Source organism: Chryseobacterium sp. KBW03 (assembly GCF_003852415.1).
Taxonomy (GTDB): Bacteria; Bacteroidota; Bacteroidia; order Flavobacteriales; family Weeksellaceae; genus Chryseobacterium; species Chryseobacterium viscerum.
Window position 1 is genome coordinate 1 of record NZ_QAJO01000005.1, and the last position, 57,671, is coordinate 57,671.

51 protein-coding genes (1 of these 51 running past the window's edge) are annotated in these 57,671 nt (G+C 36.6%); 20 read left to right on the forward strand and 31 right to left on the reverse strand.

The genetic code is table 11. From position 1 onward, the window contains the following. The 3 genes from DBR39_RS11510 to DBR39_RS11520 form a co-directional block, all read right to left on the reverse strand. Nucleotides 1-1,553, reverse strand: a 1,553-nt coding sequence (locus DBR39_RS11510; RefSeq protein ID WP_148089915.1) for a phage tail sheath family protein, incomplete at its 3' end; no start/stop codon positions are given. Nucleotides 1,554-1,629: 76 nt separating this feature from the next. Then, nucleotides 1,630-3,300, reverse strand: coding sequence for a phage tail sheath family protein (locus tag DBR39_RS11515; RefSeq protein WP_124533212.1), 1,671 nt, complete (start codon nt 3,298-3,300; stop codon nt 1,630-1,632). A gap of 42 nt (nt 3,301-3,342) precedes the next feature. After that, nucleotides 3,343-3,909, reverse strand: coding sequence for a DUF4255 domain-containing protein (locus DBR39_RS11520; protein WP_124533214.1), 567 nt, complete (start codon nt 3,907-3,909; stop codon nt 3,343-3,345). 738 nt (nt 3,910-4,647) lie between these two features. On the opposite strand from DBR39_RS11520, the gene DBR39_RS11525 reads away from it, so the two are divergent. The 5 genes from DBR39_RS11525 (at nt 4,648) to DBR39_RS11545 (ending at nt 10,998) form a co-directional block, all read left to right on the forward strand. Further along, nucleotides 4,648-4,884, forward strand: a complete 237-nt coding sequence (locus DBR39_RS11525; RefSeq protein ID WP_123921398.1) for a hypothetical protein — start codon at nt 4,648-4,650, stop codon at nt 4,882-4,884. Nucleotides 4,885-4,939: 55 nt separating this feature from the next. Then, nucleotides 4,940-6,391 carry a contractile injection system tape measure protein gene (locus DBR39_RS11530; RefSeq protein WP_124533216.1) on the forward strand — a complete coding sequence of 484 codons (1,452 nt, stop codon included), beginning with the start codon at nt 4,940-4,942 and terminating at the stop codon, nt 6,389-6,391. Nucleotides 6,392-6,478: 87 nt separating this feature from the next. Continuing rightward, complete coding sequence (locus tag DBR39_RS11535; protein WP_124533218.1) at nt 6,479-7,933, forward strand: ATP-binding protein; 1,455 nt, start codon at nt 6,479-6,481, stop codon at nt 7,931-7,933. A gap of 42 nt (nt 7,934-7,975) precedes the next feature. Continuing rightward, entirely contained in the window at nt 7,976-10,633 is a 2,658-nt protein-coding gene (locus DBR39_RS11540; RefSeq protein ID WP_124533220.1) for a peptidoglycan-binding domain-containing protein, read from the forward strand. A 2-nt stretch (nt 10,634-10,635) separates the two neighbouring features. After that, entirely contained in the window at nt 10,636-10,998 is a 363-nt protein-coding gene (locus DBR39_RS11545; protein ID WP_124533222.1) for a hypothetical protein, read from the forward strand. A gap of 588 nt (nt 10,999-11,586) precedes the next feature. Here the strand turns inward: DBR39_RS11545 and DBR39_RS11550 are convergent. Together DBR39_RS11550 and DBR39_RS11555 are read right to left on the reverse strand one after the other, a co-directional pair. Next, entirely contained in the window at nt 11,587-12,597 is a 1,011-nt protein-coding gene (locus DBR39_RS11550) for a S41 family peptidase (RefSeq protein WP_124533223.1), read from the reverse strand. A gap of 12 nt (nt 12,598-12,609) precedes the next feature. Beyond that, complete coding sequence (locus DBR39_RS11555; protein ID WP_185147177.1) at nt 12,610-14,079, reverse strand: serine hydrolase domain-containing protein; 1,470 nt, start codon at nt 14,077-14,079, stop codon at nt 12,610-12,612. A gap of 308 nt (nt 14,080-14,387) precedes the next feature. Between DBR39_RS11555 and DBR39_RS11560 the strand changes: the two genes are divergently transcribed. After that, nucleotides 14,388-14,873, forward strand: coding sequence for a hypothetical protein (locus DBR39_RS11560; RefSeq protein WP_124533226.1), 486 nt, complete (start codon nt 14,388-14,390; stop codon nt 14,871-14,873). A 56-nt stretch (nt 14,874-14,929) separates the two neighbouring features. Here the strand turns inward: DBR39_RS11560 and DBR39_RS11565 are convergent, their stop codons facing one another. The 5 genes from DBR39_RS11565 to DBR39_RS11585 all read right to left on the reverse strand — a co-directional run bounded on the left by DBR39_RS11565 (nt 14,930) and on the right by DBR39_RS11585 (nt 19,189). Further along, entirely contained in the window at nt 14,930-15,733 is an 804-nt protein-coding gene (locus tag DBR39_RS11565; protein ID WP_124533228.1) for an SDR family oxidoreductase, read from the reverse strand. 77 nt (nt 15,734-15,810) lie between these two features. Next, complete coding sequence (locus DBR39_RS11570; RefSeq protein WP_124533230.1) at nt 15,811-16,368, reverse strand: Crp/Fnr family transcriptional regulator; 558 nt, start codon at nt 16,366-16,368, stop codon at nt 15,811-15,813. 99 nt (nt 16,369-16,467) lie between these two features. Then, the gene (locus DBR39_RS11575; RefSeq protein ID WP_124533232.1) at nt 16,468-17,304 is read right to left on the reverse strand and encodes an SDR family oxidoreductase; all 837 of its coding nucleotides are present in this window, start codon (nt 17,302-17,304) and stop codon (nt 16,468-16,470) included. 75 nt (nt 17,305-17,379) lie between these two features. After that, nucleotides 17,380-18,285: a helix-turn-helix domain-containing protein gene (locus DBR39_RS11580; RefSeq protein WP_124533234.1), complete on the reverse strand. Its 906-nt coding sequence runs from the start codon at nt 18,283-18,285 to the stop codon at nt 17,380-17,382. 40 nt (nt 18,286-18,325) lie between these two features. Next, nucleotides 18,326-19,189 (reverse strand): LysR family transcriptional regulator, encoded by an 864-nt coding sequence (locus tag DBR39_RS11585; RefSeq protein WP_124533236.1) that lies wholly within the window; start codon nt 19,187-19,189, stop codon nt 18,326-18,328. Nucleotides 19,190-19,283: 94 nt separating this feature from the next. Between DBR39_RS11585 and DBR39_RS11590 the strand changes: the two genes are divergently transcribed. From DBR39_RS11590 to DBR39_RS11600, 3 genes are all read left to right on the forward strand, one after another. Continuing rightward, complete coding sequence (locus DBR39_RS11590; RefSeq protein WP_228447822.1) at nt 19,284-20,255, forward strand: alpha/beta fold hydrolase; 972 nt, start codon at nt 19,284-19,286, stop codon at nt 20,253-20,255. Between the two features lie 55 nt (nt 20,256-20,310). Next, a complete protein-coding gene (locus tag DBR39_RS11595) occupies nt 20,311-21,273 on the forward strand; it encodes a zinc-binding dehydrogenase (protein WP_124533238.1) in 963 nt (320 codons plus the stop codon). A 114-nt stretch (nt 21,274-21,387) separates the two neighbouring features. Beyond that, entirely contained in the window at nt 21,388-22,599 is a 1,212-nt protein-coding gene (locus DBR39_RS11600; RefSeq protein ID WP_124533240.1) for a winged helix-turn-helix domain-containing protein, read from the forward strand. A 79-nt stretch (nt 22,600-22,678) separates the two neighbouring features. On the opposite strand, the gene DBR39_RS11605 is transcribed toward DBR39_RS11600, so the two are convergent. The 7 genes from DBR39_RS11605 to DBR39_RS11635 form a co-directional block, all read right to left on the reverse strand. After that, nucleotides 22,679-24,187, reverse strand: a complete 1,509-nt coding sequence (locus DBR39_RS11605; protein ID WP_124533242.1) for an adenosine kinase — start codon at nt 24,185-24,187, stop codon at nt 22,679-22,681. A gap of 123 nt (nt 24,188-24,310) precedes the next feature. After that, complete coding sequence (locus tag DBR39_RS11610) at nt 24,311-24,991, reverse strand: DNA-3-methyladenine glycosylase family protein (RefSeq protein WP_124533243.1); 681 nt, start codon at nt 24,989-24,991, stop codon at nt 24,311-24,313. Nucleotides 24,992-25,005: 14 nt separating this feature from the next. Continuing rightward, nucleotides 25,006-25,518 (reverse strand): methylated-DNA--[protein]-cysteine S-methyltransferase, encoded by a 513-nt coding sequence (locus DBR39_RS11615; RefSeq protein ID WP_124533244.1) that lies wholly within the window; start codon nt 25,516-25,518, stop codon nt 25,006-25,008. After that, nucleotides 25,518-26,930: an MFS transporter gene (locus DBR39_RS11620; RefSeq protein ID WP_124533245.1), complete on the reverse strand. Its 1,413-nt coding sequence runs from the start codon at nt 26,928-26,930 to the stop codon at nt 25,518-25,520. Before DBR39_RS11620 ends, DBR39_RS11615 begins: the two co-directional genes overlap by 1 nt. Before the next feature lies 1 nt (nt 26,931). Continuing rightward, nucleotides 26,932-27,495, reverse strand: coding sequence for a TetR/AcrR family transcriptional regulator (locus DBR39_RS11625; RefSeq protein WP_124533246.1), 564 nt, complete (start codon nt 27,493-27,495; stop codon nt 26,932-26,934). Nucleotides 27,496-27,663: 168 nt separating this feature from the next. Next, nucleotides 27,664-28,584, reverse strand: coding sequence for an AraC family transcriptional regulator (locus tag DBR39_RS11630; protein WP_124533247.1), 921 nt, complete (start codon nt 28,582-28,584; stop codon nt 27,664-27,666). 171 nt (nt 28,585-28,755) lie between these two features. Next, nucleotides 28,756-29,667, reverse strand: a complete 912-nt coding sequence (locus DBR39_RS11635) for an SDR family oxidoreductase (RefSeq protein ID WP_124533248.1) — start codon at nt 29,665-29,667, stop codon at nt 28,756-28,758. Between the two features lie 765 nt (nt 29,668-30,432). Between DBR39_RS11635 and DBR39_RS11640 the strand changes: the two genes are divergently transcribed. Together DBR39_RS11640 and DBR39_RS11645 are read left to right on the forward strand one after the other, a co-directional pair. After that, complete coding sequence (locus tag DBR39_RS11640; protein WP_124533250.1) at nt 30,433-33,387, forward strand: SusC/RagA family TonB-linked outer membrane protein; 2,955 nt, start codon at nt 30,433-30,435, stop codon at nt 33,385-33,387. 9 nt (nt 33,388-33,396) lie between these two features. Then, the gene (locus tag DBR39_RS11645; RefSeq protein WP_124533252.1) at nt 33,397-34,860 is read left to right on the forward strand and encodes a RagB/SusD family nutrient uptake outer membrane protein; all 1,464 of its coding nucleotides are present in this window, start codon (nt 33,397-33,399) and stop codon (nt 34,858-34,860) included. 329 nt (nt 34,861-35,189) lie between these two features. On the opposite strand, the gene DBR39_RS11650 is transcribed toward DBR39_RS11645, so the two are convergent. Next, complete coding sequence (locus tag DBR39_RS11650) at nt 35,190-35,702, reverse strand: hypothetical protein (protein WP_124533254.1); 513 nt, start codon at nt 35,700-35,702, stop codon at nt 35,190-35,192. Between the two features lie 100 nt (nt 35,703-35,802). Here DBR39_RS11650 and DBR39_RS11655 point away from each other — a divergent pair, with 100 nt between their 5' ends. Beyond that, nucleotides 35,803-36,840: a serine hydrolase domain-containing protein gene (locus DBR39_RS11655; protein ID WP_124533256.1), complete on the forward strand. Its 1,038-nt coding sequence runs from the start codon at nt 35,803-35,805 to the stop codon at nt 36,838-36,840. A gap of 225 nt (nt 36,841-37,065) precedes the next feature. Here DBR39_RS11655 and DBR39_RS11660 read toward each other — a convergent pair whose 3' ends face one another. Further along, entirely contained in the window at nt 37,066-38,187 is a 1,122-nt protein-coding gene (locus DBR39_RS11660; RefSeq protein WP_124533258.1) for an acyltransferase family protein, read from the reverse strand. A gap of 185 nt (nt 38,188-38,372) precedes the next feature. Between DBR39_RS11660 and DBR39_RS11665 the strand changes: the two genes are divergently transcribed. From DBR39_RS11665 to DBR39_RS11685, 5 genes are all read left to right on the forward strand, one after another. Then, a complete protein-coding gene (locus tag DBR39_RS11665) occupies nt 38,373-39,434 on the forward strand; it encodes a sensor histidine kinase (RefSeq protein WP_228447823.1) in 1,062 nt (353 codons plus the stop codon). Beyond that, nucleotides 39,427-40,125 carry a LytR/AlgR family response regulator transcription factor gene (locus DBR39_RS11670; protein WP_124533261.1) on the forward strand — a complete coding sequence of 233 codons (699 nt, stop codon included), beginning with the start codon at nt 39,427-39,429 and terminating at the stop codon, nt 40,123-40,125. Before DBR39_RS11665 ends, DBR39_RS11670 begins: the two co-directional genes overlap by 8 nt. A 106-nt stretch (nt 40,126-40,231) precedes the next feature. Beyond that, nucleotides 40,232-40,714, forward strand: a complete 483-nt coding sequence (locus DBR39_RS11675) for a nuclear transport factor 2 family protein (protein ID WP_124533263.1) — start codon at nt 40,232-40,234, stop codon at nt 40,712-40,714. A 305-nt stretch (nt 40,715-41,019) separates the two neighbouring features. Then, nucleotides 41,020-41,580, forward strand: coding sequence for a hypothetical protein (locus DBR39_RS11680; protein WP_124533265.1), 561 nt, complete (start codon nt 41,020-41,022; stop codon nt 41,578-41,580). An 80-nt stretch (nt 41,581-41,660) separates the two neighbouring features. Further along, nucleotides 41,661-42,356: an ABC transporter ATP-binding protein gene (locus tag DBR39_RS11685; RefSeq protein WP_124533267.1), complete on the forward strand. Its 696-nt coding sequence runs from the start codon at nt 41,661-41,663 to the stop codon at nt 42,354-42,356. A gap of 39 nt (nt 42,357-42,395) precedes the next feature. Here DBR39_RS11685 and DBR39_RS11690 read toward each other — a convergent pair whose 3' ends face one another. Both DBR39_RS11690 and DBR39_RS11695 read right to left on the reverse strand, forming a co-directional pair. Continuing rightward, on the reverse strand, nt 42,396-42,686 hold the full coding sequence (locus DBR39_RS11690; RefSeq protein WP_124533269.1) for a hypothetical protein: 291 nt from the start codon (nt 42,684-42,686) through the stop codon (nt 42,396-42,398). A gap of 152 nt (nt 42,687-42,838) precedes the next feature. Beyond that, nucleotides 42,839-44,776 (reverse strand): SPFH domain-containing protein, encoded by a 1,938-nt coding sequence (locus DBR39_RS11695; protein WP_124533271.1) that lies wholly within the window; start codon nt 44,774-44,776, stop codon nt 42,839-42,841. A gap of 447 nt (nt 44,777-45,223) precedes the next feature. On the opposite strand from DBR39_RS11695, the gene DBR39_RS11700 reads away from it, so the two are divergent. Continuing rightward, on the forward strand, nt 45,224-45,661 hold the full coding sequence (locus tag DBR39_RS11700) for a hypothetical protein (protein WP_124533273.1): 438 nt from the start codon (nt 45,224-45,226) through the stop codon (nt 45,659-45,661). Nucleotides 45,662-45,780: 119 nt separating this feature from the next. On the opposite strand, the gene DBR39_RS11705 is transcribed toward DBR39_RS11700, so the two are convergent. The 3 genes from DBR39_RS11705 to DBR39_RS11715 form a co-directional block, all read right to left on the reverse strand. Continuing rightward, a complete protein-coding gene (locus DBR39_RS11705) occupies nt 45,781-46,581 on the reverse strand; it encodes a patatin-like phospholipase family protein (protein ID WP_124533275.1) in 801 nt (266 codons plus the stop codon). A gap of 291 nt (nt 46,582-46,872) precedes the next feature. Beyond that, on the reverse strand, nt 46,873-48,261 hold the full coding sequence (gene lpdA / locus DBR39_RS11710) for a dihydrolipoyl dehydrogenase (protein ID WP_124533277.1): 1,389 nt from the start codon (nt 48,259-48,261) through the stop codon (nt 46,873-46,875). 228 nt (nt 48,262-48,489) lie between these two features. Continuing rightward, a complete protein-coding gene (locus DBR39_RS11715) occupies nt 48,490-48,753 on the reverse strand; it encodes a hypothetical protein (RefSeq protein ID WP_228447824.1) in 264 nt (87 codons plus the stop codon). Nucleotides 48,754-48,898: 145 nt separating this feature from the next. Here DBR39_RS11715 and DBR39_RS11720 point away from each other — a divergent pair, with 145 nt between their 5' ends. Then, the gene (locus DBR39_RS11720; protein ID WP_124533279.1) at nt 48,899-49,273 is read left to right on the forward strand and encodes a hypothetical protein; all 375 of its coding nucleotides are present in this window, start codon (nt 48,899-48,901) and stop codon (nt 49,271-49,273) included. A 124-nt stretch (nt 49,274-49,397) separates the two neighbouring features. Continuing rightward, nucleotides 49,398-50,279: a hypothetical protein gene (locus DBR39_RS11725; protein WP_124533281.1), complete on the forward strand. Its 882-nt coding sequence runs from the start codon at nt 49,398-49,400 to the stop codon at nt 50,277-50,279. Between the two features lie 56 nt (nt 50,280-50,335). On the opposite strand, the gene DBR39_RS11730 is transcribed toward DBR39_RS11725, so the two are convergent. The 7 genes from DBR39_RS11730 to DBR39_RS11760 form a co-directional block, all read right to left on the reverse strand. Next, a complete protein-coding gene (locus DBR39_RS11730; RefSeq protein ID WP_124533283.1) occupies nt 50,336-52,999 on the reverse strand; it encodes a glycoside hydrolase family 3 N-terminal domain-containing protein in 2,664 nt (887 codons plus the stop codon). A 102-nt stretch (nt 53,000-53,101) separates the two neighbouring features. Then, entirely contained in the window at nt 53,102-54,544 is a 1,443-nt protein-coding gene (locus DBR39_RS11735) for an alpha-L-fucosidase (protein WP_124533284.1), read from the reverse strand. A 50-nt stretch (nt 54,545-54,594) separates the two neighbouring features. Beyond that, nucleotides 54,595-55,494, reverse strand: coding sequence for a TIGR01777 family oxidoreductase (locus DBR39_RS11740; RefSeq protein WP_124533286.1), 900 nt, complete (start codon nt 55,492-55,494; stop codon nt 54,595-54,597). A gap of 75 nt (nt 55,495-55,569) precedes the next feature. After that, nucleotides 55,570-56,274: a YqjF family protein gene (locus tag DBR39_RS11745; protein WP_124533288.1), complete on the reverse strand. Its 705-nt coding sequence runs from the start codon at nt 56,272-56,274 to the stop codon at nt 55,570-55,572. A 17-nt stretch (nt 56,275-56,291) separates the two neighbouring features. Then, nucleotides 56,292-56,768 (reverse strand): SRPBCC family protein, encoded by a 477-nt coding sequence (locus tag DBR39_RS11750; protein ID WP_124533290.1) that lies wholly within the window; start codon nt 56,766-56,768, stop codon nt 56,292-56,294. A gap of 2 nt (nt 56,769-56,770) precedes the next feature. Beyond that, entirely contained in the window at nt 56,771-57,553 is a 783-nt protein-coding gene (locus DBR39_RS11755; protein ID WP_124533292.1) for a fatty acid desaturase family protein, read from the reverse strand. An 11-nt stretch (nt 57,554-57,564) separates the two neighbouring features. After that, nucleotides 57,565-57,671, reverse strand: the final stretch of a protein-coding gene (locus tag DBR39_RS11760) for a hypothetical protein (RefSeq protein WP_124533294.1). Its footprint extends 706 nt past the window's final position; the window shows 107 of its 813 coding nt (coding positions 707-813); the start codon falls outside the window, past its right edge; the stop codon is at nt 57,565-57,567.

Sequence of the window (57,671 nt, forward strand, 5' to 3'; positions counted from 1 at the left end):
CCGTCTCTCCATTGCTGATCAAGGAAATTTTCGATCATTGTCTGTACACGGATCCATGTATTGGCAGTATTAGGTTCAAAGACGAAACGTTCTGTAGATTTCTTCACAGATTCTTCCACCATATTGAAGAAACGACGTACGGATACATATCTCCATTCATTGCTGTTTCCATCCAGTGTTCTTGCTCCCCAAACCAATGTTCCTTTTCCTGTAAAGTTTCTGATCGCATTGATTGATTTTCCTGATGTAGAATCTACGTTAAGTGCATCTTGCTCTTTATTAGAAATTTTTACCGTTGGTGCTTCTACGAAGTTCAGTCCAACATTAGCTGGTGATTTCCATACTCCAGAAGTACTGTCTACTTTAGCGTAAACTCCTGCCATTGCTGATGATGGAGCCAATACTACTTGTTTAGATTCAATTGCTTTTTTAGCCTGGTTATACAATTCTGAATTCGCAGATTTCAAACCGGCTAGATTGGTAATACCAGATGCACCAGTCACTAAAACATCAGCATCTTTAAAATCATAGCTTAACACTGTTTTCAGTTTTGGATAATAGGCTGCACCATATTTTAAACCTGCAGCACTTACTTTACTTCTAAAAGTAGTATCATCTCCAAGAACATCCATGATAACGAATCTGTCCTTCAATAATTCTGCCTGATCTAAAGCTTTGTTATACAAAGAGTAAGTTAAACCGATAGCAGTTGCATCGTTAGATCTGTTAACAACTAAAGTGCTGGAAGCAGCAGCAGCGGCAGCAATAGTATTAGCGGTAGTAAGGTCTGTATCGTAAGCAGTAGCAACAGCCTGGGCAGCAGCCTTAACAGTAACAATACTAGCATTACTAACAGCAGCAGCAACCTGAGTAGCCACTACAACAGCCTGAGCAGCCTGAGCCGCAGCAACTTGAGAAGCATTACTAGGATCAGTAATAACATAAGTAGCAGCCTTAGCAATAGCAGCAGTAACAGCAGCATCTGGAGTAGCAGCTGCTGCAACAACGTCTGAAACGGCTTTAGCAGAAACTTTAGCAGCATTAGCTGCAATTTTATTATTATCTGTAACCAGAGCAGCAGCCTGAGCAGCAGCGACATCAGCAGCTGCAGGAACCAGACCTTGAAGATCCGGGAAAACGATCAACGTAGGCTCGTCTTCTTTCTTTAACAATTCAAGACCATATAATAAGGTACCTGCTGTTGTAGGTGTTCCTACAGTCACCGCACCAGTGTAATCTCCTACAGAGACGATATAACAAGCACCACCGCCATTAGCAAAATACATTTGCATAGCATGATACATTTTAAAATCGCTGATCTTAGTTTGTGTTGCCGTTGCAGCACCGTTATTGAAAGCTACAGCGAAAATCTCCGGGTTTGATTTTCCAAAAAGATCTTCATACTCCAACATAGAAGAAATTCTCGTCGGCTGATTTTTTGATCCTTTCGCAGTGTACCCGATAAAAGCGGGAATAGCTGTTTCAACTTGCGCTACGGAAGGGGGAAATTTTGCCTGCTCCTCCACGTAAACGCCAGGGGTTTTGTAATTCATTTGTTAAAATTTTAAGTTATTATTAATTATTCCACGAAGTAAAACTTCGAATGTTCATTTGTGATTGATTGTATTTTTAGAATTGTTGTAATTTGTGCGAAAAGGTTAATAAGATAAACTCTGCAGGGCGTACTAATGCTATTTTGATTTCTACATCCATCGTATGAGAACCTTTGACTCCATCAACTTTTACTTCGTATGCTTCTTTCGGAGTACTACCCGCTAACGCACCATCCATCCATTGTTCGTGAAGAAAATTTTCTATCGTAGCTTTTGCTCTCAGCCATGTGGAGAGTATATTGGGTTCGCTAATAAATTTTTTATCCAGTGCTTCACTGATCGATTGTTTAACCATATTATAATAACGGCGTACCTGTATGTACTTCCACTCGTTATCTTTCCCATCTTCTTTTTTATCGTTTCCTTCAAGCGTTCTGGCTCCCCAGACTAATGTTCCTTTTCCTGTAAAAGTTCTAATAGCATTGATTGATTTCCCTGAAACATGTATGTTGAGATCCGACTGTTCCTGATCGGAAACTTTTTCCGTGGGACTCATCACATAATTAAGACTTACATTTGCCGGAGCTTTCCACACCCCTTTTGTACTGTCTATTCTGCCATATACCCCTGCCATTGTGGATGATGGCGGCAGAATAACTTTTAAAGATTGAATAGCCTCTTTTATTTGATTGTATAATAATGAATCAGAAGTCTGCAGGTTTTCCAATGTGATACCGTGTGCATTTCCAAAAATATCTTTTGCCGCTGAAACGCCTTCAATTAAATCATTAAATTCATTTAAAAAGTTGATATCTACGCTGTCAATTGTCCCGTTTTCTATTGCTTCGATGGTAGCAATAGGCTCAATGAGATCGACTTTCTGATCTGCCGTTTCATTGATCTCTTCTACAATAGCTACCGCCTGAGCGAGTAAATCAGCAAGTACAAAAACATTGGCTGATGCAAATAATATTTCATCACTGGCTAGTCTTCTTAGCTCCTGTAAAGCCTCTTTCTCATTCATATAGAAAGCAACACCATTACTTATTTGCCCGTCCTGCAGACCTTTATGATCAATAATAGTCTTATCGTCAAAAGTATAATTCAAAATCGTTTTTAAGTAAGGAAAATAAGCTGCAGAATGGCTCGTTGGGTTTACTTCTTTTCTAAAGTTCGTAATAGTATTGAAACCGTTTGACAGGGCTGTAGAATTTCCATAATACGTATCTAATAAGGCAAATCTATTTTTTGTCTCATCTTTTGCTTTACCAATTACTTTATTATAGATAATATAAAAATCGTCTTCACTAGGTAACGAGATGGCATCAGGGACAAGAATAAGGATTGGCTTTTTGATAGTTTCAATCATATTGAGCCCGTCATTCAATGAAGATAATAACACGCCTCCCGTCAAAGGATATGTCCCTACAGAAACAATATAACATGGCCCTCCACCATTAGCAAAATACATTTGAAGCGAATAGTACATTAAGAATTGTACCTGAGGGGCTACAACAGTTACTCCTTTGCCTTCTACATCTTTTAGTTGGAGATTTTCTTTTTTTGCTTTTCCAAAATGATGTTCGTACTCCAAAAGAGAATTGATTTTTAACGGCTTATTTTCGCCAGAAGGCATTAATTCGGTATACCCAATGAATGCCGGTATAGCCGTTTCTACTAATGCAACTGAATATGGAAGTTTTGTAATTTCTTCAACTGAAACACCCGGTGTTGTTGGATTTAACATGTTTAAAAGTTTAGATTAATGGTTATTAGTTTTTTTTTATGGTTAATTAACTTTAATACCTTTTATATTAACATCGTTAATTAATTCAATAGTGGAAGTACCTGTAGCAACGATTTTTACTACGCTGATTTTGTATAAGGCAGAAGGCATTATCTTTCCGCCTAATAATCCCCAGATATAGCTCAGCTGATCAAAAGGAATGGAGTGCAGTTCGATTCTGAAATCGACATCTTTTGTTGTCTCAGGGTCAATATAACTCAGCACATTGTTTGTTTGAAAAACTTCAATAACTTTTGAAATATTTATTAAAGCATTGGAATATCTGGTCCTGTTGGCAGAGATCATCACATACAGGTTCAAATAGGCCGGAGCATTCTCCTGCTGCATATCATATCGGGTGGGATTATCGCTTATTTTCTTCTTGGTGTAGCGCGATCTGTTTTTCAGTGTTGACTCTTCCTCAACGTTTAGCAGAGTAATGACTACTTTATTTTCAAGACCTGAGGTATCATCATCATGCTTTGCTATGTCATCAACAACAACAATATCATGTAAATCTCCTGAACTGTTCAGCTGATCTTTTAAAACGGTTAATACATTATCAATCATAATTTCTGTTTCTTAATTATTATGATGCAAACATACAATCCCCCCCTCCCAAATGACAAATATTTTGAGGTACCAATACAGTCTTTGCAGTAAATAGGATTTTTGTTTTTATGAAAAAAAATAAAAAACAACCCCAATAAACAGCTCATAATCAAATTAGTAAATATTAAATTAAAAAATAAAAATTTAGTCTATGGACTTTCCTAATCCAATGATGACCAAGTTTGAGTTTATTATTGAAGTCTATTTTTTAGATGAATCACTGATGCTGTTTAAACTTTTTTACAACCGCAAGTTTTAATATTTAAATTTTCGAAGCATCTTCGATTTCTCCTGATACAATAACTTAAGAGTTGAAAATTTTCTTCTTCCGGAGACCTATAAATTGAAGACTTGGCCTGGTGATAAAAACGTCAAATCCAAAACCTCCAGCTTCAAAAATCCAAACCACCCACTCTTCCCGAACTCAGGTCTGTTTTGTTGTTTTCCTTATCAGAAATATTTCTTTTTTGCACCAAACAATTTCTAAAAATTATAAGCTTTCATCTTGAGGAAGTGATTTTGTCTTTTACTGCAAAGACAGAATGCAGGGGTCTTATAATTCGTAAAATGATTTCCCTTCTTCTAATTTTGACCCAATAATTTTTAAATATTAATCACATGAATATCAAAAATCTTTTTGGCAAGCGCAATGAAATCATTGGCGGCCATTTCAATGAACTGCGCTCAAAAATGGGCATGGCAGATCAAAACGAAGAATCTATTTTCTCTTTAAGAGAAGAAATCTGTAACGCATGTCCTTTAAAAAACGGCAACAACTGTAATGCTATGAAATGGCTTAATCCTGAGACATTGGAAGTGCTAGATGGTCCGCAAGAAGGATTTATCAGAGGTTGCGGATGCAGACTGAGTGCAAAACAAAGATCCAAATTAAGCGTTTGCCCTGCAGGTTTCTGGGGAGGAGAATTCGACTAAAAATAAGATGGTTTTACGACCATCAATATTGTATAATTAAAAGCTATTTAATGTAATGCAAGATCATATCATTCAGAAAGTTGTTGTTGAAATTACGCTCAACAATAAAGAAAAAGCAATGAGCATAAAAGAGGATATCAATAGCTTTTTGTCTATTGACGTCTTTCCAAAAATAGAACAATACATCAACGCTTTAGAATATAATTTAGCTGATCATACGCTACAAATCCCCCGTTTAGAACTGGATCTGGAGGTAAAAAGCAGCTCATTAAATACGGAATTAAAAGATAAAATTGCTCAACTCTTTAAGGAAGAACTCTCAGAAATTATTAAACCCATTGTAGGTTCAGATCAAGAAACAGAAACCGAATCTAAGGCATATCTGATTGGCAATCAGGAAAAAACACTCCAGGCTTTTATCCATTTCTTAGAAAAAGGACATATGCCATGGTGGAATTCGGATAGAAAAAGCATTGCTTTTTTGGAACCCGCGGTATTTGACATCCTGATTCTGGCTGACAACTTTCAAAAAAGGATCATTCCTGTTCTGTCAAAACCAAATGTTCAGGACCGAATGATCAATCAGCTTTCAGACAAGCAAATTGCGCAGCTATGCCTGACGATTATACAAAATAAGGAGTTAAAAATCAACTTAGAGACTGATATACTTCGTCGTATATCAAACCTGGGCGACCCTGACAGACTCATCGTGTGGGGTTTGGTCTTCAGGCTATTATCAGAGTATTTGAACTCATCCAATACTAATCTTCAGGAATATCTTTTACAACAAATATTAAAAATAGAAACAGCTGGTTTATCACAGGCAAAAAAAACGAACCAGAATTGGAAAACAGTAGTTGAGATATTCCCTTTTATTAAAGAAAATGAAATTCTTGAAAGCATCAAGAACAATACAATTGACAGCCCGGAAAACCAAACAACTTCAGCAGAAACTCCGATGGGAACCATTCATCAAAACAATGCAAAAATCCAGGAGGATCTAATCCGGAACGATGGACAATATATTCAAAATGCAGGGCTTATTTTGATCCACCCATTCATCAAAACCCTTTTTGAACATTGTGATCTTCTGCATCCAAAAACGCAGCAACTTACTGATCCTGAATTGTGCGCTCATTTATTGCATTATATCGCTACCGGAAAAACAAACGCTCCTGAATACGACATGATTTTTGAGAAATTTTTATGTAATATTCCAATCGGTCAGACCATTAACAAGCATGTTAAACTTTCGCGCAAGCATAAAACACAGGCTAAAAATGTAATAGAAAGTGTTCAACATAACTGGAGTCCGATGAAAAAATCATCTGTAGCATTACTGCAAAACGAGTTTTTCCAACGGCCAGGTAAATTGGTTGCCACGGGTTATGAACACACCCTTACCGTGGAACGAAAAACACAAGATATTTTACTTGATAAACTTGGTTGGGGAATCGGGCTTGTTAAGCTGCCATGGCAGGAAAAATTCATATTTATCAATTGGTAACGACCTTCTTATTGATGGGGTTATGCAATCCCAAATCTACTACAGCCCTATCATTCTATTTCAACAATATCAACTCAAAATAAAATTATGGAATCTCTTATTAACCATGAACAGAAATCATTAATAAAAACAAAAATTAATGAAAAAACAGAACGAACCAATCACTTATTTCATGCCAATGAGGTAAATCACAGCTCATTAAATGAAGAAATGAAATGGTTACAATCGCTTATTGAAATGCGGTGCAAAGAACTGTTTTTGGAAGATGAGATTGAATTGAATGTAGGGTATGAAATACCTGAACCACCAGAATCAGATGATGAATCGCCTTACTCGGTTACGATAAACACTCATCAACTTACCGTTGTAGATAGAATAATTTTAGCATTGGGTATTGCTTCGGCTCATTATCCATCTATCCTAAAAACATTTGTGCAAATAGAAGAAAGCAGTCATGCATTTGCTATTGAAGCAGGGGGTGAATATGATAAAATCAACCGCAGCTTTAAGCCAACTTTTCAAACCTCACTTTTTTTGCTTGCGGGGAAAGATTTATCCCTGTGGTCACAGTATGGTGCACAGCTCATAAATGGCAGTGTACTCTTGAAAAACGACATTATTTACAATCGTTCTTCAACCGAGTTTATTCATGGAAAAATTGAATTGGATACCGCTTATCTCAACTATTTTTTATCCGGTCAGAAGCCACAATTAGACCACGGTTCTTACTTTCCCGGGAAGCTTTACACGTCTGATCTCACCATGGATGATATTATTTTAGAAGAGAATGTCAGAGAACAAATAAAACCCATCGGACATTATATAAAAGCACTGGAAAATGGCTTTTTCACAACCAATGAGCACAGCTTTAAACCTGGCTTTATTGCTTTATTCTACGGCGCGCCAGGAACAGGAAAAACGATGCTGGCAGGAATACTGGCTAATACATTTGGTATTGACATGTATCATGTAGATCTCTCACAAGTGGTCAGCAAATACATTGGTGAAACGGAGAAAAATCTTGAAGTGCTATTCAACAGGCTGCAAGGTAAAAACAGCATGTTGTTTTTTGATGAAGCTGATGCTTTGTTCGGGAAACGTTCTGATGTAAAAGATGCTCATGACCGCTATGCCAACCAGGAAGTTTCGTATTTACTGCAGCGGATTGAAAAATTTGACGGATTAACAATCCTTGCCTCTAATTTCGAGAACAATATGGATGATGCTTTTAAGCGCCGTATAGATGTATCTGTAAATGTAATACGCCCGACAGAGATTACCAGAAAGACACTTTGGGAGCATTATTTACCTAAAAACATAACGTTTGAAAGTGACGAGCTTTTAAAACATTTAACGAAGGAATATTCTTATACAGGTGCTAATATCCGCAACATTATGAAAAATGTAGCTATGGCACTCTATGACCGTAATGAAACCATTATTACATATTCATTAATAAGTACCTATCTAATGATAGAAAACGAAAAGGCTTTCGGAAAAAACCAGTCTCGTCTCAGCCCATTTGTAAAAAAAACAGAATAAAACCTTAGCACATTATAATGAACTTATCTAATAACCAATAACATGAGCAGATTTAAGAAAACATTCGCGCCGAGGGCTGGCAGGTCCGAAACACAAATCGATGATAATAAAGAGGATGAAAAAAAATATGAGCAGATCACTGATCAGGACAGTAAAGTATCTCTCGCAAAAACAGAAGTTACCCAAATAGCATACGCCCCTTTTAAAAACAGAGCATTTAATAAAATCGAAAAAGGCTCATCCAGAATACAGTTTTTAAATAGCGGACTGCATGTATTAGCTCTCAATAAAGCACTCAATGCATTAGGCCACAAAGTATCTGAAAACGAAGCTTCTTTTGGGGATACAACGAAGATTGCACTCATCAACTTCCAAAAACAGAATGGTATTACAGGCTCTGGAATTTTTGATAAGGAAACTTTATTGAAAATGGATGAGGTATTAGAAAAATCACAAATTGATAAAGAGGCAAACTTAGATAAAAATGAAAAAATATCTTTCAAAGAAAAAGAAGAAAAAATACCTACCCAAAATACTCTATCAGATAGAACTGTAAGGCTAAGTGTAGGGATTGTTCCTATGAATATTAAAAGTAACCAAGAGTTTTTCGACTTTTTAGATATCAAAATTTTCGGAGTAATTACAGATATCAATTGGGACATTGATGAAAAGTCATATAAAGATTATATAGGAAAAGAAACCCATTGTAATGTTTACATTTCCCTCCTGAAAAAATACTTAGGGATTACAGATGAGCAATGGGAAGATATGCAAAGCAAAACAACAGCAAGTACATCAAGTGCTGTAGAATTAAGAGAATCTGTTGGAAAATATTTAGAAAAATCAAAAGCTAGAGAAACAGCAATTGAAAATCGCAGTATTTTGGAAACCAAATTATATGGTTTGAAAGAATTTTACAATGAATATATAATGTATACAGATTATCTTAATTCTGCAATTTCTTACCAAAATTCAAATACTCCAAATTTATCTCCTCTATTCACTATCCCTAATTGGCAAGAAGAATTAAATAAAAAAGCAAAGAAATATGGCTTTAAAGATCTTACCGATTTTGAAAATACTATTAATGAATATCTAGATTCTTTCCGCGGTGAGACTATTAATTTAGTGCAAGATTATATACATAAATATGAGCATTTACTTTATGAAGAAGAAATACGTCTAAAAAAGGGAGATACAATCAAACAGCTTTATACTACATTTTATAATACCGGAGCAGCTAAAAATATAAATGAAGGTAAAATAAAGGAAAGTAACGCTCTTACGATGATGAATGGATTAGCTTTTGATAAACTGTATAAGGAAGGTGAAAAAGAAAAAAAAGCAGGTGTAGATAAAGTAAAAACCTTAGACTCTTCTTTATTTAAAGATAAAACCTTCAATTTTGACAAATTAGCAGCCGCAAACTCTCAAAAAGAATTTGAAGAAGTTTTATTTGATTTCATAAGATCTAAGCAGAAAAACGCCCATAAAGTTCGTCAGGATTTAAAAGACAATCCTGATGCTGTATATAAACAACAGGAACTGTTACAATACTCTTATCAAAAACAGGGTGTTGTAAAGGATAGCATTCTCGATTTAATCATCCAGCAAAGAATTAAAAGCATAGAATGGACTGAAACTCTTAAAAACGTTGGTTTAGCTATAGCAGCCATTATAGCTATAACAGTTACTTGGGGAGCCGCTACTCCTTATGTCATTGCTGGTACAGCTGTATCATTAGGCATAAGTGCATACAATGTCTATGAAGCATTGGACGAATATTACAAAAAAGATGCAGCCTACGAAATAGGATTACTGAAAGATAAACCAAATTTTATATGGGTAATAGTTGCTATTGCCGGTGCGGCATTAGATGCCGCTTCATTGGCGGCTGTATTTAGAGCTGCAAAACCAATAACTGAAGCAGCAGAACTATTTAATAATAGTGCAAAAAGTGCAGAGGATATTCTTACACTAAAGACCAGTCTTGCAAAAATCGAGGGACTTTCAGATAAGGTACGAACCAATATTGTAAAACAAGCAGAATTAACTGTCGAATTCCGTAATACAGCACAAGAATTTTTACGTGCAGCCAGTACACTCAATACCGGTATTAATTACTCAGTACTGCCACAATTAGTACGCTTAGCCCGTCTTAGTATTATACGAGGTATTACTACTTTTGAAAAGTTTTTATTAGAGTTAAAAGTTAATAAAATAATAAATAGCGTAGACAATCTTACTGATGAAGAATTAAAGGTCCTTAAAGATGCATTTACTGATGCAAAGAAAGGACATACATATCCTGATTTTGATGAAAAAAGTGTAAATTTCAACCGTTTTAGAGATAGAAAAATGCATAGAACTGAAATAGCCAATGCTAAACCAGGTATATATTTAAAGCATAAGAAAGCTAAAACAGTAGAGCAGGCAATAAGTTTTTCTAAAAATGGGGGTGATGCACAATATTTACCATATGTTAATATTAATGCTTTAGAGAAAACAGCTTTACAAAAAGGAGAAGTTTTTATTCCTAAAAATAATAAAAATGTAACTTATTTTTTCTATAAATCAAATAGAGTAATAGGTTATGACAATGGAATTCCTACAGAATGGATTAGAGCAGAAATTTCATCAGGCTTTCACCATAGCCACCCAATAAATACGGATAGGTTATCAAAATATATAAAACTTTAATTATGAGAACTCAATTATTTAACGAAAAAGATTTTGAACGAATTAAACTTACAGTAAATTATGACTGGAAAATAATATATAATAAGTTAACTATTTTTGATCCGGATATTCATGAATTAACAGAGGAAGAATTTGATTTTTATACATTAGGGTTATTTACTCAAAACATGGCTCAAATAGAATCTAAAAGCAAAAGCCTATTAATCGATATAGGATGGTATCCTGACTCAGAAATTGATGGAGAATTTTTACTTCAAATACTCCCAATAACAGATGGAGAATGTGATTGGTTTAATCCAGTCGTAGAATTTAGAACACGTTCATTAAAAAAACTTATTTTAAAGATTGAAGAATTAATGAAATAAAAATTAAAGGCTGCCCAAAATTTTCGGGCAGCCTTTAATTTTATTGATTTTATTCCTACTTGAATTCCTAACTCTCCGAAGTCCCCCGACCTTGGAGTATATCTTAAAGAATTTTTTCATTAATTAACTCAAAATCAGGAGACATTACTTAGGTAAAGTAATATTAAACATACCTAAAAGTGAACATCAGAAAATCAAATTGATTGATTTTTACAACAGTTCATTAAGAGATTAAAAAAAGAAATAGATAATGTGATCTATCTATTCTCATATGGAGAATATCAACCCGGAAGGTATATGTTATTTTTAGAAGGAATCTATCATATTGCCTGATAAAAAACCGATTGGGCAGAAATAAAAACAATACATCGCGGCAAGAAAAAGTATATATTAAAAATCTGTCCAATTGGAATAAAAATTTTGCGAGAAAAGGAGACCAGCAAAGTAGCCTGCACCACAAATAATATAAAACCACAACGCAAAAAGTTGTGGGTTTACTTTTTTAGTGAACTATGAAATACACTCTATCTATATTGATTTATATTCTAATATTTTAACGATCAAATCACCGATATCATTACTATTGACTTATTGCTGTAATCTATGAATAAGACTTTTTATTTCCGATGGATTCAACTCTGTTTTCGTATCTGTTGCTAAACTATTTTTCAGAATTCTAATCTGGGCAGCCTTTAAAGCATCTTTAGCTTTTACCTCCTGATCAGGGATTACCCCGACATGTTCCCAATTCTTATGACTGACCAGGGAGGTTACTTTTCCTGTAGGAACAAGCAATAAATATTGATTTTGGATGATAAAATGATCTACCGGATTAGCGGCCCCGGGTGTTTTCTCCCCTATTACTTCAGCCAGTTTATGTTGCTGTAAAAAGTAAGCAAGGGCTTCCGCTGCAGAAAAAGTACTTTTACTGGTAAGGATACAGATTTTTTTATGAAGATATTTCGCCCCCAAAACATCCGGTTGTGTACTGTTGACTACCGTCTTATCTTCATGCCTGAAATAAGTCGTATAAAGATCTGTTTTTTGATCAAAAAAATAACTGCAGAATAGCAGAAGCATATCATTATCGCCACCTTGATTTTCTCTAAGGTCAATAATCAGAGCGTTGGTATTGGCAACAAAATTCATGGCAGCGGCCAATGTCCCTGCGCTGGATTCTGAGGAAGCAAAACCTTTAAAATTAATGTACCCAATATTTCCTTCTAATCGTTGAACGCTTTCAAAACCAAAATTTTCGAGACTGTTGTGAAAATCGTGCAACTTCTTCTTTTCTTTCTCATCAACCACCTTTTCGGGGCTGTAGTTTTCGAGATATCTAAAGGAAAAATGCTGATCTCTTATATCCGATCTCAATTTTTTCGCCAGAAGCGCTGCAAAATCATTTTTATTCAACTTTTTAAAAGTTCCTTTTTTAAGGTCACTTTGAAATGAAGAATCTACTTTTTTATAAGCTTCTTTATCAACATAATAATGCTTCACTTTTTCTGTGATTTCAGAAAGAACCATTTTTTGATCATCCCTTTGTGCGTAAGATACGAGGGAATGAAAAAGGAAAATTCCTGTCAGTAACTTTTTCATAGAAATTGGTATTTATTTTTTATTGGTGATGTCAATTGTAGTCTCCAGCGCATCTCTTGTTAAGGTGACAGAACTTACCTTTCCATCCTTAAAATCGAATTTTAAGACGTTCGGATAATCTACAATTTTAAAGGTCCCATTTTTCAGATACAACAGCTCATTAGCATTTTTCCCTTTAAAATGTTCCAAAAATGGAGACTCCACATAGAGTCGGTTATTCTTCTCTACAATTTTCGTTTCCATCCCCTGTCCATAGAGAAAATCGTTATACGTTCCGATGAGTTGTTTTTTGAGGCTTAAAGGGATCTCCTGACTGTTTTCATGGGCTGTTTTCTTATTCCAGTCCATCAATTTCAGAATCTTTACCCGGGCTTCATTCATTACCGGAATACGATTAGGTTGTTCGCCATTCGCCAGAATTACGATCCCATTTCCATCTTCCATCGTTGCAAGAATATTACCTCCTACTCCTGTATTGGAACCACTGCACATAAACCAGTCATAGTTGTTATAGGCAACAGATCTTTGCCATCCATAGCTCCAGCCGCCCACGGCATTTTTCAAAGCCGTTACTTCAGTTACTTTTTTTGCGACCTGATGAGAAATCACGCTGTTATTCTTATTGCGTAAAGCATTTTGTATCTCAATAGAAAGTTTAGCCAAATCTGTAGTAGTAGACCATACTCCAGACGCTCCAACCTGTGGTGTAATGGGCAAACCTTTTTTTATCACTTTCCCTTCTTTATCATGAGCAAAGGCAACATTCGTTAGAAATCCTTTTTCATTGGGCTGTATCATGGTCGTGTTTTTCATACCAAGCGGTGAAAAGATATATTTCTGTGCAAGCTCTGCAATAGATGTATTCAAAGTATCTTCTAATGCCATTTGTACAATTACATAGCCCCCGCCGCTATATTGAAAGTCAGTTCCCGGTACAAACAGAAATTCAATTTCCTTATTATTATATCTTGGGATCTGTCCTAAAAGACTTTGTTTTAGAGTTGGAATAGCATCTCCTTCATAATAATCTGCAAATCCGCCCTGACTTGTACCAGCTGTATGATTGAAAAACTGTCTCCAGGTAGGGCTGTTATGTTCTGTAAACTTGCTTTTTGGCAGATGCCATCGTTTTAGGTATTGATCTATTGGATCATCCAGATTGATAAAGCCTTTCTCTTCGATAATATGACAAAGAAGTGCTGTTATCGATTTTGAAATAGAGGCAGTGGAAAAAGCCGTATTTTCATCCAGCTTTTCTTTAGAATTCATAGATTTCACTCCGACCTGATTAGAATATACAATCTTATAATTTTCAAAAACGACAAGGCTAAATCCCGGAAGTTTATACTTCTCCAATTGCTGTTCCCCATGTAGGCTATCCGTAAGAAAACTGTAGTCTTTTTTTTCTGAAAATAGTTTGTTACTTGTTCGGCAGCTTGAAAGCAGAACTATAAGAATTAGAATATAAAAGCTATTTTTCATTGTATCGTTTTTTGGTTTAAACATTTATTTCGATACAAAGATGTGGAAGACGCTGAAGGTATGCGACCGAATAAAAGTAATCGATCCCAATTGTCAGGAAAAATAAGTACGAATCTTTAACAAGAAGAGTACGAGTAATTACAAAATACTGAAATACAATAATTTATAATTAAAAACAGGACTGTTACTTTTGTCTATTTTAAAACCATTATTAAAAAAAATATTTAAAATTCTCTACTACTCTACTACGCAGAATACCGCAGATATTAGCTTTTTTAAGTATTTTTACATGATAATATAAATAACTTATGAAAAGAATCATATTGGCAGGAATGGTAACTCTGGGAGGGCTGATTACTGCACAGGCACAATGCAAACCTGTATCTGCGATAACAGAAAATTTTGATACATGGAAGGATATGAACAAGTGCTGGACAGCCCAAGGCGGAAAAGCAATGCTGTATGCCAGTGACAAAAAGATCATTTTTTATTCTATGACCAATCCTGGTGAGAATATGTATCTGGTAACTCCGGAAATAAAAGCAGGAACCTATACCCTTAGCCTTGATATTTCGGACAACGGAGGAGAAACTACTCTGGAAATTTTCTCAGTAGGCAATGCATCCGATGCAAAATCATACACTTCAATCGCTAAAGCATCCAAAATAACAGGTGAGAAGAAAACCTATACCATTTCTATAAAAAAAGATACCCACCTGGGTCTGAAAGTTTTACTGAACGGCGTACACCAGGCGGTGTATGTAGATAATTTTTCTTTGACTCCTAAGAAATAAATCGTTTACAATAAAAAGTCGCCAGCTTTTCAGCTGGCGACTTTTTGATACCATGATCATCCAAAAAACCGCTGATTCATCTCGTTGATTACCGTTTCTATTCCTTCTTTCTTCAGCCACTCATATTCTGCGTTGGCAAGATCACCCGCCATATAATGCAGCTGTTGTCTATTATCTGTTGCTGCTGTATAAACAACCTCGGCAATAGTTTCAGGAGTATCCCGTTTTGCCGTTGAATCTCCCCTCATGGCCGTTATATATTGAGTAAAAACCGTTTCATAATCCGGATGAGAAACCATTTGTGCATTGCTTCCGAAATTGGTCTGCATATAAGCAGGAGCTACGGTTTTGATCCTAATTCCCCACTCTTTTAATTCATAGCTCATTCCTTCGGACCATTTTTCCAATGCAGATTTTGTAGCGGCATACACAGAAACGAACGGGTAAGGAATGTTGGCTGTGGATGAGGTTACTGTAATGACAGTTCCTTTTTTTCTGGTTCTGAAATACGGAAGAAAAGCCTTGGTAACAAGCATTGTTCCTAAAAAATTAGTATTGATGAGTTGTGTCAGTTCCTCGTCAGTGGTTCCTTCAAAAGGTCCCATCAGCCCGTATGCAGCATTGTTAAGCAATACATCTACCGGACTTATTTCTTCTGCTTTTGAAACTATTCCGGCCACCTGTTCCGGATCACTGATATCCAGCTTCAGAAGGTGAATATTGGGAAATGCAGTAAGCTCAGTTTCCTTTTCAGGATTTCGCATCGTTGCAATCACCGTCCAGCCTTTTTCAGCAAATAGTTTTGCCGTTGCTTTTCCTAATCCTGAAGAGGCTCCTGTAATGAAAATTGTTGGGTTCATTTTTTAATTTTTAAAAGTGATGCCACAAAGTTGCACCGATAAAAAAAGAACCTGTTTACCATTTGGTAAAAAGCAGCCTAGCGGATATTTTTTCTTATTCTGCTTAATGACTGCTGGGTAATCCCCAGATAAGAAGCGATGTATGACAAGGGAATACGATTAACAAGAGTGGGATATTTTTCCATAAATTCCAGATAACGGGTGGTGGCATCCTGAGAGATCAGCGGGCTTACCCTTTCCAGTTTTTGGGCCAGTGCTTTGTTCGTCACTTTTTGAATAATGTTTTCCCAATCTATGATCGTATCCGAAATTTCTTTCCAATCCTGATTAGAAAAAACGAGCATTTTGCAATGGGTTGCTGCCTGTATATATTCTGTGGAAGGTACATTTTTCAGATTGAAGAGCAGATGTTTTTCTTCAATAAAGATCTTGGTAATTTCTTCCCCTTTATTGTTATAATAGCAAATACGAATAATTCCGTCAAGAATAAAACCTACCTGCCTAAGGACTTTTCCTGCCTCTGCAAAATACTCATCTTTGTTCAGCTCAATTTCTTTTGCTTTGCTTGTGATGAGGTCAATTTGCTGCTGGTTCAGATGACCAAACTGCAGGATGTATTCTATAAACTCTTTCATTATAACAAAGTTAGCAATACTTATCGGGGAATATTTACCATTTGGTAAAAAGTGTTTTTGAGCGGGAATGAAAAATGCAATGAACCCCCTATTGAATATCTATTCTTTAAAATCTGTGGATGAAGAAAGCGCTTTCCACCGCTGTATCTGTTCAGATAATTCCGCAATTTTGTTTTCTGCTCTCTGGGCTGCATCCGTTCCTAAGAAGAATAATACTGGCGGATTTGAAACATCGGCAAGTTTCATAAAAACATCAGCTGCTTTCTCCGGGTTTCCCAATTGCTTACCGTCTATTTCATTCATTCTCTGATGTGCCGTTCGCAGGAATTGATAATCATCGATCTGATTTTCGCCGAAAGCAATAGAATCCGCCTTAGCAAAACTGGTACGAAACCATCCTGGTAAAACGGCTGTTACATTGATTCCCAATGGCTTCAGATCATTAGCTAAAGCTTCTGATAATCCTGTTACAGCAAATTTTGCAGCAGAATACATGCTCCATCCCAATCCCGGTGCAAAACCTGCAATAGATGAAATATTAATAATATGCCCGGAACGCTGATTCCTTAAATAAGGCAATGCCTGCCGGATCACTTTTAACACTGCAAAAAAATTGATCTGAAAATTTTCTTCAATCTCTTCAGCACTAAGTTCCTCTACGGCCCCGCCTAGTCCATAGCCTGCATTATTGACCACCACATCCAAATGTCCAAACTGTTTTATCGTTTTCTCAATGGATTGTGCGATAGACTGTTCATCTTTTAAATCCACTTCCAAGGGAAGAAAATTGTCCGGATCAGCGTCCAATCCTTCAAAAGCTGTAATGGTTCTCGAGGTGGCTGCTACTTTATGTCCTTTTTCCAACAGCTTATTTACTAATGAAAACCCAATCCCTTTCGATGCTCCAGTGATATACCAGATTTTTGTATGACTCATATATTCTATTTTTATGCAAAATTATCTTAAGCATCAAAACCTATTTTGTGATATACAAACCAATAATTGTCAAATTCAAACCTGCCTTACACTGTTGGGGCTGCTGCCCGTCTGTTTCTTAAAAAAGTTGTTAAACTGAGCCTGATCTTCAAAGCCTAGCACATGGCTGATTTCGGAAATATTCCACTCTGTATATTTTAAAAGAACTTTGGCCTCGGAGGTAAGCCGTTCAAAGATATGCTCAGAAGTGGTTTTTCCGGTCTGTTTTTTTATAGCCCGGTTGAGGGAATTGACATGGATAGACATTCTATCAGCAAAAGCTTTTGGAGAACGCAATTCAAAACGCTGTGCAGTAGATTCGATGGGAAACTGACGTTCCAATAGTTCCATAAATACAATGGTAATTCTTGAAGCGGCATTGCTATGGTCAGAAATACTATTGACGGGTTGTAGTTTCATCCCATAATAGATTAATTCACTGACATAATTTTTGATAAGCTCGTATTTATAGACAAAGTCTGAATCAATCTCCTTAATGATCTTTTCAAATATTGTTTTTATTTCTGAAGCTTCTTCCTCTTTTAAACTGAAAACAGGATATGTACCTGCTGTAAACAAAGGAAATTCAAATAGGTTTAAACGAAGATTCCCTTTAAAAAATTCATCTTTAAAAACACAGAAACAGCCGTTAGTATCTTCCTCTAAAGATTCATACGTATAGGGCACATGAGGAGTAAAGAAAAGCAATGTACTCCCGGCTATCGGAATGCTCCGGTCTCCGTAATGAAATATATTGTCACCCTGAAACAGCATGATCTTATAAAAATCTCTCCGGATAAAGGTGGGTGACGAAGTTCCGGTATTTATTCGGTCTTCAATTCTAAAGACATTAAACTGTCCGTCATTTTTAGAAAAGTCTCCCGATACGGCGCCATATTTATGTCTGTAAAACTCATCAAGGGTTTCGGTCGTTTTTGCCATAGCCTTTATTTTTCCTGTTATAATGGGTGCTTACTTCTTTTTATATCTCCAAATGCATATCGATGAAACACTGCAAAGCTCTCGACTGCGGGCCGTCTTTTCTAAAAACAAGAATCGTATTCATTGTTCCCAGCTGCTTGTTCAGTCCATACGTCTTAATTTCTCTTCCTGCGTAATATTTCGAGACCACTTCTTCCGGCAGTATGCTGACTCCCAACCCTGCTTCCACGAAATTGATCACCCCTTCAATAGAATTCAGAACCGTACTTTTGTAGTTGAGAATGCCTTTATGGCTTAACCAGGATTCTAATCTTTCTCTGAAAATACATCCTTCATCAAATACCACAATCTTTAAGGGTTCTTTTTCAATAAGGGTCTGGAGACTCGGACCTTTCGAAGATGTCAGAATAACAAGTTTTTCTTCTTTAATACAAATTTTTTCCAATCCTTTCGCATTCACAGGAGCAGAAACAAAAGCCGCATCAAGGGCGTAATCCAGTACATCAGATAGGATGGAGTCTCTTGAGTCTGATTTAAATTCCAGCTCAATATCGGGATATTTTTCATCAAATGTGTTGAGAATTTCAGGTACCTTTAATGCCATCGTAGTCTCGATACAGCCTATTTTCAGATTTCCCCGGATATTTTCACCGCTGCGGATATTATGCTTTGCCTCCTCCACCAAATGCTGAATCTGTCTGGAGTATTGCATCAGGATCATCCCTTCGGAAGTAAGTTCTACCTTTCTCGAGGTACGTGAAAAAAGTTTTGTATCAAATTCTTCTTCAAGACTCTTTATCCTTGCTGTAACATTAGACTGAACCGTAAATGTCACAGAGGCAGCTTTTGTAAAACTTCCACTTTCTGCTACGGCTTCAAATATTTTCAAATCATTTATATTCATTTTAATTAATCATTAAAAGTGATTCAATTGATTATAATTAATCGTTTTCAGTAATCAAATATCCGTATTAATTTTGACCTATCAAAAAGAATACATGAAAATAATATTCAGACAATTCATGACAGCCTTGTCACTGGGCATACTTACAACCAATGTGACAATGGCACAATCTCATCAAAAATTAAATAATTACATTATGGAAAACCAACCCATCCACTATCGCAACATCAAGGTCAATGATTTAAACCTGTTTTACAGAGAAGCAGGTCCTGCTGATGCTCCTACCATTCTCCTTCTGCACGGATATCCGACCTCTTCTCACATGTTCAGAAACCTGATTCCCATACTGAGCAAAAAATACCATGTCATAGCACCTGATCTCCCGGGATTTGGGTATTCTGATGCTCCGGATCACACGCAATTCTCTTACACGTTTGATAATCTGGCGGAAACAGTACAGACATTTGTTAACAAACTTGAGATGAAACGTTTTGCAGTCTATATCTTTGATTATGGAGCTCCGGTAGGTTTGCGCCTGGCCATGAATAACCCGGAAAAGATCACAGGAATCGTTTCCCAAAACGGAAATGCCTATGAAGAAGGATTAAGCAGTGAATGGAACCCCATACAGAAATACTGGAAGGAACCATCGCAGGCAAACCGCCTTGCTTTAAAAGATTTCGTTTCTAAGGAAGCCACTACATTTCAATATTATCACGGTGTTTCCGATCCTTCTTTAATTGCACCGGAAACTTATACTCTTGATCAAAAATTCCTTGACAGACCGGGGAATATAGAGATACAACTGGACCTAGTGAAAGATTACAGAACTAATGTAGCCTTATATCCTAAGTTCCATGAATATTTCAGAAAGCATCAGCCGAAATTATTATTGGTATGGGGAAACAAAGATCCTTATTTCATGCCTGCAGGAGCAGAAGCTTATAAAAAAGATATACCGGATGCGAAACTAAAATTTTATAATACCGGACACTTTGCCCTGGAAACACACGCTGTAGAGATTGGTGCTGAAATAGTAGAATTTATGGGAACATTACCGAAATAGTTCATAGAATCTATAAGCCAGTCAATCAACTACTAAAAATACAGGAACATCACATATGAAAACAATTGTCATAAAAAACTATGGAGGTCCGGAAGTTCTACAGGTGACTGACATGCCTATTCCTACTATAACAGATCCTTCACACGTATTGGTAAAAGTAAGAGCAACGTCAGTAAACCCACTTGATTACCAGGTAAGACGGGGAGATTATGCATCCTTTTTTGAACTGCCGATTATAACCGGGCACGATATTGCTGGTGATATTATAGCAGTGGGTGAAGCTGTTAAAAAATGGCAACCCGGTGATAAAGTCTATTATTCACCTCGCTTTGGCAGCTCCGGGAGTTATGCAGAGTATCATCTTACAGAAGAATCTTCATTGTCCAGAATGCCTGATAATATCAGCTATGAGGAAGCAGCTGCTGTTCCGCTTATTGGAGGAACGGTATGGGAAATGCTTGTGGTACGGGCTCAGTTGAAAAAAGGAGATACTATTCTTATCCTTGGAGGTGCAGGCGGTGTAGGAACACTTGCCATACAGATCGCCAAATCATTAGGCGCTTTTGTATATACAACCGGACAGAGTGTTTTACATGAAAAACTTCAGAATCTGGGAGCTGATGTAGTTATTGACCATCATCAAAAAAACTGGATTGAAGAAATACAAGTACATACGAAAGGAAAAGGAGTGGATGTCATTATTGATACCGTAGGAGGAAGCACTCTCTCAGACAGTCCGCTTGCTTTGGCTGACTATGGAACCGTTGTAACACTGGTTGATATCGCCCAGCCACAAAACCTTATTCATGCCTGGGAAAAAAATGCGACTTACCATTTTGTTTTTACCCGACAAAGCAGGGATGAGCTCTATCATATAACCCAATTAATTGAAACCGGAAAAGTAAAACCTGTTATCGATAGCCTATATCTGTTTGAAGAGATGAAAAATGCCCATCAAAGGATAGAAGATGCAAAACGGGACAGACCTTTATTTGGTAAAATTGTGTTGACATTGTAAGAATCTGCTCGAAGGATGTTCACATAAAGCTTGGGCAAATATCTTCGATATTTGCCCAAGCTTTTATTATATTTGAATGAAACATCAGAAACCTGTTGTCTTCGAATTTAAAATATGGAAAAGAAGTTGGCATTAGAGCACTTAAAGCGTGCAACATTAGACAGCCAGGGGCTCGTACAAAACGCATCGTTCGGAACTGGAAAGAATGCTGTTCTTTATGCTTTGGAGCATCTGGGATATATACAGATTGACACTTTGTCTATGGTTGAACGTGCCCACCATCATACTTTATGGACGAGAATCCCTGATTTTCAGGCAGATTTTCTGGAAGAGCTGGTAGAAGAGCGTAAAGTATTTGAATATTGGTTTCATGCAGCTTCTTATCTTCCTATACGGGATTTCCGCTATGCTTTGCCCCAAATGCTTACCATCAAACGAGGTGAATCCCGCTACTACAATGCCGATCCTAAAATGATGGAATATGTCATCGATACCATCCGTAATGAAGGTCCTAAAAGAGCAAGAGATTTTGAAAATGAAAGTCATAAGGCAGGAATCTGGTGGAATTGGAAACCTGCTAAACTAGCTCTGGAAAGACTTTTTATGCAAGGTGACCTGATGATCAGCGGACGCTCCGGCATGCAGAAAACGTATGATCTTACCGAAAGAGTTTTACCTTCTTCCATTGATACCACAGAGCCCTCTCAGCTTGAGTTTGCGGAATATTTAGTAAAAACCAATCTCCGGGCGTATGGATTTACGACTTTAAAACAGATCACCCATCTTAGGACTGGAAATGATTTAAAACAAAATGTCAATAAGGTATTACAAACGATGCTTGACGAAGGATTAATATCTCAAATCAAAATAGAAGGATTGCCTTCCGTCTTTGTTCAGAACGGAGTTTTTGAAAAGACATTTGATGCGATGGATTCCAATATACAGCTCCTGTCTCCTTTTGATAATTCCATTATCCATCGTGACCGGATCAAACAGATCTTTGATTTTGATTTCAGGTTGGAATGCTATGTTCCTAAAGAAAAAAGACAATATGGTTACTTCTGTCTGCCTATCCTTTTTGGCGATCAGTTTATCGGAAGAGTTGACTGCAAAGCCCACAGAAAGGAAAAAAAGTTGGAGTTGATCCATTTGCATATTGAAAACAATACGATCGACATTGAATCGTGGCTTAAGCCTTTTATAGAAACTGTAAATCGTTTTGCCATCTTCAATGGTTGCGACTCTTTACTCCTTACAAAAGTAAGCCCGGCAAAGCTGAACCCAGCTGTAAAAAAGGGATTGTCAAAATTCGGATTAAAAAAGTAATTCCTTTTATCTCAAATCGATATTTCTATTAAAAGACAAATCGCATTATGGAACTCATAATGCGATTTTATTTTTTTGATTAGTTTAATTTCTGATTCGTTTTTTGGACAAAATCATTCCATTGCTGATTCAGGTAAGTTACTGCTTTCTTTTTCTCATTGTCGTTCAAAGAAGAATAATTAACCGAATTAAAAACCAGTTTTTTCAATGCTTTTACATCCAGTTCCCAATACACCATAGCTGCCCAGAAATCATAACTAAGACCATTATATCCGTACACTGAAGGATCATCACTGTTAATGGAACACTGTACACCATTGCTCAGTAAAACTCTTGCAGGGTGATTCCTCAGATCGCTCACATATCCCAAAATCTGATTGCTGAGCGGGCTTACCTCAACCAGTTTATTCTGTTTTCTGATCTGTTCCATTGTTTTTGGGAAATAAATCAGATTCAGGCCATGCCCAATTCTTTTATTGTCCAGAAGAGCAATGTCCAGAACATTTTCATTAAAGATAGAATTGCTTTCTCCGGCGTGAAGGAAAAGAGGCATTTCCATTCCATACTTTTTATTAAGCTCCTTCAGTTTGGTCCAGTTTTTCTCAAAAAAACTAATACTGTGTCCCGCAGCCTCATCTGCTACAAGGTCAAAACCTGTAATCATGTCGGGAAAGCTTTTCTTCAACTCAAAAGCCATTTCCAGCTGTTTATCAATATTCTCAGTATCTAAAAATTTAAAGCTGGAGTAGATCAGCTTCAAGCTGAACTGCGGGTCTGACTTGTGTACTTCTTTAAGAACGTCCTGCAGATCTGTAATCGATGTTTTTAAAGGATATTTTCCATTCTTAAAATCGTAAAGCTCTTCAAAGATAAATCGGATCTCTACATGCTGAACTTTATCTTTTATGAGGTCCTGAAAGCCTTTCAAATAATATTCCTTAAAGAAAGGGCGATAAGGTAACAACAGGCTGATTCGTTTAAAACGTTTTTCAAATTCAATCCAATAATCCGTATAAGAGCACAGGTTATCTCTTTTCAGGGTAAGAAGCTCCTCCAGCTGTTTTTCAAAACCAGGATCTGAGCTCAGTTTTTTATCCAGACTGACAAATCCGTTCGGAACTTTTCCTTTTTCAAAAAAAGCAAGTTGTCCAGTAATGAATTGATCATTGTCTTTCTGATCGTATACATAACATTCCTGGTATTTTCTGGCAGCTGAAATGACCCATTTTACATCTGTTATCCCTCCACTGTGGGTATGCAGCAAACCTCCTTTCGGCATAGTCTGAAATATTTCAAACAGCTTACTCTTCTCTATCATTGGTTTTATTTCAGTAAAAGAACTGTTATATAACGATACTTTTTTCGCTTCTGCTTCGCTGATAAACTGCTTACGAATCTGGAATATTTTTTTATCCAAGGCTATTTCGGTATCAGATAATTGTATGTCGGCATCAAATGCTAAGGCTTCATTTCCCTGTTTTTCCTGCAGCCAGCTCTGTTGATAGGCCGTTTTTTCAACTGTTTTATTTTGGCCCCAAAATAGAGGTGCTCCCAGAAGTGTTATATAAGTAAGGTATTTTTTCATCATAGATTATAATATTATATTGGAAGGGGTGTCCGTTAAAAGTAGCTTGTTACAGCAAAAATTGTGCAGAATAAAGCTGTTTTAAAAATAATATTAATTTTTCTGTTAAAATCCTTCAATAGCTCTTTAAAACTGAGCTTTCGTTTTTTTACGGGAATCTGACAGATAGTAATGCCAAAGTATCATTGATGCGACTGATCTTAAGGGTGCCCATTGTTTTGTCATTTCAAGGATTTCCTCTCTGCTCATCTTGGGAGAAAGATTTTTCAGGCGTTTTAAAGCATTGACAGCTGCCAGGTCACCAATAGGAAAAATATCTGTTCTTTGAAGCGTGAACATTAAGTACACATCAATAGTCCAATTACCGATTCCTTTCAGTTGAATTAATGTTTTGCGGACCTCATCATTAGACATTTCCGGCATTTTCTCAAGATTAATTTCTCCATTAATCATTGCTTGTGCCAGCCCTCTGATATAAATCGTTTTCTGGCGGCTTACATAGCATGCTCTCATTTCTTCATCGCTGAGCGCAAGGATCTGCTCTGGAGTGATGGTCTTTGTTTTTTCTATTAACTGCCGTAAAGCTGCCAAAGCTGATGCTAAAGAAACCTGCTGTTCCAGAATAATATGAACAAGCGTCTCAAAAGTATTTTCCCGTGTCCACATCGGCGGATATCCGTGAGTATCTACAATTAATTTTAAATCAGGATCCCGGTTTGCTAAATAATTGCACAATTCATGGAAGTTTTCTGAATGGAAAACCTCTGCCCTAATTGCTGAGGTTTCAGAATCTGTTTTTTTATTCATCGGTCCTTTTTTCATTAAAATAAAGAGGGTATTGTATATCCTCTTTCCAGATCAAGAAGTATCGATTTATTTTTTAATCCTCCTGCAAAACCAGTCAGTTTTCCCGATACTCCAATGATTCTGTGACAGGGAACAATGATGGATACTGGATTTTTGTTTAAAGCTCCCCCTACAGCACGAACGGCTTTCACATCACCCAGAATTTTTGCCAGCTCCCCATATGTTTTTGTCATGCCGTATGGAACTTTTAATAAAGCGGTCCAAACTTTAACCTGAAAATCGGTTCCTTTAAAATCAAGAGGTACGGTAAAAATGGTTCTTTTAGTTTCAAAATATTCTTTAAGTTCTTGCTCTGCCTGCAAAATAATAGGATGCTCTTCTCTTTTCACAGGAGCAGAAAGCTTTGTTCTTGTGTAGTCCTCACCTTCCCAGATGATCGCGACAAGACCTTTATCAGAAGTAATCACTTTGATTAGCCCCACAGGCGACAAAACATCTTTATAAACCAATTGATCAGGATCTTTCATTATGTTTTTATAATTTTTTTACTGCGTTCACTTACAGGTTCAGAGCCTGGTAATACTTGCAACATAACGCCTACCATCACCAGACAAATCAATATACAAATAATTCCGAAGTGGTAAGCAGTCTGCCAGCTTTCTTTTGAAAAATAGAAAAATACGCCACCAATAACACTTACTCCTAATGCCGAAGCGGTCTGCTGAAAGGTGGAATAAATTCCTGCTGCGCCTCCCGCATATTGAGACGGAACATTTTTAAGTGCAATATTCAATAATGAAGGGAGTACAAGACCATTTCCAAATCCCCATGCTGCCATTAATCCGATCACCAATCCGTTACTGATTCCCGGTTTCCAAAGGGTCATCTGAAGATAAAATGCAATAAACAGAATAAGGACGCCTATCTGCAATACTCTCTTTCCATATTTTATAATCAGACGGGAAGCCATTACAGAAGAAACGACAAATAAAATCCCCGGAGCGATAAAATATAACCCGGAATCAAGAGCTGAAATGCCAAGTCCATTCTGGAGATACACCGCACTCAATAATAGATAGGCTGTATGCAGCATAAAGTGAAATAAAACAGCCGTTAATCCGATATTAAAATCTTTTATTTTAAATAATCTAACGTCAATCAAAGGGTTTCCGTTTCTGCTTAGCTTCATTTTTTGATTATAAATAAAAATAACAAACAGAATAAAAGACATTCCCAACAGTCCGAAACTCCACAACGGCCATCCAGCCTCCCGTCCCTGAATCAAAGGATAGATAAGGGAAAACAAAGCTAATGTCAGAATGAGTATTCCGGTATAATCAAATTTTGTGCTTTCATGTCTGGGAGTTTCAGTAACGTATTTGTGTGTGGCCCAAAGTGTAATGATTCCTATGGGAAGATTGATAAAGAAAACCAGTCTCCAGCCTTCTATCACCCAATGTGTATCTGATAAATAGCCTCCCAGCACCTGCCCTATTGCTGCGGCTGTACCCAAAGTAATTCCGTATAATCCAAATGCTTTTGCCCGTTCTTTGGTATCTGTAAAAAGCACCTGAATGAATGCTATCGTCTGCGGAACCATAAATGAAGCGCTTAATCCCTGGAAAAATCTTGTAACGTTCAATTGGAATGCTGATTGTGAAAGTCCACATAAACAGGATGCTACGGTAAAGGCAAACATTCCCCAAAAGAATACTTTTTTCCTTCCGAAGTGGTCTCCAGCCCTGCCTCCTGTAATCAGAAAAGCAGCATAACCGAGAAGATATCCGGCAATCACGAACTGCATTTCACCATCGGTAGCATGAATTCCTTTTTTAATCGTGGGTATTGCTATATTGATAATAAATACATCAATAACGGAAAGTAAAGGAGCTGCCAGAACAATGATCAGTTCCAGCCATTTATTGTTTGTGTGTTTCATTTTAAATCAGTTTTTGAATAATTTTCTTTGCAGATTGTATTTCATCCGGCTTTTTAAAAACAGAAGCGGTGACAATGGAGCCTTCGAGCATGACATAAATTGTTTCTGTCAGTTCTTCATCCGTTAGGATATTTTTGTGACCGGAATTCATGACAAGAGTCCTGATAAAATCTTTGCTGTGAACTTTTGTTGCCTGAATTTCTGCTAAAACCCTGGGATCGCTTGTTCCTGCTTCATCATTGGCTTTGATAAACGGACAGCCTCCATACTGCCTGATTTCCTGCCGTTTGGTATGATGATCAAAAATAGCCAGCAGTTTTTCCTTCGGATCACTCACTTCACTGACGCTTTTTTCAAGCCTGCTAAACCAAAGCTGATGCATGCGCTGAATATAGGCGATCAATAGATCCGCCTTTGTTTCAAAATGTTTATACAAAGACGCTTTTGCAATATCAGATTCACTGATGATCTGATTAATACCTGTATTACTATACCCCTGCTCGTAGAATAGTTTTTCTGCGGTATCTAAAATTTTGTCAATGACAACCTGTCCTCTCTGTTTCATGAAGCAAAGGTATGTAATAAATAGACAAAGTTGTCTATTTATTGTTTTAGCTTTTCTCTATCTGCTTCATTGATTTTGTCTTCATTGATCTTAAAAAACCACAGCATCATTTATTTTTTAAATGATGCTGTGGTTCTGTATTTATCAGAAAAGTGTATTATTTCCTATTTACTGAAAAGAGGTTCTAAATTCCAGTGGTGAAAGAAGTGTTTTATTTTTAAACAGTTTTGTAAACGACTGCGGATGCTCAAAACCTAATTCATAAGCGATTTCACTTACAGATAAATCTGTTGTAGAGAGTTTTTCTTTAGCCTTTTCAATCAGTTTTTCATGGATCAACTGCTGGGTGCTCTGGCCCGTAAGCGTTGTTAATAAACGGCTAAGATAATTGGGAGATATCCCAAGTTCACTGGCAACAAACTGAACCGTAGGCAATCCTTTTGAAACCAGATCATTATCACTAAAATAATGATCCAATAAGGGCTCTAAGCGGTTAAGAATAGTATGATGGGTAATTTTTCTGGTAATAAACTGCCGTTCATAAAACCTTTCCGAATAATTGAGTAATGTTTCAATATGTGAAATGATAATATTCTGGCTGAACTTATCAATCACAGCATGGTATTCCTGCTTAATATTTTCTATAATCCGATTGATGGTAACTTCTTCTTTTTTTGAAAGAAATAAAGCCTCATTCACTGAATAATCAAAAAAGTCATATTGTTTGATTGTTTTAGCGAGCGATGTTCCCCACAGAAAGTCAGGGTGAATCAGGAGCATCCAGCCGGATTGTTTTTCCTGAGAACCCGCTTCCGCTTCAATTCTGAAAACCTGATTGGGCGATATGAAAAATAAGGTTCCTTCATCAAAATCATACTCCTTCTGGCCGTATTTCAGCTTACCATTAATTCCTATTTTTAAAGAAATCTGATAAAAATCCAGCATCCAGTTGACCTCTCCAATATCTGAAGGCCGTTTAACATCCTTATAATCAACCACGCTGATCAGTGGATGCTCAGGAGGCAGCAGCCCTCTTGAACGGTGAAATTCTGTGATGGATTCTATTCTTTTTGTAACCCGTCGTTCCATATCTATAAAATTACGAATTGTTTTTACAGTATACTTTATTATTTCCCTTATCAGCATTAGAAGCTCAATCAACAGAAAAAATCAAAGATTTTTAAAACTTATGTGAACTTACTCTACACAAAATATTCTCTTAAACTTATTTAAGTATTTATGACTTTTGTGATTTAATATTTACTTTTCATCATGATGATAAGCAGCAGCAAATTCCTTTGCAAACTCGGCCAGTTTTACTTTTCCCAAAACAGGCTGATGCTGATAATAGTCTTCATAGAGAATTCCGCTTCCCTGAGCTGCCTGCGTTTCTACAAAACCTCTCGCTACCTGTTCATTGAAACCGATATTAAGCCAGTTTTTCAATAATTCTTCATCTGAAATCACCTTCCACTCTAAATCCGGTTTACCGATAGATTCTCCCAGCGCTTTCGTAATTTCATCAGGAGAAACCTCATCACTGGCTACATAGCGCACTTCCCTTTCTGTAAATGGCTTCTCCATTTCTTCAGCGACAACATCTGCAATATCCAGTGGAGAAACCCAGGGCTCTTTTTGATCTCCTCCCCAATTGGAAATAATTGCTCCTTTGTTTTTTATCGTATTAATGAACGAAAACATATTGAAGTAAATACCGACAGGGCGAATGAATTTAATCACAACATCATCAGTCAATTGTCTCAAAATCTGTTCTACATGGTAATGAAATACAATAATACCTGTCCCTTTATCTGTATGGGCTCCAATGCTACTGAGGTGGATAATCTTTTTCACTCCCGAACGTTCCACGGCAGTTTTGTAATTTTGTCCAATTCTACTGATGGCTCCGATAAAATCAATGTTTTTATCAAACATATCGCCTGCTGCTTCCATTGTTTCCATTAAATAGACAATATCCGCTCCTGTAAATGTTTCCGCTAGAAAATCTACATCAAACATACTTCCTATAGCCGCTTTTGCTCCCAATGCTCTGATAGAACCTGCCCGTTCTTCATTGCTGCTAATCACCGTTACCGAATGTCCTTTTTGTATAAGTTCTTTGGTAAGTGGTTTTCCGATGTTCCCGATGGAACCTGTTAAAACAATATTCATTTCTTTAATTTTTTGTTGATGTAAAATTCCGAAATGTACCCAAAAGAGACTTCGCCGAATCTATCTTCTTCTTAGCCAAAAAAGAAGTATGAGCGGATAACAGGATAAAGCTACTACCCCCTATTCTTATCATTCTTCATGCTATAAAATAAATTAAAAGTCTACAAAATCAATAGACTTATTGTGTTAATTTTAATTCACCGTGAAAAAGGTTCTTTTTTATATTTTTTTAACATTTTCAAAATCAACGTCAACTCGTTGTTTTTCAGGTAAATAAATCAGCAAAATCATGTTTTATTTTACTAACCTACTAATTTAGTAGACTAATATGATTTATCTCATATCCTTCCTTAATCCTGATTTACCAATTATTAAATAATTTTGACCCAGTTAAAAAAAACATAAACTTTATTCTCATGAATAAGAATACCTTTAATTCTTACTATTGCACCCTTCTGGCGACAGCTCCTGCACAGCATAAATGTTCTGTAGTTTCTTGCCATTCACAGCACAACTGTATTTCTCAAGACATGTGCTTTGATATGATGTGCAAAATGATGATGTCATAGCTTTCTAAAAGATACATTCATTACTGTAGGAATTAAAGCCAAAGAGTTCAAGGCTTCTTTAATCCGGGTACATCTCCTGTAAATTTTAATATTCTATTTCTTACACCTCCCTGAAAAAGGAGGCAGGAAATCTCATTATTTCTTACAGAGATCAACAGTAATATACAGTTCAATTTTAACCCTAGATTAATATATAATGAAAAAGAAACAATGCAAACTTGGTGTATTGGCCTTACTCCTATTCGCGGAATATGGTTTTGCACAAAGTAAAGACAGCCTTTCCAAGGAAACCTCCATAAAAGAAGTCGTGGTGGTAGCTTTTGGAAAGCAGAAAAAAGAAGAAATCACAGGATCTGTACAGTCATTGAAGGCCAAAGACCTTTCTAATCTTCAGAACGGAAATATCCTTCAGGGAATTGGAGGAAAAGTAGCAGGGGTACAGGTTATCTCCTCTGGACAACCGGGCTCCCAGCCCACCATTAGAATGAGAGGAATAGGTTCTATCAATGCATCCAGTGACCCGCTAATTGTACTGGATGGTATTCCGTACAGCGGAAACCTGAACAGTATTGCGTCATCGGATATTGAAAGTATTTCATTTCTTGAAGATGCTTCATCAAATGCTTTATATGGTTCCAGAGGGGCTAACGGAGTTATTATTGTCAATACAAAAAGAGGTAAAAACAAAGGATTGAGTATTGAAGCAGATGTAAGAACCGGGGTTAATTTCAGATCTATTGAGGATTATTCGGTCTATACTTCTCCACAGGATTATTATACCGCCTATTACAACAGAGCCAGGATTGGCGAGATTGCAAGACTGAAACAACCGGGCGCTGTTCCTTCCGGCCCTAGTCCCCATGATGTAGGACTTGCTGCACTGAACAAACTGGGATATGATGCTTATAATATACCATTCAACCAGCTGATTTCAAAAGATGGATCTTTCAATCCTGATGCGAAGTTATTATACCAGGACAACTGGAAAAAACTGCTTTTTAGACCGGCTTTGAGAAGAGAAGCTACCGTAGGTATCAATGCCAATAGTGATCAGGTAAAATCATATACTTCCCTTAATTATCTGGATGATAAAGGGTATTTAATTTCTTCAGGTTTTGAACGATTCGGGATCAGATCGAATGTAGACTATTCTATTACTTCAAAATTGAAGCTGACAAGTGCTTTATCTTATACTTACAGCAAACAGGATTTTGGGGAAACGGGAGGCTTTTCCAATCCTTTCCAGTTTGCCAGAAATATTGCTCCTTTCTATCCTGTCTTTCTTAGAGATGATAACTATCAGAGGCTTTATGACAATAATGGAAATGCCTTATACGACTATGGAGACGGTCAGGGACCCAACGGAGCTACGAGATCTTATGCCGTTTTTGAAAACCCAGTCGGGAACCTTCAAAAAGACAAGTCTCAGATCATAAGTAATATTACGAACCTTAACCTTGGTTTAAATTACGAAATCATCAAAGGACTGGATTTCACCTATAACTTTGGTGCTTATCTCGAAAATACCAGAAATCTGCAGTTCGGAAATACCGAAGGAGGAACTTCATCTTCTGTAGGAGGTACCATTTCACAAGGGTCTAATTTTAAATACACACTGAACCATCAGCAATTGCTTACCTATCAGAAAAAGCTGGGAAGTCACAGCTTTAATATTCTGGTTGGACACGAACTGAATAAGATAAAAGATGATGGGTTTTCAGGATCAAAGCAGCAGCTTTTATTGCCCAATTCCCAATCCTTTGACAATGCCGTGAAGATTACCGATTTATCAGGAAGCGGATACGAATACGCTGTAGAAGGATATTTCACAAGATTGCTGTATAATTATGACGGAAAATATTTCTTTAATGCCAATATCCGTAGAGACGGTTCTTCAGTTTTTTCTCCGGAAAGCAGATGGGGGAATTTCTATGGACTGGGGCTGGCGTGGAATATTGCAAAAGAAGATTTCCTTAAGGACAACACCGTCATTAATTCTTTAAAATTAAAAGCTTCTTACGGACAGCAGGGAAATGACAACATTCTTCTGAGTGGTTCCAGCAGAGATTATTATGCTTATCAGGATATCTACGGGATTAATAATTTCGGGGATGACAAACCGGTTCTATCTCTTAAAAAGCAGGGAAATAAAGATTTAAAATGGGAAACTTCCAAAAACCTGAATGCGGGTTTTGAAATCTCGCTTTTAAAAAACAGAATAAACCTGAATGCAGATTATTTTGAAAGGAAAGTATCCGATATGATCTATACCCTTCCTCTTCCTCCATCCAATGCAGGTTCTTATGTAAAATACGGAAACATTGGAGATATGACGAACAGAGGTGTTCAGGCTAATATAAGTGTAGATATTCTTCGTGGTGACGAGTTCCAGTGGAGTATTTATGCCAATGCCACACATTATAAGAATAAGATCACCCGATTGCCAGCCGAGCAAAGAAATACAGGTTTGGTTTCCGGATTGTTTATTCTGACAGAAGGAGGAGACCGCTATACTTATTTCCTTAAGGAATTTGCCGGGGTAAACCCTGACAATGGTGACGCTTTATGGTACCGTACCTCTATAAATCCTGTCACACAGAAAGAGGAAAGAACAGTGACCAACAATTATAAGGAAGCTACAGACTATAACACCGGAAAATCAGCTATTCCGAAGGTATATGGTGGATTCGGAACCGATTTTAGCTATCAGAGATTCAATCTGGCTGTGAATTTTGCATATCAGTTTGGTGGATATGGTTATGATGATGTGTACAGAAGTTTGTTCCATTCTGACAGCTATGGTTCTAACTATTCTACAGATCTGGATAAAACATGGACTCCGGAAAATCCAACTGCCGCTTTACCAAGGGTAGATCTTAATGCAACGAATCAAAACGGAAACTCTACGCTTTATCTGATCAAATCAGATTATATCAGTCTTCAGGATATAACCCTTTCCTATCAGCTTCCTGATGGCTTTGCACAACAAGCTGGTTTATCAGGACTTAAAATTTATGTGACAGGAAATAACCTGTATCTGTGGTCTAAAAGAAAAGGGTACGATCCAAGAACATCGTTGACAGGAGTTTCGGATTCATATCGATATTCTCTGTTGTCCAGTGTTTCTTTAGGCTTTAAACTTAATTTTTAAAAGAATACAATGAAAAAAATAAAATACTTTATAGCAGCGGCAGCCATAGGCTTTGTTACTGTCAGCTGTGCCAATGATCTCAATACTTTACCGGAAGGTGATATTTCCGGTGAACAGCTGAATAACGACTCGTCCACTCCGGAAAAAATTTTGGGCGGCGTATATCTTGACCTTCGCAGTAATGGTGCCGGTGGTACTACCGTTCACTCAGATTTTGGAATTATGGGGATCAAAGCAGGTGCCGACCTGATGTCCAATGATGTCATCCAGTCTACCAACCAGCATTTGGGAATGTTTTATAATTATGAGGCAACCAATGCCAGCAATATCGCTTCTGAGATTGTATGGACTACTTTTTATGCAAGAATATTTGTGATCAACAAGCTTCTTGATGATTTAAATAAAAATGCCAATGCAAAGAACAGAGCAATCGCAGGGCAGTTGCTAGCTTTGAGGGCTTATTCCTACTTTTATCTTGTTCGTTTCTATGCTAATGATTATAACGGCCATCAGTCTGAACCGGGACTTCCACTGGTTCTTACAGCAGCCAATCCAAGCCAGGGTTTACCAAGATCAACGGTTTCTGAAGTGTATGTACAAATCAAGAAAGATATTGAAGAGTCTATTGGTCTTTTAGATACGTATGCACGCCCATCCAGAGCCCAGATAGACCAAAGAACCGCCAAAGCCATTGCAGCTGAGGTATTTTTGCAAACCGGAGATTACGTAAAAGCAATTAAATACTCTGAAGAAAGTAAGCAGGGTGTTGCCCTTATGACAGAGGACGATTATACCTCTACCGGATTTTCCAACATCAATAATCCTGAGGTTATATGGGGTTTTCATAATACAATTTCCACGATGAGTATCGGAAATTATTATGCTTCATTCTTCTCCATGTTTGATAATACCAACGAAGGATATGCCGGTGCTGCACAGATCCGCAAGCTGATTGACAAACGTCTTTATGAAGCGATCCCGGCAACAGATTACCGTAAAAAAGTATTCAATGGCAGTCAGAATGCGGCTTATACCTTTAACGGAAAAACAAAAAACTATCCGCCTTACGTAAGCTGGAAGTTTAAAGATCCTACCCTTTTTGAAGGAGATTATATTTACATCAGAGCTTCCTCGCTTTATTATATACAAGCAGAAGCCCTTGCCAGACAGGGAAGAGAAACGGAAGCAAGGCAGGTATTATTCGACATTACATCTAAAAGGGATAAAGCCTACACGCTGTCTACAAAATCAGGCAATGAACTGATCAATGAAATTGTCCTGCAAAAAAGGATAGAACTTTGGGGCGAAGGCTATGCATGGTTTGATATGAAAAGATTAAATACTCCTTTAGAAAGAGTATACACAGGAACGAATCATACTTTTGGAAGGTTTAACCTGACACCGGATAAATTCAGATTCCAGATTCCCAATAAAGAGATTAATAATAACCCACAAATCAAGCAGAATGAGTAGATAAACCAAAAACAATTTTACATTCAAATATATTCAGTGACGAGGCGCCATTTACTTGTAAGTGGTGCCTTTTTTATTGGCTAAGGTAAGACGCTGATATTTTTTTGACTTTCACTTGCTAAAAATCTTTGATTTTTTCGCGCCTTAAAATTATACATAGAATTAAAAAAACTTGCGCCTTTGCGATTTCCAATATAATCTGTTACTCTTTATGTTTTTTTGGAAAATCGCAAAGGCGCAAAATGCTATTAAAAGCCTGCTGTAAGGCGCAAAGATTTTATCTGCGATAAAATTGAATACTGCAAATTTTTAAGTCTCTTGCAAATTATTTATTTTATAACAATATCGGACTTGTAATTGTCTTTTACCAGCTCACCGTTTTTATACAGCCGTTGGTTGATTACCTTACCTCTTTCATTAAAATAAAGCCACAGTGCATTTTTTCTTCCTAAAGAATCCAGGCGTCCTATTTCTTTCGGCATTTTGTTATTGTGAAGAATCTGTACTGGAAAAAGTCCTTTCAGGTCTTTTAACGAATCCATTTTTACGGGAATCAGTTCAGATTCATTACCGATTTTGAATATATATTGATTTCCTTTGCCACTTTTTAAAATCAATTCATCCCCTGAAACCTCATATTTTCCGTCTGAAAAAGGAGCTGTTATAATCTGGTCATAACTTACATGCTCTGTTTTTAAAAATTCGAAAGTTCCATTTTTGATATAAAGAGAATATTCTCCGTTCCCGGATTCCAGCTCAACATATTTCGGATATTCTTTATCTTTTTTACAGGAAATAATGGAGACAAGAACTATAGAAAGGCTAATAATTTTAATTTTCATGGAAACTAATTTATTAAAACATTTAGAATAAAAGAAAAAAGGAAATACATATATTTGGAATCTTTTCCATTCACACATCCCAGTTTTCAAAAAATAAACAATGACCAAAACAAAATTACTTTTCACAGGTGTATTTTCTACCTTGTTATCTATTACTGCAGCAGCGCAGAAAAAAGATATTTATACTCATAAAATCGACAGCATTATAACGGCTTCGAGCCCTTTACCATTCAACGGAGTTGTTTTGGTCGCTCAGAAAGGGAAAATACAATATCTGAAATCAAATGGCTACAGAGATTTTGAGAAGAAGGTTTCTTTGAAAACGGATGACCAGTTTGAAATCATGTCAAATTCAAAGCAGGTCACCGCAGTTTTGATTTTACAGGCTGCTGAACAGGGAAAACTAAAACTTCATATCCCTATAAAAAAATACCTGCCTTTGCTTACACAGACCTGGGCAGATACCGTTACAATACATCATCTTCTGAATCATACCCATGGTATTACAGATATAAATAAACCTACCGCTTTCAAAACCGGTTCTCAATTCAAATATGGTAATCTTTCTTATAGGCTGTTGGGTGAAATTCTTAAAAACACGACTGGAAAAAACTTCACAGAACTTGCCAACTCCCTTTTCAAAAAGCTGAAAATGGATAAAACATTTGTTTACAATACCAAGAATAAGCAGGCTCTGGTACCCGGCTATATGAACATAAACAATCAGTTTGAAAAAGTGAAAGAATCATTTCTGAATGATGATTTAGCTCCTGCTGCAGGTGTCATTTCTACAGTGCAGGATCTCGCAAAGTGGGACCAGGCACTATTCAAAGGGAAACTTCTCTCTCCGGAGTTTCAAAAACAAATGCTGACCCCTTCTACAACCTCTCAGCACAATGTCTTCGGAAAAGAAAATATGGGGTTCGGATATAATGTGAGATTTATCAAAGAAGCAGGCTTAGATTATTTTGCCGTAACGGGTCTTGGTGACGGATTCACCTGCCTTAATGCCTACTTCCCTTCTACAGATACCACTTTGATTATCCTCGAAAATCAGATGCCTGAAAAAAGTGAATACTGGAGCTTTAAAGAAGCATCAATCAAGAATGTAGTCCTGAAAGCGATTACCTCTAAGTAAATCAAGAAATTAACCTACAAAGTATCTGTCAGAGATCTTAAAATATACTGCCATCAATTTTATTTCAGATACAATCCTGGCGCCTTACAATATACCTTTTATACTATATTACGCCTCTGCGTTTTCCAATTAAATCTGTTATTCCTTATGTTTTTTTGGAAAACGCAAAGGCGCAAGGCTTTTTTGATCTTACATTTTTTAAGGCGCAAAAAAAATCAAAGATTTTTAGCTAGAATAATATTTTTTCAAAACTTTTGTTTTAATCATAGAGAAGGGTTTTTCTATCACAAATCTGTAGAATAAGCCACCCAGAATACAAGCGAAAAGACACAGAAGAAGGCTTATATTATCTGATGTTTCAAGTTTAAAATAATCAAGGGATTCCTGTACCATATGAATAATTCCTTTATGTGAAAGGTAAACAGCATAGGATAAAGCTGCCAACTGAGTGGTAATAGATGACCTCGACCTGTATAGAAAAGATGATTTTGAAATTGCAGCCATAAGGATTATTCCATAACTTACCGCCACCATTGTAAACCCCAATACAGAAGCTGTTTTGGAAGCCTGTTCATTACATATCCAAAAAGAGATTCCCAACAGCATGAGCCCAAGAAAGAAAAGTTTATTTCCATTCGCTTCAACCATTTTTTTAAATACTGATGAATACTGCATGAGATAGCCGATCAAAACTCCTGTACCCAATCCATCCAGCCTTGTATGTGTGGGATAATATATTTTCATGTACCACAATTTCCAGAAATCTGAGGAGGCGGGATCTGTTTCTGTGATCAATTCATTCCATGCCATCAATCTGGCCATTAAGGAAAATCCGATAACAGCTATAATTACCAATCCCAGATATTTAAATAATCTGGTGGGCAATACTGTTACAAGAAGCAAAGGAAGAATAAGATAAAACTGTTCTTCGATACACAATGACCATGCATGGGAAAATGTACCACAGCTGATGACATCCAGCCCGTAATTTTGCGTGAAAGTCAAAAACTTCCATAAAGGAGATAAAGCCTCCCGCTCTCTGAAAAAAGGAATCGTAAAATAGAGACATACGGTAAAAAAATAAGGCGGAATGATCCTGAAAAACCGTTTTATATAGAATGCTTTCAAACTGATTCCGCCCTTGTTTTCTATCTCTTTAAACAGCTGTCCCGAAATCAGAAAACCACTTAAAACAAAGAAGAGATCCACTCCCGTCCAGCCAAACCTTCCAATACTGTCGATCCAGTCAGGATGTTTAAATGCCCGGTAATGGTACATCAATACAAGCACAATAGCAACAGCTCTCAGATGATCCAATCCGTAAAGCCTTTCAGAACGTTCTGTCATTATTTTTTATGCAAATGTTGACAAATTCAGGTATATTTTCTGATGAAAAGTTTAGACGACTCGATATCTAACATCAATAGCAAAATTTGCCATCTGTATCATGAATAATGCTGTCTGCCATTAATTTCAAGCATTTAACATTGCTTTTCCATAATGTCACTTAAGATTTTATATTTTTGATGATGATGAAGACCCCGTCAGAAAACCCACTCAGACAAAACGTTTATTTCCAGTTATTCTTCTGGACGGCTTTGTTTTTATTTGGAACCGCAAAAATGTATGGGGAATATGATGGCGGAATTTTTAAAGAAGTGTTGATCTACAACTTTTGTCACTGGATTTTTCAGATTATAGGAGCCAATTTCATTTATTTTATCCTGATCCGGCATTTTTTTGACAGGAAAAGGTATATTGAATTTTCGCTGTATCTTATTCTCAGTCTTTACCTTATCTCTATCATCAACAGGTTTTTTCTTGTTTATATTGCGGAACCACTCTTTACCAATGAAGTCAAAGACAGCGTATTCGACATTTTTACTGACATCCCCTATCTTTTGATTCATTATACATTCACCGTTATCAGTGGGGCATTTATCTTTATTTCCATCATGTTTTTCATACGGTATAAGGATGAAAAGGAACGTACGATCAAACTGCAAAAGGAAAAAACGGAACTGGAATTACAATCTCTCAAATCTCAGCTCAATCCTCATTTTCTCTTTAACACTTTGAATAATATTTATTCTCTGTCAATGAGCCATTCTGAAAAGACTTCACAATCTATCAGCCAGCTTTCAGATATTCTGGATTATATTTTGTACAAAGGGCAGAAAAAATGGGTGCCTGTTTCCGATGAGCTGGCGATTATAGATCATTATATTGCGCTGGAAAGCCTTCGTTATCATGATGAAAGATTGAAAATAGGTAAGCATATTGCTCTCAACTCACCCAATACTATTCCACCACTGTTGTATCTTACTTTGGTAGAAAATGTTTTTAAACATGGGGCAGGGAAAAGTTCAGAAACCACAGCAATAAAGATTGAAATGGAAACCAATACCCAATATTCTATTTTTAAAATTGAAAACACATTCCCGGATCATCAGCTGGATCATGAAAGAGGAATCGGACTGCAAAATATAAAAAGACAGCTGGAATATCATTATCAGGGAAATTTTACTTTCCAAATCTCACAGGAAAACAATATTTTTAAAGTTGAAATAACCACTCCTCCACATTATGATTAATTGTATCATTGTAGATGATGAACCTCTGGCAGCGTCATTACTTGAAAACCATATCTCAAAGATTGACGATTTAAAGCTGATAGGAAAAGCTGAAAATGCGATGCAGGCTTATAGAATATTGCAAAATCAGACGATAGATCTTATGTTTCTGGATATTCAGATGCCTCATTTGAATGGAATAGATTTTTTAAAATCATTGCCCCAAAAGCCCAAGACGATTTTCACCACAGCCTATCGGGACTTTGCCATTGAGGGTTTTGAACTGGAAGCAGTAGATTATCTTCTAAAACCGATTACTTTTGAACGTTTTTTCAAGGCGGTAGAACGTATCCTGAGAAACTCAGCTGAACATAAAGAAGACTTTATCATTATCAAAACAACAGGAATGCACCGGAAAATTTCACTTTCGGAAATTCTTTATTTTGAAAGTCAGGGAAATGATATCAAAGTCGTACTGGCCAATCAGGAAAGTTTTATTTCAAAGACTAAGATAACAGATCTTGAAACGACCTTATCGGGCAAGTATTTTATAAGGATCCACCGGTCTTTTATCATTAATGCTCAATTCGTTACCGCATTCAGTAATCATGAGGTTCTTCTTGGCAGTCATCAAATTCCTGTGGGGAGAAGTTACAAAAATGAATTTGATACTTTTATCGCTGTTATTTCTAAGCGCTCTATCAATAACTAAAAGAATATTTTTCACAATCTGTTAAAATTTAATTGGTTACATTTGGATAAACTGAAAGCAAATACAGCAATTTGCTGAAAAGTTTCAAATTATAAAACCATGAAATATGAAAAACAGATTCTTCATTCCCTTATTTTCAACCTTATTATTCTGCTTAGTATGGACTAGCACTTTCTCACAATCAAAATCTTATACGCCAGTCTCCCAGGAGCTCTACAATACCATCATGAAAAAGGACAGCATTCTTTTTAGCGCTGCCAACTCAGGAAACATTGAAAACCTTAAAACATTTTTCACTGAAAATCTTGAGTTCTTCCATGATGTTGGCGGTCTTGCAAACTATAAAGAAACTATTGATAATTTTACCAGAGTCGCTAAAAACTATGCATACACCCGAAGAGTTTTAGTTCCCGGATCTGTGGAAGTATATCCTATTAAAGATTATGGAGCCATACAAACCGGGATCCATCAATTTTGCCGTCTGGAAAATGGTTCCCTGATCAATTGTGGAACATTCAAATTTGTTCATATATGGAAACAAACCCCTGATGGATGGAAAATTTCAAGAGTGATCAGCTATGGGCATTAAAATAATTACATTTTATTTTTAATTTAAAAAATTACTCACTATATATCAATAGATTATGAAAAATAATCACTTCATTCCATAATTTTAACATTTGTTAAAGCGGCAACACCCATGCAACGTAAACAACTGTAAATAAATATATTATATTAAATTTCATATACAATGATTTACATAACATTATTCTAGCAACCTGTATGGATATTAAAAAAAATGGTTATTTTTGCTCCAATTGAATAAAATTGCTTTTACGCTTTTTTATTAGTAAATTTATGTGCACCAAGTTGTAAAACATTAAAATTCATTTCATGAGAAAAATAATTCTACTTATTACATGTATGTTCGGTATTTCGGTTTTCTCACAGATAAAAGTGTTGAAAAATGAAAGTTTGGTGGAAATTGGTAAAGATAATTCCGTTGGTCTCTATAAAAAGGAAGATAAATTTACAGTCAACTACCAGGATCTGAATACCAGCAACCTGAATACGATCCGATCTTTTTCATTCCAGAATCTCAATGGGGATGTCACGGGGTTATTTAAACTTATTATAGATGGTTTTATTTCCACTCCGGATGAGAATATTGTATTGGAGCTTCCCAATGATATCATCGAGCTTCATTATGAAAAGAATTATGGGCAGCAGACCGTACAGTTTATCCAGGTCATCAACAAAAACCGAAAATATATAGGTAAATCACAGTTTTTGAACCAAAAACAGGTGGAGAAAATTTTTGGAAGAACCAATGGAAAGTATGCGATGTATGAAAAGCCTTCAGCTGTAAGCCCAACGGCGAATAAAGGAGCTTCTAATACCGCTTCTACTGCTACTCCCACAACAGGGGGAGCCAAGAAAAAATCAAGAAAATAAGTATATTTTATAAATATTGCGAAACTCATTCCATCGGATGAGTTTTTTTATTTTATTTTTGCAGAAAGACATTATAACTTATGCCGCTTCAGATAATCAATTTAACCAAAAAATTTGGGGAGCAGACTGCCCTTGACAATATCAACATTTCTATTGATCAAAATGAAATCATCGGACTTCTTGGCCCCAATGGTGCCGGAAAATCTACCTTGATGAAATCTATTGTCGGAGCACTGAAAATTGACCAGGGAGAGATTATTTTCAACGGTTTGAATATCTCTGATCACGAGATTGAAAGCAAAAAGAAAATAGGTTTCCTTCCTGAAAATAACCCGCTTTATCTGGAAATGTATGTGAAAGAATACCTTCAGTTTGTAGCTAATATTCACAAAATCCCTGCATCCAGAGTAGATGAGGTAATAGAATTGGTAGGAATTACCCCTGAAAAATCTAAAAAGATCGGGCAATTATCTAAAGGGTACAAACAACGTGTAGGACTTGCACAGGCGATTATTCATCAGCCGGATTTACTGATTCTGGATGAACCTACGAACGGTTTAGACCCTAATCAGATCATTGAAATCCGTAATGTAGTAAAAGAAATCGGTCAGCAAAAAACGGTTTTATTATCTACGCACATCATGCAGGAAGTGGAAGCTCTTTGTTCAAGAGTAATTCTTATCCATAAAGGGAATATTCTTCAGGACTGCCCTATTGATGAGTTTAAAGGTAAGTTTGAAAGTCTGGAAGATGCTTTTGCTAGTTATACCGCATAAATAATATGAAATCGCCCGAAAATTTTTCGGGCGATTTTTTTAATTTTTAATGATATATCCTACTGGTACTTTCATGTGTAAAATCTCGTACTTTTTATAGTGGACCCAGAATTTAGTTTTGTCATGAAAATCCTGGTTCATATATATCGTATCTTTTTGCGGCATAAGCACTATATAAATATTCTTGTCAAGGGTTCTTATTTTCTCACTTACAACAGTAATATTTGACAATTCTCTTTTTGAAAAAGATAAATTACTCTGCTCGATTTTCGAAGTCTTTATATTCTCTATAAGCTCATTCTTAATCAAATGATCGCGTACTCTATCCATTAACATAAGTGAAATAAAACTAATAAGAGTAACTAGCAAAGCTCTAGATTCTTTTTTTAAAATCTTACAATAAATATAAATAATGGCGGAAATAATAAAACTAATAATTAGAAGTGCGATAATTGACTGAACTATATAAATCATTACTAAAATTAAGAATTATTATCCGGTTTTTCTTCAATTACAGAAACCGTTTCTACATTTTTCTTCTGAACCTGTTCCAGCAGTTGAAGTCCCAGAAGTCCACTGATTCCTCCATTTGCAGAATCTCCGCTTCCCCCGATAAGAATATCAGGCATTATTTTCACATTTTGTGAAGCTATATTTTCCATGATTTTCAATTGGGTAAAATTATTGCCACCCATTGCTTCCACTGATAATTTATAAGACTCCGCATTGGATTTACCTATGGCAAGAATTTTTTCAGCTTCCGCATTACCGGTCAATGAAATTTGTTCCGCACTTGCTTTTGCCAGCAATTCTATCTTTTCGGCTTCGGCTTTTGCAAGAAGTCTTGTTTTCTCGGCTTCCCCTGTTGCTAAAAGCTGCAATCTGTCTCCTTCCGCATTTGCTTGCAGTCTCACGGAATTGGCATCTCCCGTTGCTTTTTTCACCGAAGCATCTGCAATTCTTTCCGCGATTAACACTCCCTGATCTGCCTTTACAATTTCCTTCTGCATATCAGCAACAGCTGTTTCTTTTTCCAGCGCCTGGCGCGTTTCCTGAGCCAGCATTTCAGTTTCGTAAGTAATTTTCTGTTCCTCTGCCAATTTTCTGTCCGTTAAAGTTTTCATTAAGCTTTCCGGAGGAACAATCGCTCCTATTAAAGTATCAACTGCATTCACATTATATTGTTCCAAAACACTGCTGATATGGTCTTTCGCCGATTGCTGTCTTTCTTTTCGGGTTCCTAAAAAGGCAATCACATCACTATCCTGAGCCGAGTTTCTGAAATAGTTTCCAATCGTTGGCTCTAAAACCTGACTGACAAGATTGATCATATTTCCAAAACGGGCAATCACTTTTGGAGCTTCATACGTAGGAATATGAATGATTTGCGAAACATCAAGATTGAAAGGAAAACCGTCTTTACTTCGTACCGTAATGGTTGAAAGATTTTTATCAAGCTGGTGGGATTCTATTCTTTCAAAAGCCCAGTTCAATACTAAATTGGTAGTAGGAACAAGTTCAACCTTCATAATATAAGGGTTAATCGGATATTTTCCGGGACCGATAGGTTCGGCCCAAACGCCTTTACGTCCTTTCTCAACAATATTTCCATGCTTAAAATCAACTCCGCTCAAATCTTTTCCTTCTTCTCCCACATAGCTGATAATTACCCCAACATGACCAATCGGAATTTCCGTCATTTTCACCATTTCAACTTTTGTAAACCATGGATTCAAGAAATAAGAACCCGCCAGGATCACCTGCTCCTGAAGACCTTTGTAGCCGCCATTAGTTAAAAACGTATCAACATCCTGAAACTTATTATGGTCATTGATAATTTTACCTGCAATCTGACCTTCTTCTAAAGGACTTCCTTCCATTGTTGTGATAACTCCTACTGCATTATCAGGAATCTGAGTCATATCCGTTAGTTCTATTTCAAACAACAACGTATTGATTCTGTAAGATCCCGGTGCAATAATCGCAGTTTGGCGACCTTTTCGCCCTCCGTTTCTTAAAAAAGCTTCAGCATCCTGAAAAGAATCACAGTCAACTTTTCTAGCTAAAATCCTTCCTGTTTCTAATTCTGCACCATCTTTAGCCAATAATAGTCCTATTTTACCGGTCGGAATCACTATAAAAGGTTGAAAATCGATAGAATACTGCCATATCCATTTTCTGAAATAAACTCCAGGAGCTAATGTCTGAGCCTGAAAGCCCGCTTCCCCATTGGTTGCGATAATTCTTCCTTCCGGAAGTTCCTGCTTACCCACCAGTACGAATTTTTTGGTAACCAAACCGATTCTGTCCTGAGGCACAATGATTAATCCAAAGAAAATTCTCAAAATAAATTTGTAAAAAAGTACGCACAAAAGTGCAATTACAGCCGGAATCATCCAGCCATGAAAAGCTAATTCCATAGTTTGTTTGTTTTGTTTTTGATTAAATTTGAAAACAGGGATTGCGCTCTGGTTCTTCGGAATACGAAAAAACAGAGTACGAATTATATGATAATTCTTTCGAAAAAAATTAAGAAATTATAGGAGGAGATGTATTAAAAATCGTGAAGATGATTTCTGATACTTTTAATAGAAAAAACTTAAAGTTAATTAGTTTCATTTTGATAATAAAGGAACGAGATCCTTTGATGGTACAAATGTACATAAGAAAAGTATTCACTTGTTTCAGAATCTGATAATATTTCACAAATAAAATGATAATTAATTGAAAATCAGCCCTATTATTTTCTAAAAACAAACATCTTATGACCTCAAAGGTCTCTTTTCCAGCCCTATACTTCTTCTTTACAATTGAAAAATGGCGCTATATTTGATAGAGTCTGAAATGTTAACCAATAACCATTTAATATGATAAAGTATATTTTATTAGGAACCTTCTGTTTAGCTCAATTTTCTTTCGTTGCAGCTAAAGAAGTTCCGAACCCAAAAACAGATCGTTTTATAACCTCTTCTGCTCTTCAGCAGGTCCCTAAGACGGTTATTATTAAAACCAAAAAGTTTAAGATCAGAATCGACAAGCAGCCAAACGGCAAATATCTTTACCAATCATGGAATGCCAATGCAAAGATTACAGCAAAGCCAAGCATGATCATCAGCGACGGTGAACTGATTCCTGATGGTTCAGGAGGGAATTATTATATTGCTTTCAACAATGAGGGCCACAGTTACCAGATCTGGAGAAATTACCTTACGGATTCTGCGAAAAAAGCACCTTATACATTGGTGGTAAACGATGCTAATGATCGTGAAATCGTGCGTCAGGACGGATATGTCGTTAAAAATTAGATTGTAAATGCTGGAAGCTGGAAGAGGCAGGCTGGAGGTGAATAGCCTCGTTTTTAGAACCTAAGGTCTTTCCAACTCTCTATATAAAACAAAAATCCTGCATACTCATGCGGGATTTTTTATGTTCCGGATTGTCTTAATTCTGTAAATAAGCTGCTTTCTTCGTAGCTTTCTTTGGCTGCCTTGTAACCAATATTGAAAATCTCTTCCAGTCTGTCTTTTCTCCGTTCAAAAGTTCCGTAGGCAGATAGTTTCTGGGAAGAAATGAACCAGTCACAGTAATCAAATTTTATTTTTTCAATTCTGTAGGAAAGAAGGTCATAAGAACGGGAAACAATTGCTTTGATAGAGTTCAGATCTTTGATCTTCGCTTCATTGGGCGGAGATACAAATACACCGATCAGCTTATCACAATCATCCCTGATGATGTCTGCAGGAAAATTGTTCAACACTCCTCCGTCACAGTACATTTCATCCCCAATAATGTAGGGAGTCGTTATTCCGGGAATGGAGCATGAAGCAATAATAGCATCAACGATCTCAAAATCTTTGTCAAAAATCTTCTGGGTTCCGGCAACGAGTTCTGTTGCTACAATTTTCACTTCTATATCCAGATCTCCTAGTTTCATTTCATGAAAAATAGGTTTCAGATAGTTTCTGAATATGACTGAAGAAACGAGCCCCGGCTGATTGAATGTAAAGTGTTTCCAGTTGAAAAAATAGATAGAATTAAAAAATTCCAGAATTTCTTCCGGCGTTTTTCCGATGGCATGAAGACAGCCTACGATAGATCCGGCACTACAGCAGGAAAGGATATCAACCTCAATATGTTTTTCCTGTAAGAATTTTAATACTCCTGCATGAGCGATTCCTTTGGTACCGCCGCCTGATAAAACAAGTCCTACTCTCTCCGAATTCATTGAATAAATGTAAGGAAACAGCCCGAGATAATGAGATTAATTTTTATAAATATCTTAATTTTAAAATTATTTTAATAAAATCTATAATATTCCGTCAAAAAATTCACTACTAAAAATCAGAATGGTATTAATTTGTAGTGCTCTTATGATGATCAATTAATATGTTTTAATACCAAACCTCATAGGTTTCAAAAACCTATGAGGTTTAGTTTACTATATTTCAGATTGGTATTAATGAAAAAAGCCTGGATTTCTCCAGGCTTTTATTATATAGATTTTTGTATTTTCAGATTAAATGTGAATCACTTCACCGTAAGCAGCAGCAGCAGCTTCCATAATGGCTTCAGAAACTGTTGGGTGCGGGTGAATAGACTTGATGATCTCGTGACCTGTAGTTTCCAGTTTTCTAGCTACCACAGCTTCAGCAACCATATCTGTTACTCCTTCACCGATCATGTGGCATCCTAACCACTCACCGTATTTAGCATCGAAAATCACTTTGATAAATCCGTCTGTATTTCCGTTTGCAGTTGCTTTACCACTTGCAGAAAGAGGGAATTTACCTACTTTGATTTCGTATCCTTTTTCTTTAGCCTGCTTTTCAGTAAGACCTACAGAAGCTACTTCAGGGTGACAATATGTACATCCAGGGATATTACCATAGTCGATTTTTTCAACGTGCATTCCTTTGATTTTCTCAACGCAAGTGATTCCTTCTGCGGAAGCAACGTGAGCCAATGCCTGAGTTGGGATGATATCTCCAATTGCATAGTAACCAGGTACTGAAGTTTCGTACCATTCGTTTACCAATACTCTTCCTTTGTCTGTCTGGATTCCTACTTCTTCTAATCCGATGTTCTCGATATTAGCAGCAATACCTACAGCAGATAATAAGATATCAGCTTCAAGAGTGATGTTTCCGTTAGCTGTTTTTACGTTGGCTTTTACTCCTTCACCACTTGTATCAACGCTTTCTACAGAAGCATTTGTCATGATTTCGATCCCTGTTTTCTTCAGAGATTTCTCTAAGTGCTTAGAGATTTCTTCATCTTCTACAGGAACGATGTTTGGCATAAATTCAACAACAGTTACTTTAGTTCCCATTGTGTTATAGAAATCAGCAAATTCTACCCCGATCGCTCCAGAACCTACAACGATCATAGATTTTGGCTGCTCAGGAAGAGATAATGCCTGTCTGTATCCGATTACTTTTTTACCATCCTGTGGCAAGTTTGGTAATTCTCTTGAACGAGCTCCTGTAGCAATGATAATGTTGTTTCCTGAATATTCAGTTACTTTACCTTCTTTATCTGTAACAGAAACTTTTTTTCCTTTCTGTACTTTTGCAGTACCAAGAATTACGTCAATCTTATTCTTTTTCATTAAGAATTCGATTCCTTTGCTCATTTTGCTGGCAACACCACGGCTTCTCTGAATCACATTCGGGAATTCAAAGCTTGCCTCCACTTTATTCAAACCATAATCTTCAGCATGGTTGATATAATGAAAAACCTGAGCAGATTTCAATAAAGCTTTAGTTGGAATACATCCCCAGTTAAGGCAGATTCCTCCTAAGTTTTCCTTCTCGATAATTGCGGTTTTGAAACCCAATTGTGCTGCTCTGATCGCAGTAACATATCCACCAGGACCACTTCCAATGACAATAATATCGTAATTCATTACTTTAAAAATTTTTATGCGAATTTAAGGAAAAATATTGGATGTTTCATGTTTCTGAAAACTGATCTTAAAATGCATTAACAAAGCTATTTTTATTTAATTTTACACAAAGAAAGAGAACACAAAACGTGCTCTCTTTCAATAAATTTTCTTTTACATTGAAAACTTCTCAAAGTTCAACCTATAAAAAACGGCTCTTTTAATTTTAATAACTGCAAAAATTCTGTATTATTTTGCCTGTCTAAGCAATCGCTTTTCAGTTGCATATCTTTGATTTAAGGCTTTCATCTGATCTCTCTTCATCTGTTTGGTGGCAAGCGGATGATTAAGGATCAGTTTTTTCTCCAGATTATATTTTTTGGTAAGCTCTTGCATTTTAATATTAACCAACTCGGTTTTTGACGGGTGTGGTGGAGCTGGCGGACGTTTCTGAGCAGAAACATTCATAGATAAACCTAATACTAATAGTGTTGAAATTAATACCTTTTTCATAATGTTCATATTTTTTTGAATGATTTCAATCAATTCTATATTATTAATTAAATTCATTCAGGTTCATGACAAATCTTGCATATATCATACCAACATTTTTTCATACATTTATTTGTCATTTAAATAAGCACTTATGAAAACGTCTATGAAAAAAAATAATCTCTCCAAAGACAGCATCTGGATGAAAGAACCTGAAGATCATGATTTTCCTGCAGCACAGGATTATCTGGAACTTCTTTTCAAACCGGATGAAGCCAAAAAGATGGTTGATAAATTAAAGAAAGCTCCTACCATCACAAAAAAGTCGAAAGATATTTTAAGAGCCAGTAAGCTTGCCCTGCTTCCGGAAACCAATATTCATGTAAAAGAAAACTTGAAAAAAGTAGAAAAAAACAAGAAACTTTCGCCCATACTACTGGTAAGAGGTCAAAATGAACTGATTATTGCGGACGGCTATCATAGACTATGTTGCAGCTATTATCTTACTGAGGATCTGGAAGTACCCTGCAGATTGATTTAACTTTTTTTTACTTATTCTTAAGCCATAATGCAATATTTAATATTAAAAACATATAATTTATTCTTTATTGGGTGAGTTTTGCATCATATTTTTTTTATTTTTGTTTGAAACCAATCTTATAAATATGAAAAAATACATCTCAATCCTTTTATTTGGAGCTCTCCCTCTTTCCGCGCAAGTAGGGATCAATACTTTAACTCCAAACAGTACTCTCGCTATCAATGGTTCACTAAGGGCTGGATATACCCAGATCACTGCTACAACGTATAACATTCTGTCAACGGATCATTATATCACTTATAACGGAACAGCAGATGCAACCTTCACACTTCCTGTCATAGGAACGGGCACAGCAAGTTATACAGGAAGAATTTATAAAATCAAAAACATCTCTCCGAATGCGATAACGTTACAGGCATCCAGTGGTAATACCTTAAGAATCGACAGTAATCCGGTTGCTTCATTTGTAATTCCTACAGGAGCTTATGCTGAAGTGGTAAACAACAGCAATACTACGGGAGGAACATGGGATTTGTCTTTTACAGTTCTTCCTAAACCAAGTAACGTGGAAATTTATGGTACGCAGGTTTTGATTCCTCCACATGCATTAGGAACTGCCTCTGTTGCTGACTGGAACAGTCATGGGAATGCGGGTTATGATTCAGGGGCTGCCAACGACAGATGGTGGATTGTGAGTAAAGCATCGGTAAATAATGCCCATACAACCGACTATGCCAATGCAAGCAGAATGACTCTTGTTTATGAATATCAGGGTACCCCTTTTAATGTTTCTAATATGTATCCTATCCTTACCGCAGGAAATAATTCGAGTTTCCCAGACGTATTTACAGCTTCGTTTGTAAGCCTTGCCAACAATGGTACTGCCGGAAGAACCAGACTTACGGTTTCAGTGGCCCGTATTGATTTTATCGGAAATAATGGGAGTAATAACAGTAACTGGACAGGAACATTTTTATTGAACGTTCTACTGGCCAGAAAATACTAGATATCTTCAAAAAATACATACTAAAAAAGAGCAGAAAAATCTGCTCTTTTTAATTTCTATAAAACTTCAATATTTTGCTTTAAAGGAAGGTTCTTCGATGAATTTCCTACCATAATTCTATACATTCCTTTTTCTACAGCCCATTCCATTTTTTCATTTAAAAACTGTAGTTGTCTTATGGGGATTTCAATCGTGACAGACTTTGATTCTCCGGGATGCAATTCTATTTTCTGAAATCCCTTCAGCTCAATAACGGGTCTTGAAACGGCAGCCAATAAGTCTTTTACATACAGCTGAACAACTTCACTTCCGGCCCTTGAGCCTGTATTTTTCACATTGACTTTAGCAATAATAGTATCATTCTCTGAATATTTCGCTTTGTTCAACTGCAAACCGGAAATTTCAAAGGTCGTGTAACTTAATCCGAACCCAAACGGATACAGTGGTTCACCACTCAGATCATAATAATCATTCCCTCTTCCTGTTGGGTGGTGATTATAGGTTAATGGTAATTGACCTTCCTCCGTGGGAAAAGTGATGGGTAATTTTCCGGAAGGGTTTTCAACGCCAAAAAGAGTCTTTGCTACCGCATTTCCCCCTTCTTCTCCCGGATACCAAACATCTAATATAGCTCCTACTTTATCTTTCCAGGCTGTTGTTTTTATGGCTGAACCTCCAACTAAAACCACTGTTGTCGGCTTATTTAATTTTGAAACTTCATGAATAAAAGATTCCTGATTTCCCGGCAAACTCAATGAGGCACGATCCTGAAACTCACCTTCATGAATTCCGGCAGTGACAATGATATAGTCTGCATTTTGAGCAAGATGTAAAGCTTCTTTATAATCTTTCTGGTAATCATACAGACCATAGTTCCAGATCAGTTCAAGGTTGGCTTCACCACGGTTTTCATGAAATTCAATGGTAATGTCATATTTTTTTCCTTTTTCAAAATCTACATGTACTGTTTTTGTGGAATAGCTCAGTTTTTCCCATTGGTCAATCACTAATTTTCCGTCCAGGTATAATCTAAAACCATCATTTCCGCGTAATCCCAATTGATAATTCCCCGAATCCGGAGCTTCCAGTTTTCCGGTCCAGCGAATACTGTAATGATCCGGCTGGAGTTTTTCAGGATTAGGAGAATATAAGGTCCATTTGAAATTCAACTGCTCATCCTGTTTTTCAAAAGCGGGGTTTCCTTTTAAATCGGTATTGGAAAAATAGATTCCTTTTAATCCTTTTTTATTTTCTGAGGATAGATATTCATTAGAAATCGTGGTAAAATCTTTTATATTCCAATCGATTCCTTTTGAATAAATGATTTCTATGTCTTTATTTTTAGTATAATTTTTAATCCCGTCCAGAATATTTGTTTTCTTATTTCCCGGTCCGGAATAACCGCCTAATCTTGCATCCAAAGCATCTGTTCCCACTACCAGAATCTTTTTTACATTTCCCGGAACAGGAAGAGTCCCGTTATTGTTCTGAAGTAAAACAAAAGACTCTGCAGCCGTTTTTTCTGCTAAAGGCTTATGGTTAAGCTTTTTTAATTCTTCAATCTGCTGGATTGAAACATATGGATTTTCAAATAATCCAAGCTCAAACTTGGCCCTCAATACTCTCGAAACAGCATCATCAATTCTTTCTTTTGAGATTCTTCCATCCAAAAACGGAGGTATGAATAGTTTATAATGGGCATATTCTGTCTGAAAAATCACATCAAGCCCTGCATTGATAGCCTGTGCAGAAGCATCATCATAATCTTTTGCTGTAAAATGGAGTACATTTGCTCCTCCTACGGCACTCGCATCACTGATGACAAAGCCTTTAAAATCCCAGTCTTTTTTTAATTTTTCTGTCAGTAACCAATGGTTGGCAGTTGAAGGTCTCCCATCCAACAGGTTATAAGAGGTCATCACGGAACGGCTTTTCCCTTTTGTAAAGGCGTTATTGAATGGTACCAAATGGGTTTCCTCCAAATATCTTTTGCTCCAATGAATGGGGTATGAATCTCTTCCTCCCTCACCCACATTGGCTAAAAAGTGTTTGGGCGTAGTAATAATTCCCTGATTTTCAAATGAGCTTACAAAATTTACTCCCATTACGGAAGTCAGAAAGGGATCTTCGCCATAGGTTTCCTCTGTTCTTCCCCATCTCACATCGCTGGCAAGGTTTACTACCGGTGTAAGAATTTGACGAATTCCTCTCAATTTTGACTCTTTTGCAATCGCTGTTGAAACTTTGTTCATCAATTCAGGATTAAAAGTGGCTGCGAGACCTATTGCCTGTGGAAAAGCAGTTGCTCCTTCCCGAACCAATCCATGTAAAGCTTCATCAAAAGGAATAATGGGAATTCCCAACCTTGATTCTTCGACAAAATATTTTTGAATAGCGTTGATCTTTTTTGCTAATTTTTCGGCATCTTCATTGGCATTATATTTCAGTAATTGCCCTGCTGCTCCACCTCCCTGGTTTCCTGCACTTACCTGCAGTCCAAAAATTCCATGAGCATATTGTCCTTTGGGAACATGATCCAGATCTCCAGGAATCATAAAGCACTGCCAGAATTTTTCTTCAGGGGTCATTCTCTTCAAAAGGTCCTGAACTCTGGTTTCAATAGGCTGTTTTGAATCTTTATACAAAGGTTTTTGCGCAGAAATAAATACTGAGCTCAACAAGAAAATTCCTATAATTTTAAATCGAAGTTTAAAACACATCTTAAGAATAATTTAGTTTAAAATTTGTTCTTTTACCTTAAAGCAAAAGAGCCGAAAGTTCAAGAATTGGAACTCTCCGCTAAAAATGAGTAATAAATTCAACTATTGCATTATTTGAACTACAGTTGAATATTTTAACTGAGTTCTTTCTTTAGGCAAATTAATTTCAATTGAATTCCCTGATTTTTTCCATTGAATTTTGTTTGATAACCCTAAAACTTTCAAAGATTTTGGTTTAAAATTATCAGGAATTGTAAAACTTAATGTTGGTGGAGACTCATAATTTGTTTTTTCATCCAAGTGAAAAATATTCACTGTTTTTCCATCTTTGCTTTGCGTATAATAAAAATTTCCTTCGTGATATGGTGCAATAGTACGGGTTGCAAAAACTGCAGACTGATTTTTATCCATCCAACCGGAAATCTGTTTTAATCTTTCATATACGATGACATCATAATCTCCATTGGGACCGGGAGCAATATTCATCAGGTAGTTTCCTCCTCTTGAGATGATTTTCACTAAAGTCTCTATGATCTTTTGGGAGGTTTTATAATTATCATTGGGAACGTAGGAAAAGGAATCTCCCATTGTGATACAGCTTTCCCAGGGGATAGAAAGAGCGTGTTCCGGAACGGCCTGCTCCGGGGTAACATAGTTTTCCCATTTCCCAGGAACGGTACGGTCTACAATGATGATCCCTGGCTGATTTTTTCTCGCCATTGTTCCTATTTTGTCCATATCAATATCCTGCTCTACTTTGATGGTACGCTGCCATTCTACTTTCGGATCTATGGTATGAAAAGGACGAACCCAGCCTCCATCCAGCCAAAGAATATCCACTTTACCATAATTGGAAGTGATCTCGTTCAGCTGATTGAAGGTGAATTTTTTAAAATTCTCCCATCTTTCCGGATATTTCTTAGGATCATAATTAACATTTCTGTCTTTCGGCGGAAAGTAAGACCACCAATAGTCATCAGAATGCCAATCCGGTTTTGAGAAATAAGCTCCTATTTTAAATCCTTCTTTCCGAAAGGTATTGAAAATCTCTTTCGTGACATCTGATTTTGGATTCTTTGAAAATGGTGTTTGAGAAGAAGTAATCTTATAATCTGACTGTTGAGTATCAAACATCGCAAAACCATCGTGATGCTTGGTGGTAAAAACCACATATTTCATTCCTGCTTTTTTTACAGCATCAGCCCATTTTTGAGGATTGAACTGAGTTGGATTGAAAGTTGTCTGAAGGTTTTCATAATTTTTTACATATTCGTCATAAGATTTTCCATGTTCAGGCTTTCTCTGCGTCCAAGATTCATCTTCAGGGCATAGGCTCCAGCTTTCAACAATCCCCCACTGGCTGTAGGTTCCCCAATGCATAAAGAGTCCGAATTTCATATCCTGCCATTGTTCCAGATTCTGCACAACAAGTGGGTCTGTGGGTTTCTGATATCCATCGGATACATTGTGGGCTTGTGAAAACACCACTGAACTGATAAGAAGGGATGAAAGGAAAAAGGGTTTTATTTTGGGTATAACCAGCATATGGAATAGTTTTCCGCTAATTTAATTATCCTTTGGGATATCCGCAAACATTAGGATTCCAAGAGATTAAGAATAGCTTCCTCAAATCCGGGATATGAAAACTTAAATCCGTTTTTTATGAGTCTTTCAGGGTAAACATTCCGGCTTTTTAAAAGCAGCTCAGTTTCTGTTTTCAGAAATAGGGAAGCTATTTCCAACTGCCAGACAGCAGCATTGAGTCCAAAAGGTGCCTTTAGTTCTTTTCTCAATTTTCTCATCATCGTTTCATTGGAAACCGGACCTGGAGCAGTGATATTAATGATTCCTGAAATATTTTCATTTTGAATAATCCAGTCTATTGCTTTGCAAAAATCATCGATATGAATCCAGCTTACCATTTGGTTTCCTCTCCCCTGCTTTCCTCCCAGCCCCAGTTTTGTAACTGTTTTCAATTTTGGGAAAGCGCCGCCATTATTCCCAAGAACAATAGAAGTACGGAGGGCAACTTTTCTTATTTCGGTATTTTTGATCTTAAAAAATTCCTGCTCCCAGCTTTTGCAGATATTCATAGAAAAATCATCTCCGATAATTCCGTTTTCTTCTGTATTCAGATGTTTTTCAGAGTGAACATATATGGTTGCAGAGCTGGCATTCATCCAAATTTTTGGTTTTTCAGAACACTGATCAACTGCTTTTTGTAAAATTTTTGTACTGTCAATTCTTGAAGAATAAATTTCCTGTTTATTTTTCTCGTGATACCTGCAGTCTACAGATTTTCCTGTGAGATTGATCAGAACATCTGCTTTTTCAAGACTGTTTTTCCATTCGCCTATTGTTTTAGCATCCCAATAGATTTCGTTTTTACGTTGGGGGTTACGGGTAAGAATATACACCTCGTTTCCTTTTTCTGTAAAATATTTTTCAAGGTTTTCGCCGAGAAATCCGGTTCCTCCTGCTATGATTATTTTCATTGTTTTTAAATTTAAGGAATTAACCCACTGATTGCACAGATTTTTACATATTTTGTGGTAGGAGTTTTTGTATTTTTAGCTGATATATTTTTTCGTTTTCACTTCAATTTCTGAGCCTTCTGCCAACATAACAGAAATGGGTTTTTGATGATTCAGACACTCAAAATCATTTCCATAGATCTTTTGAAAATCGATTTCTAACTGGTGGTCTTTTACGGTATAAAATTCCCATTTTGGATGGCATACTTCATATTCTGAGGTTGTATTTTCTTTTTTAGTAAAGCCAAAATAATGTTCTGTGATGAATTCAAACTCTGAATTTTCTTCCATTGGCTTTGTTCTGTTTTCTGCCATAATCTGAATAGAATGCCAGCTTTTATCTTTCCATGAATAGCGGATCAGCAGTTCATCTTCTTTCTCCTGAATCAGATTTTTCATCGGCATGGTGTGGTAATTTTCTTTGTATACAGAGTTCGCTACCAGGCTTAATGCAGGTTTCGGAACAATTTCCTTGATGAATACCACCCCTCTTTTCCAAACTCCATTTTCTTTTTTCCTGACATAAAATCTTAGGTTCACTTCTTCAAAATTACGGTGAAAAGGAATAGGTAATCCTAACAGTTTGGTATTTAAAAACATGAATCCTACCAGGCTTACATAGCATTTGTCCTTATAAAAATCGAGTTCTGTTCCTTTGGGCAGGTATGCTGATAATAGATCAGGGTTGATCTCGTAATTGATGATGGCTAATTTTCGCCATTCTGCTTTTAAAAAGTTCATAATGATGTGTTTTTAGATTAAAAAATAGCAACCCCTTCCTTCATAGAAGATTCTGCAACGGTCTTTACCAACTGATTTCTTTCCAGCAGGAAATTTCTGAGATATCCGGTGAGAAAAATGGCATTAAATAGTTTTCCTATGACGCCCAGCGGAGATTCAAATTCAAAAATGTCTGTCATCAGCGTTTTCCCATTCACGGATTTAAAAATATGACGGTGGCGCATAGATTTGAACGCTCCTTCCTGCATAACATCGATAAATTGAACAGGTTTTTCCATATTGACAATTTTTGTAGTCAGGGTCTGATAGATTCCCAGATGTTTTGCTCTCCAGGTGACCGTTTCATTTTCTTCAATCAGCCCTGATGTACGTCCTGCAATGGCTTTTTCATCAGTTTTTGAAGTTGACTGCTGATGAAGGTCGATATTCCTTGCCAGATCAAAGACATAATGAATATCTGCATTGATTACGGTGTTTAAATAGATTCTTGACATTTTTAAAAGGTTTGTTTTTTGTTTAATTCTGGCAGCTTTTTGTCTATTCTTTCTGCAAGCTCTGGAAGTTTTATGGTAGGCACCGCAGGAAAAAAATGGTGTTCCATATGATAAAACATGCTGAAGCTCAATTTATTCTTCCAGAATCCCCGCTGTGTTCTGGCAATATCAGGATGCTTATGGGTATCGTGATGAACAGTCCACACTGCAAAAAATGCCATCAGAAATTCACCAAAAACCATTATCAGTATGTGATACATCAGGAAATAGATGTGAAAATAAAACACTACTGCTATAAGAACGGCTATAGATGCCAGCTCCAACATCATATTCTTACGGTAGGTTTTATTGGCTTTTTTAAAAGTGATCCAATGAATCAAAAACATATGTTTGGGTCCATATAGAATGGCTTGATACCATTTCATAGAAGCTGATTTACCTTCATAATCTTCTTCTGAAAGGCAAAATTTATGATGCCTCAGGTGATTAAATTTTACGGCGTGAATAGAGGCCATCATGGTAAGGCTGTTAAGATATAAAGACAACCATGTCAACCTTTTTCCGGTTCCCAATGAATTGTGAAAGCCATTATGTACCTGTCTCAATGCGGTGAGGAAATAAAAACCGGAGAACGGCAATGCTAATCCATAATATCCTTTATACGCTAAAAACAGGGAAATAAAAAGCCATGGCAGACTGATGTTATTTTCAATCAGTATTTCCTTTGGAGAGAGTTTCTTTAGGTCTTTCCACTCTATGGTTCTGATAATTTCAAGATGATTCATGTCTTAATTTTTTAAATGGTTGTCAGGATGATAATAGCCAGCGCTGTTATTCTAAACAATATCCATGAAATGGTAGGAAGAAAATTCAGCTTTAGTATTCTGCATCTTCTTATATGTT

Bases quoted from the DNA above. Each gene is read 5' to 3' on its own strand.
- DBR39_RS11640 (WP_124533250.1), top strand. From the start codon at position 30,433: ATGAAAAAGAAACAATGCAAACTTGGTGTATTGGCCTTACTCCTATTC.
- DBR39_RS11660 (WP_124533258.1), bottom strand. From the start codon at position 38,187: ATGACAGAACGTTCTGAAAGGCTTTACGGATTGGATCATCTGAGAGCT.
- DBR39_RS11700 (WP_124533273.1), top strand. From the start codon at position 45,224: ATGATAAAGTATATTTTATTAGGAACCTTCTGTTTAGCTCAATTTTCT.
- DBR39_RS11665 (WP_228447823.1), top strand. From the start codon at position 38,373: ATGAAGACCCCGTCAGAAAACCCACTCAGACAAAACGTTTATTTCCAG.
- DBR39_RS11725 (WP_124533281.1), top strand. From the start codon at position 49,398: ATGAAAAAATACATCTCAATCCTTTTATTTGGAGCTCTCCCTCTTTCC.
- DBR39_RS11590 (WP_228447822.1), top strand. From the start codon at position 19,284: ATGAAAATAATATTCAGACAATTCATGACAGCCTTGTCACTGGGCATA.
- DBR39_RS11540 (WP_124533220.1), top strand. From the start codon at position 7,976: ATGAGCAGATTTAAGAAAACATTCGCGCCGAGGGCTGGCAGGTCCGAA.
- DBR39_RS11610 (WP_124533243.1), bottom strand. From the start codon at position 24,991: ATGAATAAAAAAACAGATTCTGAAACCTCAGCAATTAGGGCAGAGGTT.
- DBR39_RS11690 (WP_124533269.1), bottom strand. From the start codon at position 42,686: ATGGATAGAGTACGCGATCATTTGATTAAGAATGAGCTTATAGAGAAT.
- DBR39_RS11615 (WP_124533244.1), bottom strand. From the start codon at position 25,518: ATGAAAGATCCTGATCAATTGGTTTATAAAGATGTTTTGTCGCCTGTG.
- DBR39_RS11740 (WP_124533286.1), bottom strand. From the start codon at position 55,494: ATGAAAATAATCATAGCAGGAGGAACCGGATTTCTCGGCGAAAACCTT.
- DBR39_RS11545 (WP_124533222.1), top strand. From the start codon at position 10,636: ATGAGAACTCAATTATTTAACGAAAAAGATTTTGAACGAATTAAACTT.
- DBR39_RS11685 (WP_124533267.1), top strand. From the start codon at position 41,661: ATGCCGCTTCAGATAATCAATTTAACCAAAAAATTTGGGGAGCAGACT.
- DBR39_RS11750 (WP_124533290.1), bottom strand. From the start codon at position 56,768: ATGTCAAGAATCTATTTAAACACCGTAATCAATGCAGATATTCATTAT.
- DBR39_RS11720 (WP_124533279.1), top strand. From the start codon at position 48,899: ATGAAAAAAAATAATCTCTCCAAAGACAGCATCTGGATGAAAGAACCT.
- DBR39_RS11625 (WP_124533246.1), bottom strand. From the start codon at position 27,495: ATGAAACAGAGAGGACAGGTTGTCATTGACAAAATTTTAGATACCGCA.
- DBR39_RS11635 (WP_124533248.1), bottom strand. From the start codon at position 29,667: ATGAATATTGTTTTAACAGGTTCCATCGGGAACATCGGAAAACCACTT.
- DBR39_RS11715 (WP_228447824.1), bottom strand. From the start codon at position 48,753: ATGAAAAAGGTATTAATTTCAACACTATTAGTATTAGGTTTATCTATG.
- DBR39_RS11695 (WP_124533271.1), bottom strand. From the start codon at position 44,776: ATGGAATTAGCTTTTCATGGCTGGATGATTCCGGCTGTAATTGCACTT.
- DBR39_RS11670 (WP_124533261.1), top strand. From the start codon at position 39,427: ATGATTAATTGTATCATTGTAGATGATGAACCTCTGGCAGCGTCATTA.
- DBR39_RS11735 (WP_124533284.1), bottom strand. From the start codon at position 54,544: ATGCTGGTTATACCCAAAATAAAACCCTTTTTCCTTTCATCCCTTCTT.
- lpdA (WP_124533277.1), bottom strand. From the start codon at position 48,261: ATGAATTACGATATTATTGTCATTGGAAGTGGTCCTGGTGGATATGTT.
- DBR39_RS11595 (WP_124533238.1), top strand. From the start codon at position 20,311: ATGAAAACAATTGTCATAAAAAACTATGGAGGTCCGGAAGTTCTACAG.
- DBR39_RS11755 (WP_124533292.1), bottom strand. From the start codon at position 57,553: ATGAATCATCTTGAAATTATCAGAACCATAGAGTGGAAAGACCTAAAG.
- DBR39_RS11680 (WP_124533265.1), top strand. From the start codon at position 41,020: ATGAGAAAAATAATTCTACTTATTACATGTATGTTCGGTATTTCGGTT.
- DBR39_RS11550 (WP_124533223.1), bottom strand. From the start codon at position 12,597: ATGAAAAAGTTACTGACAGGAATTTTCCTTTTTCATTCCCTCGTATCT.
- DBR39_RS11605 (WP_124533242.1), bottom strand. From the start codon at position 24,187: ATGATGAAAAAATACCTTACTTATATAACACTTCTGGGAGCACCTCTA.
- DBR39_RS11580 (WP_124533234.1), bottom strand. From the start codon at position 18,285: ATGGCAAAAACGACCGAAACCCTTGATGAGTTTTACAGACATAAATAT.
- DBR39_RS11565 (WP_124533228.1), bottom strand. From the start codon at position 15,733: ATGAACCCAACAATTTTCATTACAGGAGCCTCTTCAGGATTAGGAAAA.
- DBR39_RS11515 (WP_124533212.1), bottom strand. From the start codon at position 3,300: ATGTTAAATCCAACAACACCGGGTGTTTCAGTTGAAGAAATTACAAAA.
- DBR39_RS11575 (WP_124533232.1), bottom strand. From the start codon at position 17,304: ATGAGTCATACAAAAATCTGGTATATCACTGGAGCATCGAAAGGGATT.
- DBR39_RS11570 (WP_124533230.1), bottom strand. From the start codon at position 16,368: ATGAAAGAGTTTATAGAATACATCCTGCAGTTTGGTCATCTGAACCAG.
- DBR39_RS11585 (WP_124533236.1), bottom strand. From the start codon at position 19,189: ATGAATATAAATGATTTGAAAATATTTGAAGCCGTAGCAGAAAGTGGA.
- DBR39_RS11650 (WP_124533254.1), bottom strand. From the start codon at position 35,702: ATGAAAATTAAAATTATTAGCCTTTCTATAGTTCTTGTCTCCATTATT.
- DBR39_RS11560 (WP_124533226.1), top strand. From the start codon at position 14,388: ATGAAAAGAATCATATTGGCAGGAATGGTAACTCTGGGAGGGCTGATT.
- DBR39_RS11730 (WP_124533283.1), bottom strand. From the start codon at position 52,999: ATGTGTTTTAAACTTCGATTTAAAATTATAGGAATTTTCTTGTTGAGC.
- DBR39_RS11525 (WP_123921398.1), top strand. From the start codon at position 4,648: ATGGCAGATCAAAACGAAGAATCTATTTTCTCTTTAAGAGAAGAAATC.
- DBR39_RS11600 (WP_124533240.1), top strand. From the start codon at position 21,388: ATGGAAAAGAAGTTGGCATTAGAGCACTTAAAGCGTGCAACATTAGAC.
- DBR39_RS11520 (WP_124533214.1), bottom strand. From the start codon at position 3,909: ATGATTGATAATGTATTAACCGTTTTAAAAGATCAGCTGAACAGTTCA.
- DBR39_RS11655 (WP_124533256.1), top strand. From the start codon at position 35,803: ATGACCAAAACAAAATTACTTTTCACAGGTGTATTTTCTACCTTGTTA.
- DBR39_RS11745 (WP_124533288.1), bottom strand. From the start codon at position 56,274: ATGAACTTTTTAAAAGCAGAATGGCGAAAATTAGCCATCATCAATTAC.
- DBR39_RS11630 (WP_124533247.1), bottom strand. From the start codon at position 28,584: ATGGAACGACGGGTTACAAAAAGAATAGAATCCATCACAGAATTTCAC.
- DBR39_RS11645 (WP_124533252.1), top strand. From the start codon at position 33,397: ATGAAAAAAATAAAATACTTTATAGCAGCGGCAGCCATAGGCTTTGTT.
- DBR39_RS11530 (WP_124533216.1), top strand. From the start codon at position 4,940: ATGCAAGATCATATCATTCAGAAAGTTGTTGTTGAAATTACGCTCAAC.
- DBR39_RS11555 (WP_185147177.1), bottom strand. From the start codon at position 14,079: ATGAAAAATAGCTTTTATATTCTAATTCTTATAGTTCTGCTTTCAAGC.
- DBR39_RS11620 (WP_124533245.1), bottom strand. From the start codon at position 26,930: ATGAAACACACAAACAATAAATGGCTGGAACTGATCATTGTTCTGGCA.
- DBR39_RS11705 (WP_124533275.1), bottom strand. From the start codon at position 46,581: ATGAATTCGGAGAGAGTAGGACTTGTTTTATCAGGCGGCGGTACCAAA.
- DBR39_RS11675 (WP_124533263.1), top strand. From the start codon at position 40,232: ATGAAAAACAGATTCTTCATTCCCTTATTTTCAACCTTATTATTCTGC.
- DBR39_RS11535 (WP_124533218.1), top strand. From the start codon at position 6,479: ATGGAATCTCTTATTAACCATGAACAGAAATCATTAATAAAAACAAAA.